Source organism: Deltaproteobacteria bacterium (genome assembly GCA_019308925.1).
Taxonomy (GTDB): Bacteria; Desulfobacterota; B13-G15; order B13-G15; family RBG-16-54-18; genus JAFDHG01.
Genome location: JAFDHG010000036.1, coordinates 1 through 40754 on the forward strand (window position 1 = coordinate 1; position 40754 = coordinate 40754).

Sequence of the window (40754 nt, forward strand, 5' to 3'; positions counted from 1 at the left end):
GCTATGATGTCAAAATTACCCACCCTGAATACTGCTCTATTATTTGAAGTATCTACATCCTCTTTCGCATAGACATCTACTACCACTTTCACATGTTTACTGAACATGAACTCTTTATTGGTTAATTTTTTATAATAAAGTCTTACCAATTTTGTGCTCCCCGCATGGATTGACTCATCTTTGGTGGAAAGAATCTTGGTGATTGCTTCTTTTTTCCCATCTGGACCTGTCTTTATCCATGAAGCGGAAAATCTAATCTTGAAACTAGTATTTTTGTCTCCCCTGTTGTGTACTTTTGCACCGAGATAGTCGCTTGCTATAAAGCTTTTTTTATTTAAAAAAAGGTCCTTATTTCCAATTACTAAATCAACACCTTTAACCGTTGCCCCTCCTGCAATTGGTTGCTCTTGAGGTATCCCCCTTTCCTTTACCTGAATTCCGATCATCGCGTTATGAAAATCTGTGCTCTCATCCGCCTCCTTTATTTTATTTTCAGGATCAACAATACAATATATATCTGTATAGATATAAGGGGATTTGTGGACAGGCCAAATAATGGATGTTTTTTTGCTTCCTCTTTTTTCAAAATTCATTTTTTTAATGGCAATTTTTTCGAGTTTTGGCGGTCCTGCCCATTGGCCTGTGTTGTAGTAAAAACCTACTTCTACATCCTTAATAGGTTTGCTGCCCCAGTATTCTACCTCAGCTTTAATGGTGATACTCTGACCCTCCACATATGAAGTTTGCCGTGGGGAAATAGATAAATTCCTCAAGCTCAACTGGGGAAGCCTCGGCGGGTTTACTTGTATATAGGATGTATTTCGGTTGTTGTTCTCGTTTGTCTCTGTGATTTTATTATTTGGGTCTATTACCTGTTGTACTTCCACCACCCATACGCTGGCCGCAGGCAAGTGATAGGGCCTATTTATGGGAGGGGTGTTGAAGGACAGCTTTTTAGTTTCTCCGCTTTTAAGAGTTGGTATTATTTTCGTTTCTCCCCATCCTAATGAGGTTATTTCCACCCTGACTGCCACATTCTCTGCTGTCTGCCTGCGGTTGTATTGCCCTGTTCCCCCTTTGTTTATTACCTTGAAAGAAATCTGTGCTGATTCCCCATCTTCTATTTCCATGGAGATAGGCAGTCCGTCAAAAGCAAGATCAGGTGGTGGCGGAGTGTAGGACTTTACCCCGTAAGCTCTGTATTTTAAAAGATTTCCCCCCTTTTCCAGTCTAACATCTTGAGAGCCTTCCGGTATCCCCATTTGTTGGTAATGTTCCCTCAAATCCTCACCCCAGTCATGGTCAAATTCGTAAACTTGGTCATCCGGATCGACATGGACTGTTACATCAACTCTTTCCTGGGGGAAGATAAAATCAATCTCATAATGCCTTCTCTCATTGGGTTTTAAAGGGGGAACCGATCTATCAAACCTCTGATTAGCTATATCGATTTTTACAGTGCTATTTTGACTTTCAAGTGTTCCTCTATTTTCTATATCAAATTCTAGTCTTGCCAGTTTTCCAACCTCAGGTTTTGGCGCCTGCCAGGATCGGTCAGAGGTGACCGAACAGTTGCTTATAATGAAATCTGGATATCCAAGTCCATCTATAAGAAGACTCTCAAGATAGGCAATTATGGCATACATTGCAGAGCCCGTAACAGCACCGCTTGCACCTCCCTGGATATAAATCTTTATCTCATTCCACCCCTTTTTGGCATTAAAACCAAAAGAGAGTTTTTCTGTTTTTACGTTTTCAAAAGAGTTTTCTATCTGGTCTACAACTGTTAAAAACTCGTTAACCTCTTTAAAGTAATCAAGGAAATCCATAAGTTCAGTAATGGCTTTTATAGTCCTGTATGCTTCTGGCACTTCGACCATAGAAGAGGAGAGTTCCGCTATTTCATACGTTTTTTCTGCAATCCACCCGGGTGTTATACCACCTTCCATTTTTTTCTCATGGACTTTTTCGTTATTTACCCGCCATTTGAAAACAAACCCTGAGCACTCACCTATACCAAAACCGTGTATCCCCCCCATATATCTAATTTTTGCTGTTACTTTAAGGTACATTTTTTTAGGAACATAGAACTTAAACCATAGGCCTGCCTGTGATGTAGCCCCCCCAATCCATCCCGTCCCATAAACACCCATAAAGCCTGTGAAAGCGTTTGCCCTAGCAGTGGACTGAGCTATTAGTACATCAGCATGGAACTCGCTTGCTCCTCCCATTTCATTATAAGGGGGTTTGAATATCATATGCGGGGATGAAGGGGTTTGCGCTTGTAAAAGGGAAGGGCAGAAGAAGGAGAAAAATACCTGTATGATTATAATTTCCCTGAAAATTTTTTTACGCCATACATTTATAAACGCCATACCTCTTTCACATAATTTACTTAACATACTAAGGCCCCGTCCCGATACCTAAGATACGGATTTTGTTGTCAATTCCTTTTACTACAGCTACAAAGAAGGTATGTTGTCCTGACCTCATAATTCGTCTTTCCTCGTGGAGTTTTACTATAAGCCTTACCATATAAGTACGAATTCCCAATGTTTCTTCAGCATCTCCCTTGTTAGCGTCCCCTCTAGCTTCAAGCCTCCTTACATCAATTATGGTTAAGGTGTCAATATTCTCCTGCGCTTTCACCCATGAGTTATAATCTCTTCTTGGCAGGAATGCGACACCTGATCCGTCAGCATCGTAGAGAACGATTTTGCATTGCCCCAACATTTCATAGGCCTTACGGTATTGCTTATTGGCAATAGCTTTATAATATTGGATAATAGCTTCCCTATACTCATCTTGTCCTTCATATATTACAAGGTCACTCAGTGCTGATGTCCCTTTTATAGTAAAGTAATTATCGCTTACGTCAAAAATATCTCTATTTTGCGCATCATGGATCACTATTCTCATGTTTTCAGCTTTAAGTATACCAAAACCTGTTACGAAGCCAACGGGAATTGTCCAAGAGAACCTTCCCCTTTTGGCATCTATTTTACCCCCCTCTCCCAAGTGTCCCTTGTCTTTCCCTCCCATAGCAACTGAAATATATACTTTATCTACTCCACGTGATTTCCACTTTATTTCATATGTTTTCCCTTCTATCCAAATTTCTCCACCATTTGGGGTGATAAGTTTGATAAAAGGCTTTGCCTCCTTTCTTTCTAATGTCTTGTAATTTTCGATGAAGCTCTCACTACAGAAGGTTTTCTCTTTGTAGATTTGCCACCTTAAATTGCACCAATTAGTTGATGCCCAAAGGGGTCCACCAATGAGGAAAAATAAGGTGATATTTATTGTAATTGCTGAAAAAATTTTCATCTCTAAAAGTTAATGTAATCCCTTAGCTTTTTAGCGTTATCTATGGCAAATCCAAAGGCATCGTTGTTGAAATAGATATAGAGACCCCTTTCCTCCAGCCATCCCCTGATTTTGGATGCCCATTGCCTTAGCTCCTCGTCGGTATAACAGGAGTTTCCCAGGACCTCGCCGCTGTGGAATCGGAGGTACGTAAAGGGGGCTGTCATATGCTCCCCTCTTGGATAGGCAGGGGAGAGGGGGATGCAAAGAGCAAAACCATGAGAGGTAAGGATGTCGTAACAATCCTCCTGTAACCAGCTCTCGTGCCTGAACTCAAAGGCATGTCTTGTTTCGGGGTATTCGTCTTTTAACAGGTCGCAGAATTCCACAAGCCTGCCTTTATTGTACTTGAGATTAGGGGGAAGCTGCCAGAGGACAATGGCCAACTTCTCTCCGAGGCCCGAGGCGTTTTCTTTGTACACCCTTACAGGCTGGCGGCACTCCCTCATCCTCTTGATATGGGTGATAAACCTGCTCCCCTTGGCAGCAAAGACAAAATCAGCAGGGGTCTTCTTGTACCACCCTTCAAAGGTCTTCCTGGCGGGGAGGCGATAGAAGGTGACGTTTAACTCCACTGTGTCGAAGTGCTGGCAGTAAAACTCCAGCCAACGAGACTGAGGGAGGTCTGGAGGATAGAAGACGCCAGGCCAATGTTTGTAACTATATCCGCTGGTCCCTATAAACAACCTGCCCATTCTTATTTCTTACCCTCATATCTCCTCAAGGTCTTATTTGAACTTTACCAGAAAGGGGAAAAGATGTCACCCTTGCCCGGTTTCTCTTGACTTTATGGTGGTTAAGAATTTATACTTTTTACGGAGAATAGGGCTACATTTTTTAACTGCCTTTTTAAGGAGGAGAGGCTATGGAAGTAAAATGGTATGGACATTCCTCTTTTTTAATCACCACGGAGCAAGGGATAAAGATCATTACGGACCCTTATGAACCTGGTGCCTATGGAGGGGGCATCTCCTACGGACCTATCTCCGATGAGGCGGATATCGTCACGGTAAGCCATGATCATGCCGATCACAATTATGTGAAAGGTCTTCCTGGAAAGCCACAGGTGATCAAGGGGGGGGGTAGGCATGCGGCCAAGGGGATCACCTTCGAGGGATTTCCCACCTACCATGACGCCTCCAAGGGGTCCGAGAGGGGGGAGAATACCATCTTTACCTTTGTCGCGGACGGTATTAAGGTCTGCCATTTGGGAGACCTAGGGCATATCCTCAGCGATAAGGAGGTAAAGGAGATAGGGCAAGTGGATGTCCTCTTTATCCCCGTGGGGGGTTTCTATACCATCGACCCGGAGGAGGCGACCAAGGTAGCCGATCAGTTGAGGCCCAAGCTGATCATCCCCATGCACTTTAAGACGGAAAAGTGCAACTTCCCCATCGAGCCGATTGATACATTCCTCCAGGGAAAGAAGGAGGTAAGGAGGATATATAGTAGTGCCCTCTCCTTCAACAGGAAGGAGTTGAAAGATGGATTGGGCCTCGTGGTCTTAATCCCAGCCTTGTGATACCACCATGGGAGAAGAGCTAAAAATCCTCTTTTCTCAAAAAGAGATAGCGCAGACAGTGGCCCGGTTGGCCAGGGAGATATCTGCGGATTATGCGAATAAAAGAGTGGTGCTCATCGGGGTGTTAAAAGGGGCCTTCGTCTTTTTGGCCGATCTGGTCAGACAGTTGACCATACCTGTGGAGATCGACTTCATGAGGATAGCCAGCTACGGTTCGCAAAAGGAGTCCTCGGGTGAGATCAAAGTGACGAAAGAGGTGGAGGTCCCTCTGGAGGGAAAGGATGTCCTCATCATCGAGGACATCGTTGATACAGGGTTGAGCCTCAAATTCCTTGTGGATCATATCTATGCGCAAGGTCCATCCTCGCTGAAGATTTGTGCCTTAATAGACAAGAAGTCCAGGCGGGAGGTAGAGATTCAGGTGGACTATATCGGGTTTGAGATGGAAGAGGGATTCATCGTGGGCTATGGCATAGACTTTGATGAAAGGTATAGGTATTTGCCCGAGATATTTGTCGTAAATTAAAACCCTTCCTTTTCGACCAGGAGGACCAGGAGGTAATTTAATTCGTGTTGCGCAGGGTGGCTATATTATTTCTCCCCCTTTTCTTGCTCCCGCTCCTGTGGTCAGGGTGTGCGCCTAGGCCAAGTATAAGAGAAGATAGAGTGCGAGAGGAGGTCCCCGCCCTAGATACCACCAAAAGACTGTATGAAACTGCCCTGGATGAATACAAAAGAGGGGAGCGGGAAAAGGCGGCCAGGCACTTTCAGGAATTCATCATCCAACACCCCCGCACCTCCCTTACCGATGATGCCTTTTATTACATAGGGGAGACTTACCTCCAAACGGGAGAATACAGCGCCGCTGCCGCCCAGTTTGAAAGCCTCTTACGTAACTTCCCCTCCAGTCCTAAATATCAAGAGGCCCAATGGTCATTGGCCAACTGCTATTTCAAAATGGGCAGGTACAAAGAGGCCCTCAAGACCGCCCGTCGTCTCCTTCCATCTGTAGAAGATCGACCCCTTTGGAGGGGTCGACTCTTCATCTTCTTCGCAGATTGCCATGCTGCCATGCATGACCCTATGGCCGCCCTTTCATGGTACGCTCGCGCCTGGAGAGAACTACCACCTGCAGAGAGAAAGGGGGTAAGGGAACGGACAGTCACCCTCCTGGATCAAGATCTCCCTCCTGATAGATACAGGGAGATCGACATCATCTATCGTGGCACCTTTATATCTACCTATGCCAGATATAGGCTGGCCCAATTACATTTCCGTGATGGAGGGGTGGAAGAGGCCGCAGACGTGCTACGGGGGGCCTTAGAGGAGGCCTCTGGGGAGGAGTTTTATCCCTTATTGGAGGATCTTTGGAGGAAGATTCAAAGGGGCGTCAAGGAAGAGGTCGTCCTTGGCTGTATACTCCCCTTGCAAGGGAGAGCCAAGCCCTTCGGTATTAAGGCACTACAAGGGATACAATTAGCCATAGGGGCCTTTCAGACTCAGCAGTGGCCCTTTAAGGTAAGGTTGCTCATCTGGGACTCCCAAGGTGATCCGTCCCGGGCCAAAGAAGGGGTGAGGGCCTTGGCAAAGGAGGGGGTAATAGCTATTATCGGCCCCCTGCTCAGCAACACGGCCCTGGCCGCAGTTGAGGAGGCAGATACTCAAGGGGTACCCTTGATAACCTTGAGTCCCCTAAAGGGGATTGCGCAAAAGGGGAGGTATATTTTTCAGAATTCCCTCACCCATGCATCTCAGGTTAAGGCCTTAGTCAAATATGCCTTTGAGGAGCTTGGTATAGTTGCCTATGCTATCCTTTATCCAAGGAACCCCTATGGCCTTACCTTCAGGAAGCTCTTTCAGCAAGAGGTGGAAAGGTATGGGGGGGAGTTGGTCGTGGCAGCCTCCTATACCAATAAGCAAACGGATTTTGGCGATGTGATAAAGGGGATGGTAGAGTACCAACCAACGAAAGATCCGAAGGAAAAGCCAAGGCCCATTATCAACTTCGGGGCCATTTTTATACCGGATGATTTCAAAAAGATAAACCTTCTTGCACCTCAACTGGCCTACTATGATATAATGGATGTCCAACTATTGGGGACCAATGGATGGGATTCGCCCGAACTCGTACGCGGCAGTGGGAAATTTGTCGAAGGAGCCGTCTTTGTGGACGGCTTCTTTAAGGATAGTCCTCTTCCCTGGGTAAGGTATTTTGTGAGGGAGTTTGAGGGGATTTTTAACTTCTCTCCCACCCTGCTGGACGCCTTAGGTTTTGATTCCACCGAGGTTATTCTGAAGACCATCAGCAACAAGGAACTCTGGAGCCGCGAGGCCCTCCGCGAGGCCCTTTTGTCTTTAAGAGAATATGTCGGCGTATCTGGGCTCAAGGGCTTTAATCCAGATGGTGAAGGTACAGGAAGGCTCTTTCTCCTGACGGTGTCCCATGGGAGGATCCGTCAGATCTTATCAGCGGAATGAAGGACTTTCCCTCCCCCCACCCCTGGGATGTTACCCTTAAAGAGGCCGTTGAAATCCAAAACAAGCTCCGGGAATTATTGCACTTAAAATGGGATGATCCCCCTATCAGGCGGGTGGGGGGGATAGATGTCTCCTATGCCAGAAGAAGTAAGGAGGGGTATGCAGCGGTGGTGGTCATGAATTGGCCAAATTTAGAAGAGATAGATATGGTCTGGACGAGGAAGAATATCTCCTTTCCCTATATCCCGGGGCTTTTGACCTTCAGGGAGGCCCCTTTGTTATTACAGGCCTGGAAGAAATTGAAGTATTATCCTGACCTCATCTATGTAGATGGACAAGGGATAGCCCATCCCCGATCCATGGGCCTGGCTGCCCACTTGGGGGTACTCCTCAACATCCCCTCTATTGGTTGTGCCAAGACCCCCCTGGTGGGAGGATATCCAGTTGTGGGGGGCAAAAAGGGGGATTACGCCCCCCTTTTATATCAGGAAAAGAAAATAGGGGTGGCCTTAAGGACGCGGGTGGGGGTAAAGCCCCTCTATGTCTCCCCAGGTCATCGGATAGACCTAAGGACCTCTATCCATTGGGTGTTGCAGGCTTGCCGGGCTTATCGACTCCCCGAACCCCTGAGACAAGCCCATATCAGAGCAAACCAAGTCAGATTGACCATGGATCGTTAGGTCTTTCTTTCTCTTTTGGGTAGAAAGAGGACTCCCAGGATGATCCCGGTGATGATGATTAGGACGCAAAGGAGGGAGGTTAGTCGGCTATTCGCTTGTGCAGGTTACTCAGGGTGACCACGGGAGCACAACTCCGAGAGCTTTTGAGGTTGACAAAAGGGCTTCGATATATTAAATATTACATCTCCATATCCTAAAAGAGGGAATAAACAGATGAAGACCTTTCATGTGAGGAAAGGGGATGTCGGGAAAAGCTGGTATCTGATCGATGCTGAAGGCAAGGTCTTAGGGAGATTGGCCGCTGAAGTAGCGAAGATCTTACGTGGGAAACACAAACCGATATTCAGCCCCCATGTGGACACAGGGGATTTTATCATAGTGGTGAATGCTGAAAAGATTAAGCTTACAGGCAATAAACTGAAAGGGAAGATTTATTACCGCCACTCTGGCTATCCAGGGGGCATTAAGGCCATCACCGCCGAGAAGCTGCTGGCCAAAAAACCGGAGGAATTGATAAGAAAGGCGGTGAAGGGGATGTTGCCGAAGAATAGATTGGGGAGGAAGATCTTCAAAAAACTAAAGGTCTATCCTGGTCCTGATCATCCCCACGAGGCCCAGCAACCAGAACCCCTTGAGGTCTAAATAGTTATCTTAAGGAGAAGAAATGGATGAGGAGAGGTTTTACGCTACGGGAAAGAGGAAGACAGCAGTGGCCCGGGTTTGGTTGAGGCCTGGGGAGGGAAAGATTGAGGTAAATAAGAAGGCGTTGGATGATTATTTCCCCAGAGAGACCTTAAGAATAATCGTCTTGCAGCCTTTTGAATTGACCAATACCTTGGGGCAGTTCGATGTCTATGCCAATGTAAGGGGAGGGGGTGTCTCTGGACAGGCAGGGGCTGTCAGGCATGGTATCTCCAAGGCCCTGTTGTCATATAATGAGGATCTTAGGGATATATTGAAAGGGGCCGGTTTTATCACCCGCGATCCGCGGGTAAAAGAGAGGAAGAAATATGGGCAGAGGGGAGCCAGGGCCAGGTTCCAGTACTCCAAGAGATAGGTTGATCCTTTTAGGGGAGGTCAGCCTCCCCTTTTTAATTTTTTTGTTAAAGGGGGAACGGTGAAGGTAGGGATAGTAGGGGCTAGTGGCTATACAGGCCTGGAACTGGTGAGGATCTTGGCTGGACATCCAAAGGTCGAGATTTCCTCTTTGACCTCCGAAAGGTTCGCAGGTTTAGCCATAGATGAAGTATTCCCTTCCTTAAAGGGGTTTATTGATCTTCGACTTAGTGAGCTATCGGTCCAGGGGATAGCCCAAGAGGCGGACTTTCTCTTTACAGCCTTGCCCCATGGGACATCTATGGGGGTGGTGGAGGAATTTATCAAAAAGGGAAAGAGGGTTGTAGACCTAAGTGCCGATTTCAGGTTGAGGGATCAAGGTCTTTATGAAAGATGGTATGGGAAACACTCCTGTCCATATCTATTGCAGGAGGCAGTGTATGGACTGCCAGAGATCTACCGGGAGGAGATAAAAGGTGGGAGGCTGGTGGCCAATCCCGGGTGTTATCCAACAGGGGCAATCCTCGCCTTGGCCCCCCTCCTGGAGAAAGGGGCGATATCCACCTCAGGCATTGTGGTAGATGCCAAGTCAGGGGTGAGTGGGGCGGGGAGAAAACCCTCTTTGACAAATCTCTTTTGTGAGGTGGGGGAGGGATTGAAGGCCTACAGCGTGACCAAACATCGCCATACCCCAGAAATGGAGCAGGAGATCAGCCTCCGTGCAGGCGGAGCGGTCAATATCCTTTTTGTCCCCCATCTTATCCCCATAAATAGGGGGATACTTTCCACTATTTACGCCCGAGTGAAGGAAGGGCTTTCGACTGAGAAGGTCTGCGATTTGTATAGTAGGCGATATCAAAACGAACCCTTTATACGCCTATGTCCCCCAGCTACCTTTCCCTCCACCGTAGGTGTCAGGGGGTCCAATTATTGTGACCTGGGGGTGATGGTAGATGAGGACTCGGGTCAACTTATCGTTATCTCTGCAATAGACAACTTGGTAAAGGGTGCCTCTGGGCAGGCCGTACAAAACATGAACATTATGTGTGGATTCCCCGAGACCATGGGTTTGGAGCAGATCCCCATTTTCCCTTAAGGTTTCTCTGCGAAACCACTCATCCCAGCTATAAGGTTTTAGGAAGGAGGGGCTTTATCTTGATCAGCATTCCCACTGGTGGGCCTTTCAACTCGTCCATCCCATTAAATCGCTTTATATCCTCAGCATACTTGGCTGTCCGGTAGAATTTCCTAGAGATAGAGGCGAAGGTATCCCCCCTCCTTACCATATACACCTTCAACCTGTGCAGGGGTATCTTCGCCGCCTCCTGAGGGGAAAGGGAACGAAAGCTGAAGATCACTTTATTAAACGTCCTCCGTACCCTGGCAAATTCATGCAAACGGGATATATTGGCCATAACAAATCCCATTTTCCCCCTGGTCAGATAGGCGATACGCAGTCCCAGCCAGTCCCCCCCTTCTGATTGGGCCCTGTAATCGACAAGATAGGCCCTTTTCCCATCGATGGTGATCCGTGTCACGTCCAAGCGTTGCAGGCCTGAATCCTTTTCCACCATGGCGGCCAATTGGGAGGGGGTGAGTTCCTCTTTCAACTCTATGGGTATGGCCTGAGAGAGGTATCTTTTGGAAGGATCCTGTGCCAATACTGAGCCCGCTGTATCCCCCCTTTGGACCCTCCACCCTATCGGCATCTTTACCCGAAATCGAAAATATCTGTTCTTATAAACAACCCCCTCTATTGCGCCATCCCTTTCCCCAGGGCCAAAGACGAGTCCCCCAAGATGAGAGATGTAGCGGTTATGGTCCACTATCAGGTCTGCAGTCTTTCCCTTTGTCAGCTCCTGGGCATAGGCCTTGGTCTTCTCTATCCGATTGGGGGTGGGAGGGTGGGAGGCGAACAGCTGCTCTATAAGGTTAGGGGTGTTCTTTTCCATCCTCTCTAAGATTTTGAAGAACTCCGCTATCTCCATGGGGTTGTACCCTGCATTGTACATATATAATGTCCCCAGTTGATCCGCTTGATATTCATCCTTTCTGCTGTAGCCCTGAAGGATGGTGGTAAGGAGGAGATTGGTTCCCAATATCAGACCTCTTGATTCTGTGGCCACTGCCACCCCCAGGATGATGAACTGGGCCCCAATGGCCTTCTGGTATCTCTTGACCCCATGTCTTGCGGCCACATGACCGGACTCATGACCCAAGATTCCGGCAAGTTGGGCCTCGTTATTGAGATAGGCCAGCAATCCCCTGTTTATGTAGATGTATCCCCCAGGCAAGGCGAAGGCGTTGATAACGGCGGAATCCACCACCATATAATGATGTGGCATATTGTTCCTGTGAGAGACTCTTGCTATTTTTTGTCCCACCTGATCGATATATCTCTGTAGAGATGGGTCTTCATATCTACCAAACTGTATCAGAACGGCTTCGTGGCCATCCTTCCCCATTTTGATCTCATCTTGATCGCTGAAGAGCATAATCTCCCTCTTTTGGGTAACTGGGTTGACGGCACAGCCGATCATAAAGAGGAAGATAATTATAAAACTGCAAGTCTTTTTCATGGCAAAGACATCCCCTTCATTTGTCAATTTATTAGACCCCTGCAAGCCCTTATTTTTTATATCATAAAGTTCATGAGATTGTCCAATTCTCCTCGGCTAGATCTCGAACGTTTTTGTTTTGGTAGAAATTTGTTGACATATCCACTAATTTTGTTATTTTTTATTTTCATCAAGAAGTAAAGGCCCTTAAAGGGAGAAATTTTATGCGAATAAAAGTCTTAGGTTGTTATGGTACTGAATTCCTTCAATATAAAAGCTGTGGTTTCTTGATAGACAATTCTGTTATGTTAGATGCAGGCACCATTGTATCTCCCTTGAACTTGGAAGGGCAAAGGGGGATTAGGGATATATTCATTACCCATTCCCATCTCGATCATATAAAGGATATCTTCTTTTTGGCCAACAACCTCTTTGAAGAAAAGGGAAGAAGGATAAAGATATATAGCACGGAAGGGATACTGAATGAGCTTAGGAGACACTTCATAAATGGGGTCATATGCCCTGATTTTACCTCCATTTCCCCAAAAGGGGGCCTTGTTCTCAGCTTTGAGGCGATAAGGGAGGGGAAACTCTGTCCCTTGCCCCAGGGGCTAAGCTTCAGGGCGGAAAGGGTCGATCATAAAGTAGAGGCAGTCGGCTATATAATAAGATGTGATCATGGTCACGTCGTCTACACCGGGGACACAGGGCCAACAGAGCATATATGGAAGGTCTGTAATAAATTAGGAAACTTGTTGGCCATCTTCATAGAATGTTCCTTCCCGAATGAGCTCCAGGAGTTGGCAAACCTCTCTGGTCATCTCACCCCCCAGACCATGGCCAAGGAGCTGGAGAAGCTGAAGGAGAAGGATTACCCCGTTTTTGTCTTCCACATGAAGCCCCAATACCTTGAGACCATCAAGGAGGAGATCAGCGCCCTGCATGATGGGAGGATCTCTATCCTGACACAGGAAGAGGAAATCGACCTCTGAAGGGGAGGGTAAATGGCGTGGTTTAAGAAGAAGGAGGCCGCTCCTGAGGAGGGGAAGGCAGTAGATGCCTTATGGTCTAAGTGCAATGTCTGCAATGAAATTATCTACAAGAAGGAGCTTGAGCGCAACCTCAACGTTTGTCCCAAATGCAGCTATCACTTTCCCATCTCTGCACAGAAGAGGCTCGCCATCGTGGCTGACAAGGGTAGTTTCAGGGAGTTGGACCGAGGGTTGGCCCCGATAGATCCCATTCACTTCCGAGACCGAAAGAGATATTCTGAAAGGCTGAAGGATGCACAGAGACAAACGGGTTTGAAGGATGCCTTCATCACCGGGAGAGTGAAGATCAATGAGTCCCCAGCAATGATAGGGGTCTTTGACTTTGGCTTTTTGGGGGGAAGCCTGGGCTCAGTGGCAGGGGAGAAGATTGCCAGGATGGTTGAGAAGGCCGTGGAGGAAAGGGTAGGGGTGGTAATTTTCACCTCCTCTGGAGGGGCGAGGATGCAGGAGGGGATCCTTTCCCTCATGCAGATGGCCAAGACCAGTGCCGCCCTATCCCTATTAAGAAAGGAGAGATTGCCATATATCTCTATCCTAACAGATCCCACCACTGGCGGAGTTACCGCTAGCTTTGGGATGTTGGGGGATATAATTGTGGCCGAGCCAGGGGCCTTGATAGGATTCGCCGGTCCTCGTGTCATCAAGGAGACCATCAAAACCGACCTCCCACCTGGGTTTCAAAGGGCGGAGTACCTCCTCAAACATGGGATGATAGATCTCATTGTAGAGCGAGGGAAGTTAAAAGAGGTATTAGGAAAGTTATTAAAACTCTTTTACCACTGAGGATAGCCACCCCTAATCCAACCCTCCATGAATTATCAGGAGACACTGGCATATCTTTATGGCCTGGAGAGATTCGGGATGGTCTTCGGCTTGGAGAACATCTCCAGTCTCTTACAGGCCCTGGGGGATCCCCACAGAGGTTTGAAGGTAATCCATGTTGGGGGGACCAATGGAAAGGGGTCGGTAAGCGCCATGATGGCCTCTATCTTACAGGAGGAGGGATACAAGGTGGGTCTTTATACCTCCCCTCACCTTGTAGACTTTACCGAAAGGATCCAAATAAACAGAGCCGAGATATCCTGGGAAGAGGTGGTGAGGCTAACGGATTTGCTGCGCAGCAGGGTCGAAGAGGAGGGCATCCCCCAACGATTTACCTTCTTTGATTTCACCACCGCCTTGGCCATCTATTACTTTTCCCAACAGGAGGTAGATTTGTGCATCTTGGAGGTAGGGCTGGGGGGGAGATTGGACTCCACCAATATAGCTAACCCCCTTATCGCGGTGATCACCAATGTGGAGAGAGATCATTTTCAAATCCTTGGGGAGAGGATTGAGGATATCGCGAGAGAGAAGGCAGGGATTGTGAAAAATGGGGTTCCCCTGATAAGTGGGGCCACCCAGCCAGAGGTCATACAGGTCCTGGAGGAGGAATGCAAGAAGAAAAAGGCCCCAATGAGATTGGCAAGCAGGGATTTTTTGGGGGAAAGGGTTGCTCCCAGGACCCTCAACTTCCGCGGTCGCAGATGGAGATCAGAGGGAGTAAAGTTAGGGGTAGCAGGCTCTTATCAGATCGACAACGCCACAGTGGCCCTGGGTGCCTTAGAGGTGTTAGAAAAGATGGGATATGGGGTACGTAAGAAATCAGTCTATGAAGGTCTGGGAAAGATCCGTTGGCCAGGGAGGTTGGAACTCGTCCAAAGGTCACCCCAGATCCTCCTCGATGGTGCTCACAACTCTGCCGCAGCCAGGTCGTTGCGGAAGGCCCTGCAGGAAGAGTTTGACTATGGCCACCTCTTTATGGTAGTGGGGATCATGGAGGACAAAGAAGTTCCCACCATCTTGGCGGAATTGGCCCCTTTAGCAGATCTGCTGGTTGCCTCTAGGCCCCACAATCCCCGTGCGATGTCCCCCCAAAGGATAGCCGAAATTGCCCAAACCTATTGTAAGGAGGTAAAGGTGATTGAGGAGGTAGAGGAGGCAGTGGGGTATTTGCGAGAGGTGGCCCAGAAGGATGACTTGATCTTGGCTACTGGCTCCTTATTTACGGTGGGGGAGGCGAGAAACTACCTTGCGAGCAAGGGACAGACATGAAAGAGTTCCCCTTTCACCCCTTTGTCTTGCTGGCCTTCATCCTCATCATCTTCTCCTTTTCTCTGGTACCTCAGAAGACCATCGGATTCGAACCCCGCTTTAGGGCTGAGGGACCCATCCAAATGGAGGCGGACAGGCTCACGTACGATCAAAAGGGGGGCTTTATCTCTATGGAGGGGGAGGTGGAGATAGTTCACAAGGGTGCCTCGGTGCGGGCCGATAAGGTAATATTTTATACTGAGACTAAAGATGTGGTGGCTGAGGGAAGGGTGGTCTTGAAGGAAGGGGAGGACGTCCTGCGCTGCGATCGACTGGAGTTTAATATAGAAACGAAGAAGGGAATGGTATATGAGGGCAGGATCTTCCTCAAGAAAAAGAACTTTCACATCACCGGTAGCAGGGCCGAGAAGTTAGGGGAGATGCAATATCGAGTATATGATGCTACCCTGACCTCCTGTGATGAGAAGGTACCCTCCTGGAAGTTCTCGGCAAAGCGATTGGATGTGGAGGTCGAGGGTTGGGCCAAAGGGTGGTGGCCCGGTTTCCACGTGAAGAATGTCCCCGTCCTCTATTTCCCCTGGGCCATCTTTCCGGTAAAGAGGGAGAGGCAGAGTGGTTTCCTTTTTCCCGAATTTAGCAACTCAAGCAAATGGGGACCTGAGATCACAATCCCTTTTTACTGGGCCATCGCACCCAACCAAGATGCCACCTTTTATCTACAGCGCATCGGAGATTCCAGGGGGAGGGGCTTTAAAGAGGGGGCCGAGTACAGATATGCCCTAAGCAGGAGGACCCAAGGCAAGATAAAGGGTTTTTACATCTGGGATGAACGGGAGGATGATTCCCGCTGGTCCATCTTCTTTGACCATGACCAGAGATCTCCCGAGGGATATTACCTGAAGGCGGATGTAAACTGGGTAAGCGACAAGGAATATCCTGTCGATTTCGATGAGGACATCCCGGGTGAGGCCCTGATAGATGTCAGGTCGAGCAACCAATTGGAATCCAACCTCTCCCTCGGCAAAAATTGGAAATGGGGGACGCTGGGGGCGGAATTCTCCTACTTCCGGGACCTCACAGTACACAGTAACCGCTCTACCATGCAGAGGCTTCCCCAGGCAACCTTTCAGATCTTCCAAGACCAGTTTCCTCGCACCCCCCTCTTCTATGAGTTGGAGGCCCAAGGTACCCATTTCTGGCGCCAGGAAGGGATAAGGGGGGGGAGGATAGATATCTATCCTAAGATCTCAGTTCCTTTAAGGCCCTTTGATATCTTGCGGTTTGAGCCATGGGTAGGCTACAGGGAGACCATCTACTTTCCCGATAATGACCCGGAAGGGAGGAAAGACGAGGTCACCAGCCGTGAGATATACGATGTAGGGGCAACACTTGCCACCACCATCAGTAAGCTATATTCATTAAAAGGGCGAAGAGTCAAAAAGCTGAGGCATCTCATAGAGCCTGAAATAGTTTACACCTATATTCCTAAGGTGGATCAGACGGACAACCCCTATTTTGACGACCTGGACTATATCCCCCGTGAAAATACGGTTACCTGGAACCTTACCAACCGCCTGATAGGCAAGGTGGTGGATGAAAAGGGGGGGGTTACTTACCCTGAGTACCTCTACTTGAAGTTTTATCAAAGCTATGATTTTTTCCCCCATCTTACTTCTGAGGAACGCCTCTCTAATCTGGGGGCAGAAATGAGATTTGCACCCTTTACGTGGTTATCTGGAACGATGGATGCAGAGTACAACCACCATCATAGCCGTCTGGACCTCTTCAATGCGGGTGTCAACATCGCCGATAAAAGGGGAGATTGTCTAGGGGTGGAGTACAGGTTCAGCAAAGACGAGGTGGAAGAACTCAATGCGGAGCTCTTGGTTCATGTCATAAAACCCCTTGATCTTTTCTTCTCGTATCGGCATAATCTCCTCGATGATGTCAGGATAGAGACGGTCTATGGCCTTGATTACCATCACCAATGTTGGGAGATATCCCTTAGACTGTGTGATATAAACCGTTCTCCTGATGAATTGAGGGACAACGAGCTGAAGGTGATGGTCTATGTCACCCTATCGGGGATAGGGAGGACTAAGATCCAATAAGGAGGTTTGGGGATGAAGGGGGTCATTTTGGCCGGTGGTTTGGGTACGCGCATGTATCCCTTGACCAAGATCACCAACAAACACCTCTTGCCAGTATACAACAAACCGATGATCTACTATCCCCTGCAGACCCTCATCAATGCCGGTATAGAGGACATCCTCATTGTCACTGGAGGAAACAATGCCGGGGACTTCCTGAGGCTTTTGGGCAATGGGAATGAATTCGGGCTCAAACATATCAACTATACCTATCAGGAGGGAGAAGGGGGGATCGCGGCAGCCCTCAGCCTAGCTGAGTTCTTTGCGGCTAAGGATAAGATCTGCGTTATCCTGGGGGACAACGTCATTGAAAAAAACATCAGGAGGGCTGTAGAGATCTTTGGGCGACAAAAGGAGGGGGCCAAGATCATGATAAAGGAGGTCCTTGATCCCCAGAGGTTTGGCGTACCTGTCTTAGAGGGGGATAAGATAGTCAAAATAGAAGAAAAGCCCAAGGTCCCCAAGTCAAAATACTCGGTAACGGGGATCTACATGTACGACAATACAGTATTTGACATCATCAAGACCCTTAAGCCCTCGGGTAGGGGGGAGCTGGAGATAACCGACGTGAACAACGCCTATATCGAGAGGGGCCAGTTGACCTGGGAGATCTTGGATGGTTGGTGGACGGATGCGGGGACCTTCGACTCCCTGCTGAGGGCCAGCCAACTGGTGGCCGAGACAGGGGCCAACAAATTGGATTGAGGATGGTCATGATCGCCGGGGTAAAGGTTGAGAGGCTTAAGGTCATCCCTGACGAGAGGGGTAGACTGATGGAGATCTTGCGCAGTGATGACGAGATCTTTAATAAATTTGGCCAGGTCTATATGACCACCACCTATCCCAATGTGGTCAAGGCATGGCACTACCATAAGATCCAAACCGATAATGTGGCGGTGGTGAAGGGGATGCTTAAACTGGTCCTCTATGATCAGCGGGAGGGCTCACCCACCAAAGGGGAGATAAACGAGTTCTTTATTGGCGAGCACAACCCCATCCTGGTGCAGATCCCCAAAGAGGTCTATCATGGGTGGATGTGCATCAGTGAGACAGAGGCAATAGTGATCAACATCCCCACCGAGGTCTACAACAGGGAAGAACCTGACGAGCACCGCATCCATCCCCACGACAATGACATCCCTTATGAGTGGGCGAGAAAAGATGGCTGAGGAAAAGACCATCCTGGTAACCGGTGGATGTGGCTTTATCGGAAGCAATTTCATCCACTACATGGTAGAGAAATATCAGAGCTATCGAATCATCAATCTGGACAAATTGACCTATTGTGGCAACTTGGACAACCTCTGCGAACTAATCCATCATCCCCATTATACCTTTATCAAAGGAGACATCGCGGACAGGGAGAAGGTGAGGAGGATCCTCCAGAAGGAGAGGGTCGATGTTATAGTAAACTTTGCCGCTGAATCCCATGTGGACAGGAGCATCGAGGACCCCGATCTGTTTTTGCGGACCAATATCTTGGGAACGCAGGTCTTATTGGAGGGGGCGCAGGAGATGGAAGTCCCCCTCTTTATCCAGATATCCACGGACGAGGTATATGGCTCCCTGGGGCCCACCGGTCTTTTTCGCGAGACAACCTACCTGAGGCCCAACAGCCCCTATGCGGCGAGCAAGGCCGCTGCCGATCTCTTGGTCAGGGCCTATATTAAGACCTACGGTATGGCTGCCATCATCACCCGTTGCTCAAACAACTACGGGCCATATCAATTTCCGGAAAAGCTGATCCCTCTGATGATCAGCAATGCCCTGGAGGACAAAGAACTCCCGATCTACGGTGATGGGTTAAACGTCAGGGACTGGATATATGTAGAGGATCACTGCCGGGCCATAGACCTCATACTCCATAACGGCAGCAGCGGCGAGATATACAATATCGGCGCAGCCTGCGAGCGGACCAATCTACAAGTTATTAGGACCATTTTGGAGACATTGAACAAACCAGAGTCCTTGATCCGCTTTGTCAAAGACCGGCCCGGGCATGACCGAAGGTACGCCATGAACTCCTCCAAATTGCAGGAGGAGCTGGGTTGGCAGCCGGAGGTAAGGTTTGAGGAGGGAATAAAACAAACTATAAATTGGTACATAGATCACCAAGATTGGTGGCAGAGGATAAAGACAGGGGAATATATGGAATATTATGAACGGATGTATGGGAATAGGTGAGATGAACCACTGAGCCTTTTTGCCGAAAGGCTGTCTCTTGGAAGGGTAGTCTATCCTATAGAACCTGATTCTTTCAGCCTTATCTCCGTGCACATCCCATGTTTACCCTGTCAATTCTGTTTGCTGAGTTTACTCTTTTTTACCCGTTTTTTTACTTCTGAACCTTTAAGTGCAAAAAAGAGTAATACCGTCACCCCTATAACGCCAATTGAACGTATTAGGGCAGTCCAAGGAGCTATTATGGGCTGTAACTGAGCAAGATCCGCAGTAGGCTTTGCGTGCGTACCTTGCACGATTACTAATTGGGGGGTTGTCAAAATAGCTATGACTAAGGCAATAGCCCCTAATACAAGAATGATCCTTTGGTAAATACTCATAAACACCCTCCTTTTTATCTATTTGTTTCGTAATAAGGTTAGAGTTATGTTGTTTGTTAGTTCTAGTTACGCCTAGAAGAATACGTATATCAAGCATTAGTTCAAAATGTAGCCATTGTCAAGCAAAACCTTGGGCAGCTATCCCTGATATTAGACCCCTTCCTTGGTTTATATGCCTCAAAAATCCTCCACATTTGCCATGAGAGGGCCTATATCGTTGGGGTCTAACCAACAAACTTGTGAAGAAATTGAGGAAAAATGGGGGGAAAGTTGATGATACGCGTACCTCATTCATACCCCAAATGTTGAATGAATAAGGCTTAGGATCTTATTCCTAAGCCTTTAAAAATGTTGATTTTATTTTTTGGCAAAATTGGAGCGGGCAACGGGATTCGAACCCGCGACCCCAAGCTTGGGAAGCTTGTGCTCTACCTACTGAGCTATGCCCGCTTATAAATAAAATAAATTATTCCCTCCTCCTTTGTCAATACCCAAACCCTCATGAGGGTTTGCCCTCAGCCAGCCATAAAAATACGCCTTCCCCAAACTTTTGTCTTCCTTTGAGGGGGTAAACCCCCTCAATCACCCCCAAAAAGAGGTATATTCTTTGTTTTGTGGGTTTCAGGGGGCATTGCCCCCTGAAGTAAGGCCGAAAAATACCGCAGGGTCGAGGCATTTTTAAGCTTTTCACCGTACCTTGACATTTTCACGGTGAAAATAATGGGGATCATCAGCTGATGATCCCCGCCTCTTCCCTTTGCATAGCCCCTCCTTTATGTTATCTGTGGATGTTATTCCTCTTGGAGGCCTTCAAGGGGTTGATCTTCCTTTCATTGTTCTTGTTCTGTTCCTTCTTAACATGGGTGGCTAGGGAGCAGGGGCTGTTGAGCCACTTCAGCCGAGGCTCGCTATAGGTATTGCAATAGAGACCAGTGGGATATTCAACCACGCGATCGCACCCTCGGCATTCCTCTACAATGGGATAGCATTTCCCTCCGTTGTAGGTACACCCATTCTTCCCCATGAAGATACACTCCGTCCCTGCCTTTACTGTTTGACAAACCATGGTTATCACCTCCCTTCCTTTGAGGATTAATTTTGGGGTCAGATCAAGGTCTGGCCCCATTTCCCACAAGCGAAAAAGGAAGAGTTTATGTAACAACTTTGGCTTTGATTGTCAAGGGAGATTTTGCGGCAGAGGCAAATTTATACTTTGGTGTTGACAATAGGGATAAAATGATCTATTTTTGGTTTTGTTTGAGAGGACTTATGAAAGTACCAACTCTCCAAGGGATTAAAAAGTCATTCAGATCTTTGGCCATATTGATATATGCCGTTCGTGAATTCATCAAGGACAACTGCCCTCGAGTGGCAGCGGCCTTGACCTATATCACCCTCCTTTCTTTCGTTCCCGTGGTGGCCATCTCCCTCTCCATGCTGTCCCGGTTTAAGACCTCTCAAGAGGCATTTTTGGGCTTTATCTTTCAATATCTCATCCCCACCCCTTCCTTACAGGAGACCATTATCACAAACATAAAAACATTTGCCCAGCAGACCACTACGTTGAGCATCTTCGGCGGTCTCTTTCTCATCATCACCGCCGTTTCTCTCTTGTATACCATAGAGGGGACCTTTAACCAGGTATGGGGGGTTACTGTGAGGCGCCCCTTCGTGAGCAAATTTACCGCTTTTTGGAGCGTGATCACCCTTTCCCCCATCTTGATCGCTGTAGCCTTGCTCCTATCCTTGAAGTTAAGCAAGGCCCCCTTAGTGGGGAGCATCTTAAAGATTGCTGTAATAAAGGGATCCATCCATTATTTTCTCCCCTTCTTTTTGACCTTTTTGGCCATCTTCATCATCTATCGCATCCTTCCTTATACGCGAGTAAAGGTAAGACCTGCCATAATAGGATCCCTGATAGCTACCTTCCTCTTTCAGGTGGCCCGCTGGGGGTTTGAGGTCTACATTACTGAGTTCGCCCACTTTGACAAGATATACGGGATGTTAGGGGTCCTGCCCATGTTCTTTATCTGGATCTATATATGTTGGCTGGTGATCCTCTTAGGCGGGGAGGTCACTTACAGCGTGCAAAACATAAGGTTAGAGACAAAGAGTGAAAAATTCACTGAGGACAATTACGATGCTTACCATGCCCTAAGGGTGATGATGGCCATCGGCCGCAGCTTCCTGAAGGGAGATGGAGCCACATCACTGGACGCGCTAGCTGAGAGATTGGGGATACCTTACAGTCTTTTGGTAGGCATTCTTAATCGTCTCAGAGAAAAAGGGGTTGTGCGCTCAGTGGATGAGGGCAAGGTGGTATACCTTCCGGCCAGGTCTCTGGACAGGATAACTATCCAAGAGGTGGTGGAGGGCGTCCAAGGCGACCCCTTCCGTTTCCCACCTCCTCCTTATCGTGGTCAGGATGAAAAGGCCATCCACCGCTTCTTCCAAGAGGCCCAAAAGGGGGTCCAGGATATTCTTAAGGGGATCACCATTGAGGTCTTGCTGACTTGCTGAAGGGATCAAAGGGATAGATGCCCCAGCAAGACCCTCCTCGGTTTCAAATCCTTCAGGAGGTTGAAAAGGGTCCTCTGCCGGGCCAAGAGATGCTTCCACCCTCCGATATGGACTGTATTACCTCTTGGATATTGCGTCAGGACCCTTTTTATCCTCTTTGCCATGATCCTATCCCTCTTTTTCCTTTCCTCGTCCATGGGGATAAACTGTTGACAGGGAGATCCCCTTCCATCGAGCAATAGATTCACAGCTCCAAACAGATATAACTTTTCACCCTAGTCAAGATGTCCATCTCAAGGGTATAATTGAAGAAGACCGGCTTTGGGAGGTAAAGGCATGGAGGTAAAGAGGTCTGGCTGGTGGACCACGGGAGAGAGCAAAGGTGCAACTTGAGAACATCAGGATAGTTTTGGTCCATCCTCAAGGCATGATGAATATCGGCTCTGTCGCTAGGGCAATAAAGAATATGGGCCTAAAGGAGTTGGCCTTGGTGGATCCGGCTGGTTCTCCGCTGCACCCTGATGCCCGCGTGATGGCCGTGCGGGCGCAGGATATCCTAGAAGATGCCCTAATCTTTTCCCATTTGGCGGATGCCATTGCCGATTGTACCTGGGTGATCGGGACCACTAGGCGGAGAGGAAAAGGAAGGGAGGGATTGATTGATCCGAGGCAGATGGCGGGGGAGATAATAGAAATAGCCCCACAGAACAGGGTGGCCGTGGTCTTCGGCCCAGAGGACAAGGGTCTCTCCAACAGGGATCTTGATCTATGTCAGCGTTTGGTGACCATCCCTGCCCATGAGGAGTTTGGTTCCCTGAACTTGGCCCAGGCCGTTGTGGTCACCTGTTATGAGATCTACATGGCCGCCCATCACAAGGAGGCCTTCCCACGGCCCCACAGGCTGGCTACCTCCGAGGAACTAGAGGGGATGTACGGGCATATGGAGGAGGCCCTTCTGCGCATAGGTTTTCTAGATGAGAAAAACCCCAAACGGATGATGGCGGTGCTGAGGAGGATCTTCAGCAGGGCAAAGCTCAACTCCAGAGAGGTCAAGATCCTCCGAGGGATCTGCCGGCAGGTAAACTGGTATAGCAGACGCTAATCCCCACCCTCCAGGAAGATAGAGGCGGTCAGTGGATAGCTATTCAGTGCGCATGCTCGTGTATCTCTTGCTCATGATCGGGATGATCGTGCTCATGGGTCGGCAACCCTCCCTCAGGATGGGGTTTATCATGTTACCATTTTTTTAAATTATCTTTTTAAGGGAAATGGCGCCTACTTTAAATTTAAGGGAAAATAAAGGGGCTGTCAATCTTTTATGCTGGCTTGCCCATTAACCTGTTGTCAACCTTTGTCCCTTAAAGCCTCACCACCACCTGCACCATCCCGATGATCCCCCCCAGGATGCCACCGAAGTAGGTGATATATTTCAACTCCTTCTTGGAGACCTTGAGGATCACCTCCTCTACCTTTCGGGGGTGGAAGTCATTGAGGATCCGCTTATAGATGAACTCCTCCATCTTCCCCCCCACTGCCTCGGCCTCCAGTCGCTTGATGATCCGTTCCACGGCCTTGTTTACGCTTCTCTGGAGATATTCATTGTCCAAGAGGGTGGTCAGCGGCCTGAGGACCAGTGACCTCTGTACCCTCTTTTTGACCTCCTCGGTCAGCACCTCTCCAAGCTTCATCTCCTTCAAAATATTTTTGATATCGGCCCCGCTTAGAAAGTGGTCTCTGATGGCCCTGGAGACCTCCTGGGCCAACCTTTCGATGCGGGCGGGGATCAGGCCCGGAGTGAAGGGGATCCTAAAACGCCAAATCCGCTTCTCTTCATAAGGGTGAAAGAGCATCCAGATGGCGATGGTGTTGGTGAGCCAACCGATCAAGGCGCCGATAAAGGGATAAAAGAGGATGTAGAAGGACTTCATGAAACTCTCTTGAGGATATGGATGAGGTATAAGGAAAGTATAGAGCTCATCAGAGCATCCAGTCAAAGTGCTTTATAAATCTGTTGGTGAGGATGAAGTACCTTTCCACGATGACCTCAGCCAGGAAACGGCGCAACCTATGGAGATAGGCCTTGGTGGACTCCACCTCCTCTTCATCCTCCAAAAACTCCGGCCTAAAACCTCCGATAAAGATACTTCCGGGTTCAGGCGTGGCTTCCATTCTCTTCGTTTCCCCTTCCTTAATCCGGATGAACCTCTCCAGCTCTTCCACCGAAGCGAAAAATGGCTCCCACAAGCCTGCCCGTTTCACCACCCTCCCCAACTCCCTAACCAGGGCCTCTTCTTCCTCTGGAAAGCCCTCTAGTTCCCACCCGAGCCTCTTTCTCAGGGGGAGACTTTGACGGACGGGCGGCCATTCTAAGATCCGTCTTATGATGGCGGACAGAGGGACCCCTTCACCTTGAAGGTCTCGCAATACCGCTGCACCAAAGGAGATTTCCTCCCGCATCTTCTATCCCTTTCGCACCTATTGCTTACTAAACCTCATAAGGGTTTAATCTTACCCAGCCCATGAAAATACCATTTCCCAAAGAGGGATTCAAGGATTCGAGGATTCAAGGGTTCAAGTGTTTGTTGTTCACTAGAACCCAAGACCCCTAGGTTCCTAGAATCCTGCCTTAGCTTGGAAGCTCACTTTTACCGTGAAATCTTCACGGTAAAAATAGCACAAAAGGCGAAGGGGGTAAAGGGAGGGTGTAATTGACCCTAACGATTCTTTGTGATAAAAAATAGTAATTTCCCCCAAACATTCGATTTCTTCCGGGGTGCTGATGGTAGGCGAAAAACAACTACGCAAGACCAGAAACATAGGGTTCATGGCCCACATCGATGCGGGAAAGACCACCGTCACCGAGAGGATCCTCTACTATACGGGGCGCACCTATAAGATCGGTGAGGTGCACGAGGGGACCACGGTGATGGATTGGATGTCCCAAGAACAGGAGAGGGGGATTACCATTACTTCAGCAGTGACCACCTGCCAATGGCGCGATCACATCATCCATATTATTGACACCCCAGGTCATGTAGATTTCACCATTGAGGTGGAGAGGTCTTTACGGGTGCTTGACGGGGCCATTGCCGTGTTCTGTGGGGTAGGGGGGGTGGAACCTCAGTCGGAGACCGTATGGCACCAGGCCGATAAGTACCGGGTCCCCAAGATCGCTTTTGTCAACAAAATGGATCGGGTAGGAGCTGATTTCTTCGGCACGGTGGAGATGATGACCGAAAAACTCGGGGCCGATCCGTTGGTAGTCCAGATCCCTTGGGGGGTAGAGGATTCCTTTGGTGGGGTAATAGACCTGATCAAGATGAAAGGGATCATCTGGGAAGAGGATACTCTGGGGGCGGTCTATCAGGAGATCGGGATCCCCGAAGGCATTCTCCCCCAGGCCCAGGAGTACCGGGAGCGCCTCTTGGAGAAGGTGGCAGAGACCGACGACCTCCTGATAGAAAAGTATTTAAGCGCGGAGGCAATCTCTGAGGGGGAATTAAAGAGGGCCATCAGAAAGGCGACTGTTGAGGTTAAAGTGGTGCCGGTGCTATGTGGGGCCGCCTTAAGGAACAAGGGGGTTCAACCCCTCCTGGACGCCATCGTAGATTACCTCCCCTCACCCCTGGATGTCCCTCCGGTGGAGGGAGTAAACCCACGCACCAAAGAGATCGAACAGCGAAGAAGCGATGAGGATGAACCCCTCTGCGCCCTGGCCTTCAAGATCATGATGGACCAGGGGAGGAAGCTCACCTACCTCAGGGTCTATTCAGGGGTCATGGAGACGGGTAAGATCGTCTATAACGCCAATTTGGACGAAGAGGAACGCGTGGCGAGGATCTTTGAGATGCACGCCAACCACCGCAGGAGGCTCGATCGGGCGAAGGCGGGGGAGATCGTGGCTGTAATGGGGTTAAAGGAGACCTCGACCGGGAACACCCTCTGCGATCGTGCCCACCCTATCCTGCTGGAGCCGATAGAGTTCTACAAGCCGGTCATCTCCGTGGCAGTGGAACCCAAGACCAATCAGGACCAGGATAAGCTCCCCTTTGCCCTGGAGAAACTGAGCGAAGAAGACCCCACTTTTAAGGTGAGATATGACGATGACACCGGGCAGACAATTATCTCGGGGATGGGAGAACTCCACCTTGATGTCCTCATCAAGAGGTTGGTGGAGGAGTACAATTTGGCGGTTAATGTCGGCAGACCCCAGGTGGTCTATCGTGAGACCATCGTGAAACCAGCGGAGGTGGAAGGAAGATTCTCCAAGGTGATCGAAGAAGTCCCTCACAGTGCTGAGATCAACTTGGAGATCATCCCCAATGAGAGGGGAAAAGGGATTGAGTTCATCTCCCTGGTACCTGCGGAAGAGATACCTCAGGAATATCTCGAGGCTATACAGGCCGGCGTGGAGGATTCTTCCACTGTGGGTGCACTCATGGGTTACCCCCTCACCGATATAAAGGTCCTGTTCAAGGGTGCCCGCTACACTCAAGATGAGTTCACTACCATGGTCCTTAAGGTGGCAGCATCTCAAGCCCTGCGCGAGGCCTGCCAGAAGGGTGGCCCACTACTCTTGGAGCCCATGATGGAATTGGACGTCATGGTCCCTGAGGAGTTCATGGGTGAGGTGATCGGCGACATACAGTCGAGAAAGGGATCCATTGAGTCCATCAGTACAAAGGGGAAGATGGCGATGATTAAGGCCCTCACCCCCTTGACCAGCATGTTTGGGTATTCCACTGATCTAAGGTCCATGACCCAGGGGAGGGGGACCTTTTCCATGCGTTTTTCTCATTACGACAAGGTGGTAGATTGAGAGGCGCGGAGATAGCCGGTAGGATATTGGAGATGTTGAGGGGCAGCAAGGGTTATCTTTCTGGAGTAGAGATGAGCAAGGTCTTGGGGATAAGCAGGAGCGCCATCTGGAAACACATCAGATCCCTGCGCAGGGAAGGTTATAAGATTGAGGCCAAGCCTGCCAGTGGGTATAGATTGGTCGCCGTCCCCTCACATCTCACCACCTGGGAGATCCAAGCTGGCCTTGGGACCCAGGTATTTGGACACAGGATTCATGCATTCTCTCAGGTGGACTCCACCAATGAGGTCGCCTTTCGCCTCGCCATGGAGGGGGCAAAAGAAGGGGAGGTGGTTGTGGCAGAGGCACAGACCAGGGGTAAAGGGAGGATGAGGCGCAGTTGGGAGTCTCCGTTGGGTTTTAACATCTACCTATCCCTTATCCTCAGACCAAAGATCCCACCGAGCAGGATACCCTTGATTACCCTGATGGCGGCGGTGGCCAGCGCCGAGGCCATAGAAGAGGTCACTGCACTTGCCCCCACCATAAAGTGGCCAAACGACCTGCTGACAAGGAGGAGGAAGTTAGGGGGTATCCTCACGGAGGCGGATATGGAGATGGATAGGATAAATTTCGTCATCTTAGGGATAGGGATCAACGTCAATATGCCCCGCAACTTCTTCCCCCTCCCCCTAAAGGATAGGGCCACCTCCTTAAGAGAGGAGTTGGGAAGGGAGATTTCAAGGGCCGTTCTCATCCAAGCACTCCTGCGGAAGATGGAGGTTTGGTACAGGAGGCTCAGCGAAAATAAGGGGGGGGAGCTCAGACAGAGATGGGAGGATCTCTCTCAGGTAAAGGGAAGAGAGGTAGAGGTTAGCTTTATGGGAGAGATGATTAAGGGAAAGGCCTTGGGGATAGATGAAGATGGGGCCTTGCTGGTGCAAGAGGCCGGGGGAAGGGTGAAGAGGATAGTAGCTGGTGATGTAAGGGTAGCGGGATGGTGAAAGATGCTGCTTGTCATTGATGTGGGCAATACCCATACGGTATTGGGGGTCTTTGTGGGAGATAAACTCCGTCATCACTGGCGGGTGGCAACTGAACCAGAGAGGACGGTCGATGAGTTTGGCATTCTCCTCGGTAACCTCTTCAGCTTTCACGGTATCAGGCCCGAGGGGATTAAAGGGATGGTCATCTCATGTGTGGTTCCTCCGATGCTTCCGATCTTGGAAGAGGTGGCGGAGGGGTATTTTCATATCAAGCCGTTGGTGATAGGTCCAGGGATCAAGACAGGGATGCCCATCTTCTATGATAATCCCGTTGAGGTAGGTGCAGACAGGATCGTCAACTCCGTGGCTGCATATGAACAGTATCACCAAGAGCTGATCGTGGTTGATTTTGGTACCTCCACTACCTTTGATTTTATATCCGCCAAAGGGGAATACATGGGAGGGGCTATTGCCCCTGGGATAGGGATCTCCATGGAAGCCCTATTTCAACGGGCCTCCAAACTGCCCCGGGTGGAGTTGCTCAAACCCAAGGGGGTAATAGGCAAAAACACAGTACACAGCATGCAAGCCGGAATCTTCTATGGTTATGTGGGGTTAGTAGATGGCATGGTCAGGAGGATACAAGAGGAGACCAACTCCAATCCCAAGGTGGTGGCCACAGGGGGTTGGGCCCGTTTAATCGCCTCTGAGTCCAAGACCATCCATGAGGTGGACGAACTCCTCACCCTCAAGGGGTTAAGGATCATCTACCTGCGCAACATCACCAGGAAAAAGTAAACCCAAATACTGCGTTAAGAAGCCAGAGTGAATTGCCCCGCCCACAGGGCAGGGCTTCTCCTTTGGTTTCAAAACAATTTCCTCCCCCTTGATGGGGGAGGATAAAGGTATCAATTGACCGCTATTGATTCCATCCCAAAGACATCAACCTTTGTTGCAGCATCGCCCCTCATCTATAGGGATGTCATTTCTATTGCAAGCCATTGAGTGTTAAGATAGTATAAGGTTTAAATCTTACCCAACAAGGAGGATAACGTTTATGAATGAAGAGAGGAAAGACCTTAAAAGATTTATCCAATCTGACCCTGATATTATGATGGGAAAACCTGTGATTGTTGGTACCAGGATCACGGTGGAATTGATTTTAGAAAAACTTGCCGCAGGTGAAACTATTGAACAGATACTCAAAGCTCACCCCCGTTTAACAGAAGAAGCTGTCAGAGCGGCTTTGGCCTTTGCATCAGAAGCCTTAAGGGCAGATGTAGTTTACCCTATCCGTAAGACAATATAGATGAAATTCTTAGCTGACGAAAATATAGAAAGGGAAATCGTAAACTGCCTTCGGGAGGAGGGACACGTAGTTTTTTATGTAGCTGAGATGGAGCCAGGCATATCAGATGAAGCGGTACTTAACTTAGCAAACAAAGAAAAGGCGATCTTAATGACCTCAGATAAGGATTTTGGGGAGTTAGTGTTTAGATTAAATCGTATACACCAAGGGGTGGTACTTGTGCGATTGGCGGGTTTATACCCTGAGGAAAAAGAAGGGATTATATTAGGGGTTATCAAAGAGCATAAAGACGAACTTCTGTCCGCCTTTACTGTTATCAGTCCAAACAGTGTCCGCATAAGAAAAAAGAAATGAGAGGATTAAAGGAAGTACAGGTATCTTGTTTTTAACTCGACTTTCCCGTGAAGCACCTTCACGGGAAGACTTACGACATAAATCTTTCATAAAAGAGCCCGTATCGTAGGCCATGGCAACTGATGTGGATCTTCTCTTTTTGTAACCTCTCCATAGAGAAAAGGATGATCATGGCCCCAGCCAGGATGATATCGGCCCGCTTGTGGGGGAGACCTTTGATCTTTTTTCTCGTCGCAAGATCCTTTCCTTGCAGATCTTTTATCTGGGCCCTGAGCTCGCCGATGGAGAGCTGCAGCCCATGGACCTTCTCCCTTGCAAACCCCTCCTGGCACAGATGGATGGAACCCAGGGTTACGGCAGTGCCCCCTATTCCCACTAATTCACCCACCATGGCTGAAGGGAGGCAGTAGAGGGTTTCTTTGATCTCCTTTTGAAGCCTTATGACATCATCCTGAGAAGGGGGGTCAATGGTCAAGAACTCCTCTGTTAGTTGTACAGCCCCCAGGGGGAGGGTGATGGTCTGCACTTGATGCGAGGAGCTTCCTCCTTGAGGTAAGATATACTCGGTGCTTCCCCCTCCTACGTCTATCACCAAGGCCTCCTGGGGCATAAGGGGGTCTCTCTGTACCGCCAAAAAGGAGAGATAGGCCTCCTCTTCCCCCTTGATGACCTGGGGGGATATGCCGCACTCCTTTTGGACTAGTTGGATAAATTCCTCGGCGCCCCCTGCCATGCGCAGGGGATTGGTCCCCACAGCAGCGATCTCCTTTACCCCCTTCTGATGACAAAAGGAGACAAATCTCTTCAATGCAGAGATGCTTTCTTGGACGCTGCGTTGGTCCAGCCCCCCCCTCTTTGCAGTCCTCTCCCCAGGCGGGTGGTCTCTGCTATGTCCATGACCACCTCGAGGGAACCCTGGGGGGTTATCTGCCCTATTAACAGCAGGATGGTGTTAGAGCCTATATCAATGGTGGCGTAACAATTCAAGGAAGATATCCTATTGATAGCAGGCGATAAACCTCTCTATAGAGCGGTCAAAGGTCCTTTCAACCTCAGGGGGAAAAAGGCACCCTGGTAGCTCCCCTCGACTCCAATGATATCTGATACACTCACAGCACTTTCCCTTTTTATCACATGGTTCATAGGTACAGGGACACTGCTTTTTGTTTTCCTCCAGATTACATTGTATCATCTTTTTCTCCTTCTGTTTTTGGGCTAAATTTATCGGAACCCCTGAGAACTGTCAATATAGAGGGACGGAGAGGGTCTTTATCCATCTCAATTTCAGAATCAAGTAGACCTCCCTGCCTATTTGCAAGTCCATTCCTTCCCCTACTTCAGTGGGTATCTCGGCCATAAGGGTATGGTCGCCTACCTTCAACTTTATCTTGGTCAGAGATGATGAAGGGGTCATCTCCATGATCATCCCCTTGAACCTGTTCAGGTCCGGTCCAGGGGGTTTGTCTGTTGAGATGTAGATGTCCCGGGGGGAGATGGCAATCTTCTTTATCTCAACCCCCTCATGGGGCACCACTATGGTGAGACCCCCGGTGCCGATCTCCATTAGGCCCAGGCCTAGCTCCCGGCAATATTCACAGGGCAAGATGTTTGGGGAACCGATGAACTCTGAGATGCGTTCGTTTTGGGGGTTAAAGAAGATTTCCTCTGGAGTCCCCACCTGCTCCAGCGACCCTTGGTGGATGACGGCTATCCTATCCCCTATCTCCTCTGCCTCCCTTTGGTTATGGGTCACATAGATGGTGGTTATTCCTAACTCCTTCTGCAGAAGTTGCAGTTCTATCCGAAGATATTTTGATGTCCTGAAGTCAAGGTTGCTCAAGGGTTCATCGAAGAGCAGGACTTGAGGAGAGGGGGCGAGGGTTCGGGCCAAGGCCACCCTCTGTTTCTCACCTCCACTTAGATGCCTGGGGTAGCGAGACGACAGGTGCTTTATCTTCATCATCTGGAGTAGTTCCCCGACTCTGGCTTCCACTCCACTCTGAGATTGCTTTTGGGCTCTTAAACCATAAGCTATATTGGAGGCAACATCGAGGTGAGGAAATAAGGCTAATTCTTGAAACAGGTAGCCTACTTTCCTTTTACTGGTAGCCAGTTTGTCTACCGGCTCGCCATCAAAAAGGACTGATCCTTCATAATCAATTAGTCCGGCAATGATATTCAGCAGAGTGCTTTTCCCAGCACCATTTGGCCCCAACAATACTAGTAATTCTTTATCGAATACCTCCAGGTTGACATTTTGACAGACGTATTTAGATATATTTTTAAGTTGGATAGATGGCATATTACCTCCACTGGCTGGTCAACCTCGTTTCCAAATAGGCAAAGAACTTCTCGAAGGTGAGACACATCACGGATAATACTATCAGGCAAACGATGATGATGTCTATGCGGATGAGGCTTTCCGCTTTCATCATCAGGGCTCCGATTCCGGTAGGGATAGCTACCATTTCAGCAGCTATTATCACCCGCCATGCCATCCCCGCTTCTAACCTCAGCCCAGTGAAGATATTAGGTAGGGCTAAGGGCATAACCACTGTGATCAGAATCCTAATATCTGAAGCGCCCAGCGTTCTAGCCACCTGGATGTAATCCTCGTCTACATTTTTGATACCGGTGACGGTATTATAGAGGACGGGAAAGAAGGAGCAGATAAATATTATAGTGATCGGCAGTGCTTCACCTATTCCAAGCCATAGCATCAATAGTGGTAGCCAGCCGAGGGCGGGGATGGGGTAGAGGAGGCTGATTATGGGGTTCAGTGCCTTATGTACAAAATCCCTCCACCCCATTATGATTCCTATAGTTATGCCAGCTATAGAACCGGCGCAGAAGCCAATCAAGACCCGGACCAGGCTAGCAAGAAAATTATCCCCCAGCACTCCATTGGTTGTCAGGGTATAAAACTCTTGTATTACGGCGGAGAACGGGGGGAAGAAGAACTGCCCTGGGATCAGGTTCAGTCGAGCGACTATTTCCCATATAGCCAGGAATATGGCCACAGGTAGTATCCCCCAACCTGGTCTAATTTTCTTTAGCCTATTCACCTTCAAGGAAGCTCAAATCCAGAATATCCTCAGCTTTGAAGCTGCTCTTTATATAGCCTAGCTCTGCCAGATAATCTATCTCTTCCTGAACCATTTTAGGGTCAATATCGGTAGTACACTTCATTCTGATAGTCAAGGACCTCAATATAGCCTCTGGAGTAATTTCCAATTTGGCGGCGACCTTTCCTACCCTTAGAGGGAAAACCTCTTTGCCGGCAACCGTCAACTCACCAGCGACGATTCGAGCCGCATCTTCCGGATGTTTATTAATGTATTGGACCCCTCGCCGAGTTATCTTTACCAGCTTTCTAACTACCTCAGGATGGTCTCTTATGAGGTCATCCCTTGCTACTAGAACGCTCCCTTGCATATCAGACCAGACGTCCTGTGCCGTCAGGAGCACCTTGAATCCTAATTCCTCGCCCATTGTGGGGAACTGCTCACAACAAAAACCCGCATCTATTTGCCCCATCTTGAGGGCGAGGAGCACCTTGGGCGGAGGCATGCGCCGGACTTTCTTCAGTATCTTCTCTTTATCAAGCCGATACTTTTCCATCATCTTATGCATGACTGCGTCTGTAGGACTTCCCTCCCGTTGGCAAGCCAGGCGGATATCGGGCCTTTCTAAATCCTTAACGGTTTTTACCTTGTTGGGATCAACGAGTAATCCGTAGCCATACTTATGCGTTCCGGCAACAACCTTTATCGGCACTTTGCCATTGGCATAAGCACTTATGGCCGGTATCAGGCAGACGTAGGCCACATTGATATCGCCCCGGCCTAGAGCTGCAGCCAGGGCCATGCCGGTTATATAGTTATCAAAAGCGGTGACGTCTAAACCTTCGGCTTGAAACCAACCTTGTTTTTTTGCTATGTGGGCACTGGCTGCGTGGTCAACGAACTCCACCGCCATATGGATGGGGACAGCCGCCTTCTCCATTGGAACAACTCCTCCAAGAGGAATGAAAATCACTAATCCTGCCAAGAGTAAAACGAGTAGCCTTTTCATTGATTTATTCCTCCTTTCGTTCAACCATTTTTATTTTCGCAGAGCCTTATCCTTCTTAGCTTTAGTATCACGAAGACCTCTTTGCTGACCTCCAAATCCATGGCTTTAAAAACAACAAAGCAGGATCTTTTTCATCTGAATACCTCCTTTTCTAGCTTTTGCTTTTAAGAAATTGCTTACCAGCCTTTAATGGTTGAAGTATCCTTCGCAATCTTTAAGCCACCTTATAATCGCCTCGATCTGGCAGATCCTGAATTGAAAGACCAGGCCGTCAAATTCACCGCAGCAGACATCATCCTGTTGTTTTATGCCTTCCAAATGTCCCTGGCATACCTTGATCTGTTTTTCCATTAGTTCACCGATGCCGGACAACTTCAACTCCCTCATAAAAAAGAGTTTGGCCAGGAACTGGAGCCTCAGATCACGAATCCTCTCGACCGGCCTTTGAACCCAGTTCAGAAAGGCCTCACGGCCTTCAGGGGTAATCGAATAGATCTTCTTGGCTGGCCGGTTGTCCTGAATTTCTAGTTTCGAGATCACTTCTCCCATCATTTCAAGGTGTTTGAGAAGGGCATAGATCTGGCTCATTCCGGCATACCACACACGCCCCAATCCAGAGGAGAGAAGGTGGTGGATTTCATAACCATGTCTATCCTCTTTCATCAACAATCCCAAGATTACATATTCTTGAGGATGTCTGGTCATTATCACCATTTTAAGGATATTTATAATATGAATATTCAATATATGAATATTTAGATGCCATAGTCAAGCAGAAATTTAGATCTTCTCTGATAATCCTTGACAAATCTACTTTCTGATATATAGTTACAACCTAGTTCTTCTCCTTATCGATTCTTATAGAAAGAGAGGAGTAAAAAAGAGAGAAAGGGGGTGAAACAGATGCCTGATGGTAGGGTAGCCAGGGTAACAGAGGTGATCTCAGGATCACCCAAGGGCTTCGATGATGCCATCCAACTGGGGTTCAAAAGGGCTGTAAAGACCTTAAGGGGGATCACGGGTATGCGCATCATAGAGTTTAGGGTGGCGGTGGAGAACGAAAAGATAGTGGAGTACAGGGTAAGGATGGAGGTCATTTTCGTCCTGGAGGACTAATAGGGAGAATAGACTGAAGGAAGCGGAGGGGACAGCTCGGTGAGAAGCTGTCCCTTTTTGCTGGATCTTTACCGTGAAACTCATTCACGGTAAATTGAATCTGAAGGAGATTTCGTCCCTTAAGGGTTTTTAACCTAACTTCAGGGGGCTGCTCCCCCTGAAACCCCTAATAAGGCAGGATTCTAGGAACCTAGGGGTCTTGGGTTCTAGTGAACAACAAACACTTGAACCCTTGAATCCTCGAATCCTTGAATCCCTCTTTGGGAACTTGAATCCCTCTTTGGGAAATGGTATTTTCATGGGCAGAGGTGAAGGTAAGCCCTTATGAGGGGTTAAGAATTATGTCAAAGATGCGCTGGATTTTTGTCCTTTTACTATCTCTTTTCATCTTTACCTCTTGCGCTAAGGGGCTGTATATAGGGAAGCTCGCCTGGGGAGAGGCAAAGATATTATGGGGGAGCATACCAGTTCAGGAGGCCTTAAGGGATGAGGGGATGGCACAAGGGGCAAAGGAGAGGCTCAGGCTTGTTCAGGAAGTGAAAGAATTCGCCCAGGAGAAGATAGGTTTGAGCCTTGACGGCTGCTATGAGGCCTTTTATCGGGTAAAGGGGGATACCCTTATCTATCTGGTGAGTGCCTGTCCCAAAGATAGCCTGGAGCCCTATCCATGGCGTTTCCCTATAGTTGGAGAGGTATCATATAAGGGTTTTTTTGACAAAAAGGATGCCTTAGAGGAGCTGAAGAGTTTAGAAGAAAGGGGGTTGGATACCTGCCTTCAGAGGGCCATGGCCTTCAGCACCCTGGGTTGGCTGAATGATCCTATCTATTCCACCATCTTGGATCGACACCCGGTGGTTATCATCAATACCATCATCCATGAACTCGTCCATAACACCATCTTTCTCAAAGGGGAGACGGAATTTAACGAACAAATAGCATCTTTTGTCGGCGGAAAAGGCGCCCTCATGTTTATCGAGGAGAGGTTTGGATCATCTTCCCCCTATTATCAGCTAGCACTGGATCTCGCCAGGGATGAGGAGCTAGTTGCTGGGTTTATCCAGAAGATTTATGATGAGTTGAAGGGGGTCTATGCCCAGGAGATGTCATGGGATGAGAAGATGAGGAGGAGGGAGGAGATATTTGCCCAAGGGAAGAGGAGGTTCGCCGACCTCAGGGGGATGTTAAAGACGGGTTATTTATTGGATCTCGATAAGGAGAAATTTAACAACGCCTTGATCGTGGCCTATAAGCGTTATCTCAACCCTCCGGATAGCCTTCTCCATCAGGTATATGAAACATTAGGGTGCGATTTAAGGAATTTTATCGAACTTCTTAAAGGTCTAAAGAAGACTAGGGAATCGCCCTACCTCTACCTGGAGAAATGGCTTTGGGAAAGGTCTAAACCCCCTTCTGATTGATGATCACCATCTTACCCCTTCCCTCAGCTGCCAGAGACCCATCTTCCAAATAGGCAACGGTCTTTATCTCTAATAGCCCTTTGGTCTCTTTTTCTAAGGTCCCTTTAAAGATTACCCGGCTACCCAAGGGAATGGGCTTGCGGTACCTCACCTCCATCCTTGCGGTCATCGCATCATAACCCAAGTAGAAGGAGTTCCATCCCAAGAGCTCATCAAAGATAAGGCTCACAACACCACCGTGAAGGTATGTGGACCAACCCCGGTAACGATCGTGGGCGACGAACTCCGCCTTCACCCCTTTATCTCCATCCCTAAGGACCCGGAGTTTTAGACCATCACGATTCTCCTCACCACAGACAAAACAGCGCTTGTCCTTGACAAGCTCCATCTTTAATTCTTTGCCCTCCCCTGATCCTCTAGGTATTCCCTCACCGTCTCAAAACTCCTTGCCAATTCCTCCTCTCGATGGACCTCAAGGGTGTAGATGGGGAAAAGCTGCTGCTCCCAAATATGGTGAAAAAACCCATGGAAATCGAATTTCCCATCTCCTGGAGGGAGGTGTTGGTCCTCTTTCCCATTATTGTCGTGGATATGTACCTCGATCATCCTCTTGCCAAGCCTCTTTATCCACTCCTTCCAACCTATTTTGCTGAAGACAAGCCAATGGCCGGTGTCAAAGCAAAAGCCAAAGTGAGGGGAGTTGATCGCTTCTATAAGCCTCTCTATGGTCTCTGGTCTTTCCTCAAAGACGTTTTCCAGCGCCAACGTTACCCCTAGCTTCTGTGCCTTCTTCACCAAGGGGTCCCACATATCCAGGCTCTCCTTTAGCCAGAGATCTTGAAACTCACCGTAGCGCCATTTATCGTATCCAGGATGACAGACCACAACCTTGGGTTGGGTCAAGGCCGCCAGATGAAGGACGTGCTCCAATCTCTCTCTAGTAGCCTTTCTGATCTTGCTGTCCACCCCTCCAGGGGCCAGGTCCATGTAAGGGGCGTGAAAGGTATAGGAGATGCCACTCCTTTTTAATGCCTCGCCTAAACGCCGCACATCCTCGTCCTGACACCTATCCAGGGCAAAGGAGTCAAAGTATATCTCCGGGTGTATCCTCCTCCTGATGGCCTCATCTTGACGTTCCAGGATCATCTCATAGGGGACAGTGGTTTGGATGATCATCCTAAACCCTTTCGCCAAACATCTCTGCGGACTTTACTAATTGTTCCAGCATCTCCAAGTGCTTCTTTTCGCCGAGGACAATGAGAATATCCCCCTTTTCGATCAGGGTCTCCGAAGAGGGATTAAAGATCATCTTCCCCAATTGCTTTTTGATGGCCACCACTATCAATCCCAGGTCTCGCCTGATCCCCGACTCACCCAAGGGCTTTCCCTTGAACCTGGCATCATCTTCAACGGTGATCTCCTCTAATTGGAGCTCGAGGTGTCTCCTCCGGACTACCAGGTCGACAAATTCTACAATATTCGGTCTAAGTACAGCATTGACCATCCTGGCGGCACCCATCAGATAAGGTGATACTACCCGATTTGCCCCAGCACTCAAAAGTTTCCTGTCCGCCCCCTCCTCATTGGCCCTGCTGAGGATATAGAGATTGGGGTTCAATGACCGGGCGGAGAGGGTGATGTAGAGGTTGTCTGCGTCAGAGCGAACGGCGGCAATCAGTCCCCTGGCCCTTTCTATTCCGGCCCTGACGAGGATTTCGTCCTCGTCGGCATCTCCTTCCACATAGGGGAACTCATCCTCCTCGATCAGTTTTATCCTTTCGGGGTCATTCTCCACTATCACAAAGGGGACATCTTCACGTTTAAATTCCCTGGCGATAAAGGAGCCGATGCGACCATAGCCACATAAGATAAAGTGATCTTTTTGCCTTTTGATCCGCTTTTCCAATTTTCTCCTCCCTAATATCTTTCGGAGTTGGCCGGCGATAATGGTTTGGGTTATGCTCCCCACAATATAGGCCATCACCCCGAAGCTGGACATGATGAGAAATACTGTAAATATTCTCCCTTCCCTCGAGAGTTGATGGACCTCTCCATAGCCGACAGTAGTGATGGTGATGACGGTCATATATAAGGATTCTAATAGAGGCCACCCCTCGATAAACCTGTATCCCAGGGTTCCCCCTAGAAGGAGGGTCTGGGTGATTAGGATGGCTATGAACAAGCGCCGCAAAAGGTTCAAGATGACCTCCTTCATCTCTGAACACTTCAAGATATTATAACTTCTCCCGGATGGCAACATAAAGTTGGCGAGATATGTAATACCTCAGTCTTGGGGGGATGAGCTTCAAAGGGCCTCTTGTCCCCTGATAACTGAGGCATTATCGAGATATTCCCCTTGAGAAAGAAGCTTCTTTTATGACAGAATGAGACAATTGAGAAGCTCCAGCCCTTTTAATGGGTGCGGGGGAAATAGATCACCAAATAGATGCTCGCATAATTTCTGAGCTATTTATGTTATAGGAGAGGACTTTTAATGGGAGAAACGCTAAGAACCCTGATTCTTTCCGGACTTAGACGGGGGATCTATACCTTTTTTGACCTCCTCAAATTCCTTATCCCGGTTTATACAATTATCTTTTTCCTGCAGAAGGGGGGGCTTCTGGAGGGTTGGGCTGCCCTCTTTAAACCCTACATGTCTATCCTCGGACTACCTGGAGAGGCGGCCTTTGCTTTGATCCTAGGTAATGTACTCAATATCTACGCTGCCTTGGGTGCCTTGGCTGGCCTACACCTGAACGGGGCAGAGATAACTATTGTCTCCCTTATGCTCCTGATATCCCATAGTCAGATTATGGAAGGGGCGATCCTGTTCAAGGTACGGCCGGTCTTCGTCCTTCTGGCACCCTTGAGACTGCTGCTGTCCATTTTGGTGGCAGCGGCCATGAACCCCATGATACACAGGATACTATGCTGAGAGAATATCTGACGGCCCTTTTTTCTTTCTCCCTAAAGATGGCCTTAATCCTTATTCCCCTCTTTATTATCCTCGAGGTCCTGGAGGGAAAGTGGCTGCGAAGGACCTCTTGGGCACGCCCATTCAAGGCACTAGGATTATCCGCTGAGGCCTGCATCCCACTCCTTTCGGGCCTTACCTTCGGGCTCCTATATGGGGCTGGGCTAATTATCGATTCCCTGAAGAATTCAAGGTTAAGCACGAGGGAGACCCTAGCCATCTTGCTATTTCTATCCATCTTCCACAGCGTCTTCGAAGATACCCTCCTCTTTCTCGCCGTAGGGGCCGATTTTTTTATCATCACCATCCCCAGGGTGATCATGGCCCTTTTAAGTCTCCTTATCTTGAAATATATCCGCATCGGTGAATAGGCCCTTGATATATCATCATGTGCTAATCATTTTCCTTTCAGATTTTTCTTAACAACTAGGGACCTTTTGTTATAGAAATAGATCGATGTTTTGAGGGTAATGATTTTCAAAGCAGTATATCTGGCAGAAAGGGGGTGAGATCAAAATCATGATGACGGGCTACATCCTGGCCTGCTCCCCGCCGGTGAGGTGGTTGTTGAACGGCCTGGCCAGTTGGACCAATGAGGACAAACCGTGGCAGGCGATCTTCTTGATGGCCTTCTTCTCCATGATCATCGCCTGGTTAAACTGGGGTCTGAGCCTGATCGGCAGCGCCATGTTCGCTCTGTTTATCGTCCGGAAAAACCCAAGGTTGACTACCGTTTGTTGGTGGCAGCAGCCTATCTCGGTTTGGGCTGCACTTGGCACTCAGGGCTCTCGGCCTCTGCTCCCCTGTTGGTGAACACCCCGGGCAACTTCCTCATCAAGGCGGGATACCTAAACAGCACCATCTCCACCACACACACACACCATCTTCACACCCTTTAACATCATTCTGGTGATCATCGTTGTCCTGGTAATCGCCTTTTTGATGAGGGCGATGCACCCCTCGCCGGAGAAGACCTTCAAGGTCAAGCCAGAGCTGGCAGAGCGCATCAAGCTGTACGAGGCCCCCGAGAGGCCCAAGGGCAAGCGGACCGCCTCGCAGTTCATGAACTGGTGGCCGGGATGGAACATCATCGCAGCTGGCCCTCCCCGCATGGAAGGTGGTCGTCACTTACGCCTGGGGCGATATGCTCACCGACATGATCCAACCCTTCTGGGCCATTGCCATGCTGGCCGTGGTGAAACTGGAGTTTAGGGAGATCATGGGGTGGCTGTTTCTGGCCTTCTTTGTCTACGCCATCATCACCTCTGCTGCCTTCCTCTTGCTGGGGTTCATATAGCCTAGATGAGAGGTGTAAAAGGCCTGGGTGGGTTTTCCACCCGGGCCTTTTTTTATACCCCTGACCTCTTGAGGAGAAACTTACGGGTAGATCCCCCTGATCCTGAGGCCATTGGCCACCCTCTTTATACCTAATACCTACCATGAGGGCAGCGGTCCTCATGGGGACCTTCTCCGCTGCTCCTCCCAGGAAAAAATTGCTGGAGTTTCCTGAGTTTTTCATGATTATAGGAGTTTCTATATGTTTTTGAGGAAAGAAACTTTCCTAAGTATTTGAAATGTTTAGATCACTATTTTAAAACTCAAAAAGGGGGGATTCCAGATATCTCTATCTTCAACATATTGATATTATTACACAATAACAATTTCTATATTAAAAAGTCAGGAAACTC

General features: G+C 48.8%; 44 protein-coding genes, 1 tRNA gene and 1 pseudogene. 26 read left to right on the forward strand and 20 right to left on the reverse strand.

Translation table 11 applies throughout. The annotated features are described in order from the left end of the window. The 3 genes from JRI46_07250 to JRI46_07260 all read right to left on the reverse strand — a co-directional run. On the reverse strand, nucleotides 1–2375 hold a 2375-nt coding region (locus tag JRI46_07250), incomplete at its 3' end, for a hypothetical protein (protein MBW2039375.1). A 28-nt stretch (nucleotides 2376–2403) separates the two neighbouring features. Then, a complete protein-coding gene (locus JRI46_07255) occupies nucleotides 2404–3327 on the reverse strand; it encodes a hypothetical protein (protein MBW2039376.1) in 924 nt (307 codons plus the stop codon). Nucleotides 3328–3329: 2 nt separating this feature from the next. Beyond that, nucleotides 3330–4061 (reverse strand): DUF72 domain-containing protein, encoded by a 732-nt coding sequence (locus JRI46_07260; protein MBW2039377.1) that lies wholly within the window; start codon nucleotides 4059–4061, stop codon nucleotides 3330–3332. A gap of 170 nt (nucleotides 4062–4231) precedes the next feature. On the opposite strand from JRI46_07260, the gene JRI46_07265 reads away from it, so the two are divergent. The 7 genes from JRI46_07265 (at nucleotide 4232) to JRI46_07295 (ending at nucleotide 10198) form a co-directional block, all read left to right on the forward strand. Further along, nucleotides 4232–4888: an MBL fold metallo-hydrolase gene (locus JRI46_07265; protein ID MBW2039378.1), complete on the forward strand. Its 657-nt coding sequence runs from the start codon at nucleotides 4232–4234 to the stop codon at nucleotides 4886–4888. Between the two features lie 7 nt (nucleotides 4889–4895). After that, on the forward strand, nucleotides 4896–5414 hold the full coding sequence (gene hpt / locus JRI46_07270) for a hypoxanthine phosphoribosyltransferase (protein MBW2039379.1): 519 nt from the start codon (nucleotides 4896–4898) through the stop codon (nucleotides 5412–5414). Between the two features lie 140 nt (nucleotides 5415–5554). Further along, nucleotides 5555–7366, forward strand: a complete 1812-nt coding sequence (locus tag JRI46_07275) for an ABC transporter substrate-binding protein (GenBank protein ID MBW2039380.1) — start codon at nucleotides 5555–5557, stop codon at nucleotides 7364–7366. Then, entirely contained in the window at nucleotides 7363–8046 is a 684-nt protein-coding gene (gene nfi / locus JRI46_07280; GenBank protein MBW2039381.1) for a deoxyribonuclease V, read from the forward strand. The genes JRI46_07275 and nfi overlap by 4 nt, the downstream gene beginning before the upstream one ends. A gap of 213 nt (nucleotides 8047–8259) precedes the next feature. Beyond that, nucleotides 8260–8688, forward strand: coding sequence for a 50S ribosomal protein L13 (gene rplM, locus JRI46_07285; GenBank protein MBW2039382.1), 429 nt, complete (start codon nucleotides 8260–8262; stop codon nucleotides 8686–8688). A gap of 22 nt (nucleotides 8689–8710) precedes the next feature. Continuing rightward, nucleotides 8711–9103, forward strand: coding sequence for a 30S ribosomal protein S9 (rpsI, locus tag JRI46_07290; GenBank protein ID MBW2039383.1), 393 nt, complete (start codon nucleotides 8711–8713; stop codon nucleotides 9101–9103). Between the two features lie 60 nt (nucleotides 9104–9163). After that, nucleotides 9164–10198, forward strand: a complete 1035-nt coding sequence (locus tag JRI46_07295; protein ID MBW2039384.1) for an N-acetyl-gamma-glutamyl-phosphate reductase — start codon at nucleotides 9164–9166, stop codon at nucleotides 10196–10198. A gap of 28 nt (nucleotides 10199–10226) precedes the next feature. Here the strand turns inward: JRI46_07295 and JRI46_07300 are convergent, their stop codons facing one another. Continuing rightward, nucleotides 10227–11708 (reverse strand): M48 family metalloprotease, encoded by a 1482-nt coding sequence (locus JRI46_07300; GenBank protein MBW2039385.1) that lies wholly within the window; start codon nucleotides 11706–11708, stop codon nucleotides 10227–10229. A gap of 176 nt (nucleotides 11709–11884) precedes the next feature. Between JRI46_07300 and JRI46_07305 the strand changes: the two genes are divergently transcribed. The 7 genes from JRI46_07305 (at nucleotide 11885) to rfbB (ending at nucleotide 19140) form a co-directional block, all read left to right on the forward strand. Then, nucleotides 11885–12652: a 3',5'-cyclic-nucleotide phosphodiesterase gene (locus JRI46_07305; GenBank protein ID MBW2039386.1), complete on the forward strand. Its 768-nt coding sequence runs from the start codon at nucleotides 11885–11887 to the stop codon at nucleotides 12650–12652. A gap of 12 nt (nucleotides 12653–12664) precedes the next feature. Further along, complete coding sequence (locus tag JRI46_07310) at nucleotides 12665–13495, forward strand: acetyl-CoA carboxylase carboxyltransferase subunit beta (protein ID MBW2039387.1); 831 nt, start codon at nucleotides 12665–12667, stop codon at nucleotides 13493–13495. Between the two features lie 78 nt (nucleotides 13496–13573). Continuing rightward, entirely contained in the window at nucleotides 13574–14806 is a 1233-nt protein-coding gene (locus tag JRI46_07315) for a bifunctional folylpolyglutamate synthase/dihydrofolate synthase (GenBank protein ID MBW2039388.1), read from the forward strand. Next, on the forward strand, nucleotides 14803–16917 hold the full coding sequence (locus tag JRI46_07320) for an LPS-assembly protein LptD (GenBank protein MBW2039389.1): 2115 nt from the start codon (nucleotides 14803–14805) through the stop codon (nucleotides 16915–16917). The genes JRI46_07315 and JRI46_07320 overlap by 4 nt, the downstream gene beginning before the upstream one ends. 12 nt (nucleotides 16918–16929) lie before the next feature. Continuing rightward, nucleotides 16930–17661 (forward strand): NTP transferase domain-containing protein, encoded by a 732-nt coding sequence (locus JRI46_07325; protein ID MBW2039390.1) that lies wholly within the window; start codon nucleotides 16930–16932, stop codon nucleotides 17659–17661. Nucleotides 17662–17669: 8 nt separating this feature from the next. Beyond that, the gene (locus tag JRI46_07330; protein MBW2039391.1) at nucleotides 17670–18125 is read left to right on the forward strand and encodes a dTDP-4-dehydrorhamnose 3,5-epimerase family protein; all 456 of its coding nucleotides are present in this window, start codon (nucleotides 17670–17672) and stop codon (nucleotides 18123–18125) included. Then, the gene (gene rfbB, locus JRI46_07335; protein MBW2039392.1) at nucleotides 18118–19140 is read left to right on the forward strand and encodes a dTDP-glucose 4,6-dehydratase; all 1023 of its coding nucleotides are present in this window, start codon (nucleotides 18118–18120) and stop codon (nucleotides 19138–19140) included. Before JRI46_07330 ends, rfbB begins: the two co-directional genes overlap by 8 nt. 110 nt (nucleotides 19141–19250) lie before the next feature. Here the strand turns inward: rfbB and JRI46_07340 are convergent, their stop codons facing one another. The 3 genes from JRI46_07340 to JRI46_07350 form a co-directional block, all read right to left on the reverse strand. Next, nucleotides 19251–19517, reverse strand: coding sequence for a hypothetical protein (locus JRI46_07340; GenBank protein ID MBW2039393.1), 267 nt, complete (start codon nucleotides 19515–19517; stop codon nucleotides 19251–19253). Nucleotides 19518–19891: 374 nt separating this feature from the next. Further along, nucleotides 19892–19967: transfer RNA gene (locus JRI46_07345), tRNA-Gly, on the reverse strand. Between the two features lie 328 nt (nucleotides 19968–20295). After that, complete coding sequence (locus tag JRI46_07350) at nucleotides 20296–20583, reverse strand: PxxKW family cysteine-rich protein (GenBank protein ID MBW2039394.1); 288 nt, start codon at nucleotides 20581–20583, stop codon at nucleotides 20296–20298. A 203-nt stretch (nucleotides 20584–20786) separates the two neighbouring features. Here JRI46_07350 and JRI46_07355 point away from each other — a divergent pair, with 203 nt between their 5' ends. Beyond that, nucleotides 20787–22037 (forward strand): YihY family inner membrane protein, encoded by a 1251-nt coding sequence (locus tag JRI46_07355; GenBank protein MBW2039395.1) that lies wholly within the window; start codon nucleotides 20787–20789, stop codon nucleotides 22035–22037. 5 nt (nucleotides 22038–22042) lie between these two features. On the opposite strand, the gene JRI46_07360 is transcribed toward JRI46_07355, so the two are convergent. Further along, nucleotides 22043–22285 carry a hypothetical protein gene (locus JRI46_07360; GenBank protein ID MBW2039396.1) on the reverse strand — a complete coding sequence of 81 codons (243 nt, stop codon included), beginning with the start codon at nucleotides 22283–22285 and terminating at the stop codon, nucleotides 22043–22045. Between the two features lie 134 nt (nucleotides 22286–22419). Between JRI46_07360 and JRI46_07365 the strand changes: the two genes are divergently transcribed. Next, nucleotides 22420–23139, forward strand: a complete 720-nt coding sequence (locus JRI46_07365) for an RNA methyltransferase (protein ID MBW2039397.1) — start codon at nucleotides 22420–22422, stop codon at nucleotides 23137–23139. 256 nt (nucleotides 23140–23395) lie between these two features. Here JRI46_07365 and JRI46_07370 read toward each other — a convergent pair whose 3' ends face one another. Beyond that, nucleotides 23396–23965, reverse strand: a complete 570-nt coding sequence (locus JRI46_07370) for a DUF445 family protein (GenBank protein ID MBW2039398.1) — start codon at nucleotides 23963–23965, stop codon at nucleotides 23396–23398. 49 nt (nucleotides 23966–24014) lie between these two features. Further along, entirely contained in the window at nucleotides 24015–24494 is a 480-nt protein-coding gene (locus tag JRI46_07375) for a hypothetical protein (GenBank protein ID MBW2039399.1), read from the reverse strand. 322 nt (nucleotides 24495–24816) lie between these two features. Between JRI46_07375 and fusA the strand changes: the two genes are divergently transcribed. From fusA to JRI46_07400, 5 genes are all read left to right on the forward strand, one after another. Beyond that, a complete protein-coding gene (gene fusA, locus JRI46_07380; GenBank protein MBW2039400.1) occupies nucleotides 24817–26856 on the forward strand; it encodes an elongation factor G in 2040 nt (679 codons plus the stop codon). Next, the gene (locus JRI46_07385; protein MBW2039401.1) at nucleotides 26853–27839 is read left to right on the forward strand and encodes a biotin--[acetyl-CoA-carboxylase] ligase; all 987 of its coding nucleotides are present in this window, start codon (nucleotides 26853–26855) and stop codon (nucleotides 27837–27839) included. Before fusA ends, JRI46_07385 begins: the two co-directional genes overlap by 4 nt. 3 nt (nucleotides 27840–27842) lie before the next feature. Next, nucleotides 27843–28619 (forward strand): type III pantothenate kinase, encoded by a 777-nt coding sequence (locus JRI46_07390; protein MBW2039402.1) that lies wholly within the window; start codon nucleotides 27843–27845, stop codon nucleotides 28617–28619. Nucleotides 28620–28878: 259 nt separating this feature from the next. Beyond that, entirely contained in the window at nucleotides 28879–29130 is a 252-nt protein-coding gene (locus JRI46_07395) for a DUF433 domain-containing protein (protein ID MBW2039403.1), read from the forward strand. Continuing rightward, nucleotides 29131–29484 (forward strand): DUF5615 family PIN-like protein, encoded by a 354-nt coding sequence (locus tag JRI46_07400; protein ID MBW2039404.1) that lies wholly within the window; start codon nucleotides 29131–29133, stop codon nucleotides 29482–29484. 70 nt (nucleotides 29485–29554) lie between these two features. Here JRI46_07400 and JRI46_07405 read toward each other — a convergent pair whose 3' ends face one another. The 7 genes from JRI46_07405 to JRI46_07435 all read right to left on the reverse strand — a co-directional run bounded on the left by JRI46_07405 (nucleotide 29555) and on the right by JRI46_07435 (nucleotide 34221). Then, complete coding sequence (locus JRI46_07405; protein ID MBW2039405.1) at nucleotides 29555–30328, reverse strand: hypothetical protein; 774 nt, start codon at nucleotides 30326–30328, stop codon at nucleotides 29555–29557. Then, nucleotides 30289–30471 carry a hypothetical protein gene (locus JRI46_07410; GenBank protein MBW2039406.1) on the reverse strand — a complete coding sequence of 61 codons (183 nt, stop codon included), beginning with the start codon at nucleotides 30469–30471 and terminating at the stop codon, nucleotides 30289–30291. Before JRI46_07410 ends, JRI46_07405 begins: the two co-directional genes overlap by 40 nt. A 10-nt stretch (nucleotides 30472–30481) precedes the next feature. Continuing rightward, complete coding sequence (locus JRI46_07415) at nucleotides 30482–30676, reverse strand: hypothetical protein (GenBank protein MBW2039407.1); 195 nt, start codon at nucleotides 30674–30676, stop codon at nucleotides 30482–30484. Between the two features lie 51 nt (nucleotides 30677–30727). Then, nucleotides 30728–31786 (reverse strand): ABC transporter ATP-binding protein, encoded by a 1059-nt coding sequence (locus JRI46_07420; protein MBW2039408.1) that lies wholly within the window; start codon nucleotides 31784–31786, stop codon nucleotides 30728–30730. Between the two features lies 1 nt (nucleotide 31787). Further along, on the reverse strand, nucleotides 31788–32555 hold the full coding sequence (locus tag JRI46_07425; GenBank protein MBW2039409.1) for an ABC transporter permease: 768 nt from the start codon (nucleotides 32553–32555) through the stop codon (nucleotides 31788–31790). After that, nucleotides 32542–33558: an ABC transporter substrate-binding protein gene (locus tag JRI46_07430; GenBank protein ID MBW2039410.1), complete on the reverse strand. Its 1017-nt coding sequence runs from the start codon at nucleotides 33556–33558 to the stop codon at nucleotides 32542–32544. The genes JRI46_07425 and JRI46_07430 overlap by 14 nt, the downstream gene beginning before the upstream one ends. Before the next feature lie 186 nt (nucleotides 33559–33744). Further along, nucleotides 33745–34221, reverse strand: coding sequence for a PadR family transcriptional regulator (locus tag JRI46_07435; protein MBW2039411.1), 477 nt, complete (start codon nucleotides 34219–34221; stop codon nucleotides 33745–33747). A gap of 240 nt (nucleotides 34222–34461) precedes the next feature. On the opposite strand from JRI46_07435, the gene JRI46_07440 reads away from it, so the two are divergent. Both JRI46_07440 and JRI46_07445 read left to right on the forward strand, forming a co-directional pair. Continuing rightward, nucleotides 34462–34674 (forward strand): dodecin domain-containing protein, encoded by a 213-nt coding sequence (locus JRI46_07440; protein ID MBW2039412.1) that lies wholly within the window; start codon nucleotides 34462–34464, stop codon nucleotides 34672–34674. 341 nt (nucleotides 34675–35015) lie between these two features. After that, the gene (locus JRI46_07445; protein ID MBW2039413.1) at nucleotides 35016–36092 is read left to right on the forward strand and encodes an aminopeptidase; all 1077 of its coding nucleotides are present in this window, start codon (nucleotides 35016–35018) and stop codon (nucleotides 36090–36092) included. Here JRI46_07445 and JRI46_07450 read toward each other — a convergent pair. Genes JRI46_07450 through JRI46_07460 form a run of 3 tightly spaced genes read right to left on the reverse strand, consistent with a single transcriptional unit; the run spans nucleotide 36073 to nucleotide 38292 of the window. Next, entirely contained in the window at nucleotides 36073–36480 is a 408-nt protein-coding gene (locus JRI46_07450) for a PaaI family thioesterase (GenBank protein ID MBW2039414.1), read from the reverse strand. The two genes, JRI46_07445 and JRI46_07450, sit on opposite strands and share 20 nt — an antisense overlap. Nucleotides 36481–36482: 2 nt before the next feature. After that, nucleotides 36483–37268 (reverse strand): sugar phosphate isomerase/epimerase, encoded by a 786-nt coding sequence (locus JRI46_07455; GenBank protein ID MBW2039415.1) that lies wholly within the window; start codon nucleotides 37266–37268, stop codon nucleotides 36483–36485. Between the two features lies 1 nt (nucleotide 37269). Beyond that, entirely contained in the window at nucleotides 37270–38292 is a 1023-nt protein-coding gene (locus JRI46_07460) for a potassium channel protein (GenBank protein ID MBW2039416.1), read from the reverse strand. Between the two features lie 294 nt (nucleotides 38293–38586). Here JRI46_07460 and JRI46_07465 point away from each other — a divergent pair, with 294 nt between their 5' ends. The 3 genes and pseudogenes from JRI46_07465 (at nucleotide 38587) to JRI46_07475 (ending at nucleotide 40363) form a co-directional block, all read left to right on the forward strand. Then, nucleotides 38587–39027: a nucleoside recognition protein gene (locus JRI46_07465; GenBank protein ID MBW2039417.1), complete on the forward strand. Its 441-nt coding sequence runs from the start codon at nucleotides 38587–38589 to the stop codon at nucleotides 39025–39027. Then, entirely contained in the window at nucleotides 39021–39437 is a 417-nt protein-coding gene (locus tag JRI46_07470) for a nucleoside recognition protein (protein ID MBW2039418.1), read from the forward strand. The genes JRI46_07465 and JRI46_07470 overlap by 7 nt, the downstream gene beginning before the upstream one ends. A gap of 148 nt (nucleotides 39438–39585) precedes the next feature. Continuing rightward, a pseudogene (locus JRI46_07475) lies at nucleotides 39586–40363 on the forward strand (TIGR00366 family protein). The last annotated feature ends 391 nt before the right edge of the window (nucleotides 40364–40754 follow it).

Excerpts from the sequence above, each read along its gene's own strand:
- JRI46_07255 (MBW2039376.1), bottom strand. The coding sequence starts at position 3,327 with ATGAAAATTTTTTCAGCAATTACAATAAATATCACCTTATTTTTCCTC.
- JRI46_07260 (MBW2039377.1), bottom strand. The coding sequence starts at position 4,061 with ATGGGCAGGTTGTTTATAGGGACCAGCGGATATAGTTACAAACATTGG.
- JRI46_07265 (MBW2039378.1), top strand. The coding sequence starts at position 4,232 with ATGGAAGTAAAATGGTATGGACATTCCTCTTTTTTAATCACCACGGAG.
- hpt (MBW2039379.1), top strand. The coding sequence starts at position 4,896 with ATGGGAGAAGAGCTAAAAATCCTCTTTTCTCAAAAAGAGATAGCGCAG.
- nfi (MBW2039381.1), top strand. The coding sequence starts at position 7,363 with ATGAAGGACTTTCCCTCCCCCCACCCCTGGGATGTTACCCTTAAAGAG.
- rplM (MBW2039382.1), top strand. The coding sequence starts at position 8,260 with ATGAAGACCTTTCATGTGAGGAAAGGGGATGTCGGGAAAAGCTGGTAT.
- rpsI (MBW2039383.1), top strand. The coding sequence starts at position 8,711 with ATGGATGAGGAGAGGTTTTACGCTACGGGAAAGAGGAAGACAGCAGTG.
- JRI46_07305 (MBW2039386.1), top strand. The coding sequence starts at position 11,885 with ATGCGAATAAAAGTCTTAGGTTGTTATGGTACTGAATTCCTTCAATAT.
- JRI46_07310 (MBW2039387.1), top strand. The coding sequence starts at position 12,665 with ATGGCGTGGTTTAAGAAGAAGGAGGCCGCTCCTGAGGAGGGGAAGGCA.
- JRI46_07315 (MBW2039388.1), top strand. The coding sequence starts at position 13,574 with ATGGTCTTCGGCTTGGAGAACATCTCCAGTCTCTTACAGGCCCTGGGG.
- JRI46_07320 (MBW2039389.1), top strand. The coding sequence starts at position 14,803 with ATGAAAGAGTTCCCCTTTCACCCCTTTGTCTTGCTGGCCTTCATCCTC.
- JRI46_07325 (MBW2039390.1), top strand. The coding sequence starts at position 16,930 with ATGAAGGGGGTCATTTTGGCCGGTGGTTTGGGTACGCGCATGTATCCC.
- JRI46_07330 (MBW2039391.1), top strand. The coding sequence starts at position 17,670 with ATGATCGCCGGGGTAAAGGTTGAGAGGCTTAAGGTCATCCCTGACGAG.
- rfbB (MBW2039392.1), top strand. The coding sequence starts at position 18,118 with ATGGCTGAGGAAAAGACCATCCTGGTAACCGGTGGATGTGGCTTTATC.
- JRI46_07340 (MBW2039393.1), bottom strand. The coding sequence starts at position 19,517 with ATGAGTATTTACCAAAGGATCATTCTTGTATTAGGGGCTATTGCCTTA.
- JRI46_07350 (MBW2039394.1), bottom strand. The coding sequence starts at position 20,583 with ATGGTTTGTCAAACAGTAAAGGCAGGGACGGAGTGTATCTTCATGGGG.
- JRI46_07355 (MBW2039395.1), top strand. The coding sequence starts at position 20,787 with ATGAAAGTACCAACTCTCCAAGGGATTAAAAAGTCATTCAGATCTTTG.
- JRI46_07370 (MBW2039398.1), bottom strand. The coding sequence starts at position 23,965 with ATGAAGTCCTTCTACATCCTCTTTTATCCCTTTATCGGCGCCTTGATC.
- JRI46_07375 (MBW2039399.1), bottom strand. The coding sequence starts at position 24,494 with ATGCGGGAGGAAATCTCCTTTGGTGCAGCGGTATTGCGAGACCTTCAA.
- fusA (MBW2039400.1), top strand. The coding sequence starts at position 24,817 with ATGGTAGGCGAAAAACAACTACGCAAGACCAGAAACATAGGGTTCATG.
- JRI46_07390 (MBW2039402.1), top strand. The coding sequence starts at position 27,843 with ATGCTGCTTGTCATTGATGTGGGCAATACCCATACGGTATTGGGGGTC.
- JRI46_07395 (MBW2039403.1), top strand. The coding sequence starts at position 28,879 with ATGAATGAAGAGAGGAAAGACCTTAAAAGATTTATCCAATCTGACCCT.
- JRI46_07400 (MBW2039404.1), top strand. The coding sequence starts at position 29,131 with ATGAAATTCTTAGCTGACGAAAATATAGAAAGGGAAATCGTAAACTGC.
- JRI46_07415 (MBW2039407.1), bottom strand. The coding sequence starts at position 30,676 with ATGATACAATGTAATCTGGAGGAAAACAAAAAGCAGTGTCCCTGTACC.
- JRI46_07420 (MBW2039408.1), bottom strand. The coding sequence starts at position 31,786 with ATGCCATCTATCCAACTTAAAAATATATCTAAATACGTCTGTCAAAAT.
- JRI46_07430 (MBW2039410.1), bottom strand. The coding sequence starts at position 33,558 with ATGAAAAGGCTACTCGTTTTACTCTTGGCAGGATTAGTGATTTTCATT.
- JRI46_07435 (MBW2039411.1), bottom strand. The coding sequence starts at position 34,221 with ATGAAAGAGGATAGACATGGTTATGAAATCCACCACCTTCTCTCCTCT.
- JRI46_07440 (MBW2039412.1), top strand. The coding sequence starts at position 34,462 with ATGCCTGATGGTAGGGTAGCCAGGGTAACAGAGGTGATCTCAGGATCA.
- JRI46_07445 (MBW2039413.1), top strand. The coding sequence starts at position 35,016 with ATGTCAAAGATGCGCTGGATTTTTGTCCTTTTACTATCTCTTTTCATC.
- JRI46_07450 (MBW2039414.1), bottom strand. The coding sequence starts at position 36,480 with ATGGAGCTTGTCAAGGACAAGCGCTGTTTTGTCTGTGGTGAGGAGAAT.
- JRI46_07455 (MBW2039415.1), bottom strand. The coding sequence starts at position 37,268 with ATGATCATCCAAACCACTGTCCCCTATGAGATGATCCTGGAACGTCAA.
- JRI46_07465 (MBW2039417.1), top strand. The coding sequence starts at position 38,587 with ATGGGAGAAACGCTAAGAACCCTGATTCTTTCCGGACTTAGACGGGGG.
- JRI46_07470 (MBW2039418.1), top strand. The coding sequence starts at position 39,021 with ATGCTGAGAGAATATCTGACGGCCCTTTTTTCTTTCTCCCTAAAGATG.